The sequence below is a fragment of the Faecalibacterium sp. An192 genome (assembly GCF_002160175.1).
Taxonomy (GTDB): Bacteria; Bacillota; Clostridia; order Oscillospirales; family Ruminococcaceae; genus Faecalibacterium.
Map to the genome: position 1 here is coordinate 1 of NZ_NFKB01000004.1, position 56,425 is coordinate 56,425.

At 60.7% G+C, this 56,425-nt stretch carries 59 protein-coding genes (1 of these 59 cut by a window edge); 53 read left to right on the forward strand and 6 right to left on the reverse strand.

Features of this window, described 5'->3' with window-relative positions; translation table 11 throughout:
- Window positions 1-162 precede the first annotated feature (162 nt).
- The 4 genes from B5F27_RS02130 to nth all read right to left on the reverse strand — a co-directional run bounded on the left by B5F27_RS02130 (window position 163) and on the right by nth (window position 2,368).
- Window positions 163-816: a DUF6198 family protein gene (locus B5F27_RS02130; protein WP_242962031.1), complete on the reverse strand. Its 654-nt coding sequence runs from the start codon at window positions 814-816 to the stop codon at window positions 163-165.
- The gene (locus B5F27_RS02135) at window positions 813-1,250 is read right to left on the reverse strand and encodes a MarR family transcriptional regulator (RefSeq protein ID WP_087364361.1); all 438 of its coding nucleotides are present in this window, start codon (window positions 1,248-1,250) and stop codon (window positions 813-815) included. Before B5F27_RS02135 ends, B5F27_RS02130 begins: the two co-directional genes overlap by 4 nt.
- Window positions 1,251-1,406: 156 nt before the next feature.
- On the reverse strand, window positions 1,407-1,658 hold the full coding sequence (locus B5F27_RS02140; RefSeq protein ID WP_242956705.1) for a GlsB/YeaQ/YmgE family stress response membrane protein: 252 nt from the start codon (window positions 1,656-1,658) through the stop codon (window positions 1,407-1,409).
- 23 nt (window positions 1,659-1,681) lie between these two features.
- On the reverse strand, window positions 1,682-2,368 hold the full coding sequence (nth, locus tag B5F27_RS02145) for an endonuclease III (protein WP_087245838.1): 687 nt from the start codon (window positions 2,366-2,368) through the stop codon (window positions 1,682-1,684).
- 163 nt (window positions 2,369-2,531) lie between these two features.
- Between nth and B5F27_RS02150 the strand changes: the two genes are divergently transcribed.
- From B5F27_RS02150 to nrdR, 34 genes are all read left to right on the forward strand, one after another.
- Window positions 2,532-3,794, forward strand: a complete 1,263-nt coding sequence (locus B5F27_RS02150; RefSeq protein WP_087364363.1) for a replication-associated recombination protein A — start codon at window positions 2,532-2,534, stop codon at window positions 3,792-3,794.
- Between the two features lie 14 nt (window positions 3,795-3,808).
- Window positions 3,809-4,216, forward strand: coding sequence for a transcriptional repressor (locus B5F27_RS02155; RefSeq protein WP_087364365.1), 408 nt, complete (start codon window positions 3,809-3,811; stop codon window positions 4,214-4,216).
- A gap of 245 nt (window positions 4,217-4,461) precedes the next feature.
- A complete protein-coding gene (gene miaB, locus B5F27_RS02160) occupies window positions 4,462-5,844 on the forward strand; it encodes a tRNA (N6-isopentenyl adenosine(37)-C2)-methylthiotransferase MiaB (protein WP_087364367.1) in 1,383 nt (460 codons plus the stop codon).
- A 54-nt stretch (window positions 5,845-5,898) separates the two neighbouring features.
- The gene (locus tag B5F27_RS02165; RefSeq protein ID WP_087245830.1) at window positions 5,899-6,306 is read left to right on the forward strand and encodes a YlbF family regulator; all 408 of its coding nucleotides are present in this window, start codon (window positions 5,899-5,901) and stop codon (window positions 6,304-6,306) included.
- Between the two features lie 117 nt (window positions 6,307-6,423).
- Window positions 6,424-9,039, forward strand: a complete 2,616-nt coding sequence (mutS, locus tag B5F27_RS02170) for a DNA mismatch repair protein MutS (protein ID WP_087364369.1) — start codon at window positions 6,424-6,426, stop codon at window positions 9,037-9,039.
- A gap of 30 nt (window positions 9,040-9,069) precedes the next feature.
- Window positions 9,070-11,190: a DNA mismatch repair endonuclease MutL gene (gene mutL / locus B5F27_RS02175; RefSeq protein WP_087364371.1), complete on the forward strand. Its 2,121-nt coding sequence runs from the start codon at window positions 9,070-9,072 to the stop codon at window positions 11,188-11,190.
- Window positions 11,174-12,121: a tRNA (adenosine(37)-N6)-dimethylallyltransferase MiaA gene (miaA, locus tag B5F27_RS02180; RefSeq protein ID WP_343214624.1), complete on the forward strand. Its 948-nt coding sequence runs from the start codon at window positions 11,174-11,176 to the stop codon at window positions 12,119-12,121. The genes mutL and miaA overlap by 17 nt, the downstream gene beginning before the upstream one ends.
- A gap of 6 nt (window positions 12,122-12,127) precedes the next feature.
- Window positions 12,128-13,471: an HlyD family efflux transporter periplasmic adaptor subunit gene (locus B5F27_RS02185; protein WP_087364373.1), complete on the forward strand. Its 1,344-nt coding sequence runs from the start codon at window positions 12,128-12,130 to the stop codon at window positions 13,469-13,471.
- A gap of 192 nt (window positions 13,472-13,663) precedes the next feature.
- Window positions 13,664-14,125, forward strand: a complete 462-nt coding sequence (locus tag B5F27_RS02190) for a cell division protein SepF (RefSeq protein ID WP_087245821.1) — start codon at window positions 13,664-13,666, stop codon at window positions 14,123-14,125.
- Entirely contained in the window at window positions 14,109-14,930 is an 822-nt protein-coding gene (locus B5F27_RS02195) for a YlmH/Sll1252 family protein (RefSeq protein WP_087364375.1), read from the forward strand. Before B5F27_RS02190 ends, B5F27_RS02195 begins: the two co-directional genes overlap by 17 nt.
- Window positions 14,931-14,957: 27 nt before the next feature.
- On the forward strand, window positions 14,958-15,698 hold the full coding sequence (locus B5F27_RS02200; RefSeq protein ID WP_087364377.1) for a DivIVA domain-containing protein: 741 nt from the start codon (window positions 14,958-14,960) through the stop codon (window positions 15,696-15,698).
- A 145-nt stretch (window positions 15,699-15,843) separates the two neighbouring features.
- Entirely contained in the window at window positions 15,844-18,636 is a 2,793-nt protein-coding gene (ileS, locus tag B5F27_RS02205; protein ID WP_087364379.1) for an isoleucine--tRNA ligase, read from the forward strand.
- A gap of 162 nt (window positions 18,637-18,798) precedes the next feature.
- The gene (gene lspA, locus B5F27_RS02210) at window positions 18,799-19,269 is read left to right on the forward strand and encodes a signal peptidase II (protein WP_087364381.1); all 471 of its coding nucleotides are present in this window, start codon (window positions 18,799-18,801) and stop codon (window positions 19,267-19,269) included.
- Between the two features lie 3 nt (window positions 19,270-19,272).
- On the forward strand, window positions 19,273-20,205 hold the full coding sequence (locus tag B5F27_RS02215) for an RluA family pseudouridine synthase (RefSeq protein WP_087245812.1): 933 nt from the start codon (window positions 19,273-19,275) through the stop codon (window positions 20,203-20,205).
- Window positions 20,202-21,035: a haloacid dehalogenase gene (locus B5F27_RS02220; protein WP_087245810.1), complete on the forward strand. Its 834-nt coding sequence runs from the start codon at window positions 20,202-20,204 to the stop codon at window positions 21,033-21,035. The genes B5F27_RS02215 and B5F27_RS02220 overlap by 4 nt, the downstream gene beginning before the upstream one ends.
- A 66-nt stretch (window positions 21,036-21,101) precedes the next feature.
- Entirely contained in the window at window positions 21,102-21,455 is a 354-nt protein-coding gene (locus B5F27_RS02225; protein ID WP_087364382.1) for a helix-hairpin-helix domain-containing protein, read from the forward strand.
- Between the two features lie 28 nt (window positions 21,456-21,483).
- The gene (ppk1, locus tag B5F27_RS02230; RefSeq protein WP_087364384.1) at window positions 21,484-23,892 is read left to right on the forward strand and encodes a polyphosphate kinase 1; all 2,409 of its coding nucleotides are present in this window, start codon (window positions 21,484-21,486) and stop codon (window positions 23,890-23,892) included.
- A gap of 163 nt (window positions 23,893-24,055) precedes the next feature.
- Window positions 24,056-24,568, forward strand: a complete 513-nt coding sequence (locus tag B5F27_RS02235) for a M23 family metallopeptidase (RefSeq protein ID WP_275533101.1) — start codon at window positions 24,056-24,058, stop codon at window positions 24,566-24,568.
- On the forward strand, window positions 24,565-25,026 hold the full coding sequence (locus tag B5F27_RS02240; RefSeq protein ID WP_087364388.1) for a M50 family metallopeptidase: 462 nt from the start codon (window positions 24,565-24,567) through the stop codon (window positions 25,024-25,026). The genes B5F27_RS02235 and B5F27_RS02240 overlap by 4 nt, the downstream gene beginning before the upstream one ends.
- An 86-nt stretch (window positions 25,027-25,112) precedes the next feature.
- Window positions 25,113-26,969 carry a TIGR03960 family B12-binding radical SAM protein gene (locus B5F27_RS02245; RefSeq protein WP_087364390.1) on the forward strand — a complete coding sequence of 619 codons (1,857 nt, stop codon included), beginning with the start codon at window positions 25,113-25,115 and terminating at the stop codon, window positions 26,967-26,969.
- Window positions 26,944-27,612 carry a TIGR03936 family radical SAM-associated protein gene (locus B5F27_RS02250; protein WP_087245798.1) on the forward strand — a complete coding sequence of 223 codons (669 nt, stop codon included), beginning with the start codon at window positions 26,944-26,946 and terminating at the stop codon, window positions 27,610-27,612. Before B5F27_RS02245 ends, B5F27_RS02250 begins: the two co-directional genes overlap by 26 nt.
- 206 nt (window positions 27,613-27,818) lie before the next feature.
- Window positions 27,819-28,160 carry a 50S ribosomal protein L19 gene (rplS, locus tag B5F27_RS02255; RefSeq protein ID WP_087245796.1) on the forward strand — a complete coding sequence of 114 codons (342 nt, stop codon included), beginning with the start codon at window positions 27,819-27,821 and terminating at the stop codon, window positions 28,158-28,160.
- A 151-nt stretch (window positions 28,161-28,311) separates the two neighbouring features.
- Window positions 28,312-28,869: a signal peptidase I gene (lepB, locus tag B5F27_RS02260; RefSeq protein WP_087364392.1), complete on the forward strand. Its 558-nt coding sequence runs from the start codon at window positions 28,312-28,314 to the stop codon at window positions 28,867-28,869.
- Window positions 28,866-29,777, forward strand: a complete 912-nt coding sequence (gene ylqF, locus B5F27_RS02265; RefSeq protein WP_087245792.1) for a ribosome biogenesis GTPase YlqF — start codon at window positions 28,866-28,868, stop codon at window positions 29,775-29,777. The genes lepB and ylqF overlap by 4 nt, the downstream gene beginning before the upstream one ends.
- A complete protein-coding gene (rnhB, locus tag B5F27_RS02270; RefSeq protein WP_087364394.1) occupies window positions 29,774-30,418 on the forward strand; it encodes a ribonuclease HII in 645 nt (214 codons plus the stop codon). Before ylqF ends, rnhB begins: the two co-directional genes overlap by 4 nt.
- On the forward strand, window positions 30,418-30,822 hold the full coding sequence (locus B5F27_RS02275; protein ID WP_087364396.1) for a YraN family protein: 405 nt from the start codon (window positions 30,418-30,420) through the stop codon (window positions 30,820-30,822). The genes rnhB and B5F27_RS02275 overlap by 1 nt, the downstream gene beginning before the upstream one ends.
- A gap of 2 nt (window positions 30,823-30,824) precedes the next feature.
- Entirely contained in the window at window positions 30,825-32,285 is a 1,461-nt protein-coding gene (thrC, locus tag B5F27_RS02280; RefSeq protein ID WP_206422983.1) for a threonine synthase, read from the forward strand.
- A gap of 20 nt (window positions 32,286-32,305) precedes the next feature.
- Window positions 32,306-32,989 (forward strand): metallophosphoesterase, encoded by a 684-nt coding sequence (locus B5F27_RS02285; RefSeq protein ID WP_087364399.1) that lies wholly within the window; start codon window positions 32,306-32,308, stop codon window positions 32,987-32,989.
- 203 nt (window positions 32,990-33,192) lie between these two features.
- On the forward strand, window positions 33,193-34,491 hold the full coding sequence (gene tig / locus B5F27_RS02290; RefSeq protein WP_087245782.1) for a trigger factor: 1,299 nt from the start codon (window positions 33,193-33,195) through the stop codon (window positions 34,489-34,491).
- 157 nt (window positions 34,492-34,648) lie between these two features.
- Window positions 34,649-35,248 carry an ATP-dependent Clp protease proteolytic subunit gene (locus B5F27_RS02295; protein ID WP_087364401.1) on the forward strand — a complete coding sequence of 200 codons (600 nt, stop codon included), beginning with the start codon at window positions 34,649-34,651 and terminating at the stop codon, window positions 35,246-35,248.
- A gap of 45 nt (window positions 35,249-35,293) precedes the next feature.
- Window positions 35,294-36,625, forward strand: a complete 1,332-nt coding sequence (gene clpX, locus B5F27_RS02300) for an ATP-dependent Clp protease ATP-binding subunit ClpX (protein WP_087245778.1) — start codon at window positions 35,294-35,296, stop codon at window positions 36,623-36,625.
- Between the two features lie 217 nt (window positions 36,626-36,842).
- On the forward strand, window positions 36,843-38,123 hold the full coding sequence (locus tag B5F27_RS02305) for an aminotransferase (protein WP_087245776.1): 1,281 nt from the start codon (window positions 36,843-36,845) through the stop codon (window positions 38,121-38,123).
- 155 nt (window positions 38,124-38,278) lie between these two features.
- Window positions 38,279-40,597 carry a protein translocase subunit SecF gene (secF, locus tag B5F27_RS02310; RefSeq protein WP_087364404.1) on the forward strand — a complete coding sequence of 773 codons (2,319 nt, stop codon included), beginning with the start codon at window positions 38,279-38,281 and terminating at the stop codon, window positions 40,595-40,597.
- Between the two features lie 56 nt (window positions 40,598-40,653).
- Window positions 40,654-41,115, forward strand: a complete 462-nt coding sequence (nrdR, locus tag B5F27_RS02315; RefSeq protein ID WP_087245772.1) for a transcriptional regulator NrdR — start codon at window positions 40,654-40,656, stop codon at window positions 41,113-41,115.
- A 92-nt stretch (window positions 41,116-41,207) separates the two neighbouring features.
- On the opposite strand, the gene B5F27_RS02320 is transcribed toward nrdR, so the two are convergent.
- Both B5F27_RS02320 and B5F27_RS02325 read right to left on the reverse strand, forming a co-directional pair.
- The gene (locus tag B5F27_RS02320) at window positions 41,208-41,576 is read right to left on the reverse strand and encodes a DUF4363 family protein (protein WP_158098179.1); all 369 of its coding nucleotides are present in this window, start codon (window positions 41,574-41,576) and stop codon (window positions 41,208-41,210) included.
- Window positions 41,577-41,592: 16 nt separating this feature from the next.
- Window positions 41,593-42,288, reverse strand: a complete 696-nt coding sequence (locus B5F27_RS02325) for a YetF domain-containing protein (protein WP_087364408.1) — start codon at window positions 42,286-42,288, stop codon at window positions 41,593-41,595.
- 101 nt (window positions 42,289-42,389) lie between these two features.
- Here B5F27_RS02325 and B5F27_RS02330 point away from each other — a divergent pair, with 101 nt between their 5' ends.
- The 19 genes from B5F27_RS02330 to dxs form a co-directional block, all read left to right on the forward strand.
- The gene (locus B5F27_RS02330) at window positions 42,390-43,847 is read left to right on the forward strand and encodes a spore germination protein (RefSeq protein ID WP_087364410.1); all 1,458 of its coding nucleotides are present in this window, start codon (window positions 42,390-42,392) and stop codon (window positions 43,845-43,847) included.
- Window position 43,848: 1 nt separating this feature from the next.
- The gene (locus B5F27_RS02335; protein ID WP_087364412.1) at window positions 43,849-44,724 is read left to right on the forward strand and encodes a hypothetical protein; all 876 of its coding nucleotides are present in this window, start codon (window positions 43,849-43,851) and stop codon (window positions 44,722-44,724) included.
- On the forward strand, window positions 44,721-45,950 hold the full coding sequence (gene spoIVB, locus B5F27_RS02340; protein ID WP_242962032.1) for a SpoIVB peptidase: 1,230 nt from the start codon (window positions 44,721-44,723) through the stop codon (window positions 45,948-45,950). Before B5F27_RS02335 ends, spoIVB begins: the two co-directional genes overlap by 4 nt.
- A gap of 157 nt (window positions 45,951-46,107) precedes the next feature.
- Window positions 46,108-47,004: an ATPase, T2SS/T4P/T4SS family gene (locus B5F27_RS02345; RefSeq protein WP_087364414.1), complete on the forward strand. Its 897-nt coding sequence runs from the start codon at window positions 46,108-46,110 to the stop codon at window positions 47,002-47,004.
- Window positions 47,001-47,486, forward strand: coding sequence for a stage III sporulation protein AB (locus B5F27_RS02350; protein ID WP_087364416.1), 486 nt, complete (start codon window positions 47,001-47,003; stop codon window positions 47,484-47,486). Before B5F27_RS02345 ends, B5F27_RS02350 begins: the two co-directional genes overlap by 4 nt.
- A gap of 32 nt (window positions 47,487-47,518) precedes the next feature.
- On the forward strand, window positions 47,519-47,713 hold the full coding sequence (gene spoIIIAC / locus B5F27_RS02355) for a stage III sporulation protein AC (protein WP_087228655.1): 195 nt from the start codon (window positions 47,519-47,521) through the stop codon (window positions 47,711-47,713).
- A gap of 10 nt (window positions 47,714-47,723) precedes the next feature.
- On the forward strand, window positions 47,724-48,110 hold the full coding sequence (locus B5F27_RS02360; RefSeq protein ID WP_242962033.1) for a SpoIIIAC/SpoIIIAD family protein: 387 nt from the start codon (window positions 47,724-47,726) through the stop codon (window positions 48,108-48,110).
- Window positions 48,092-49,183, forward strand: coding sequence for a hypothetical protein (locus B5F27_RS02365; protein ID WP_087364420.1), 1,092 nt, complete (start codon window positions 48,092-48,094; stop codon window positions 49,181-49,183). The genes B5F27_RS02360 and B5F27_RS02365 overlap by 19 nt, the downstream gene beginning before the upstream one ends.
- A 1-nt stretch (window position 49,184) precedes the next feature.
- On the forward strand, window positions 49,185-49,664 hold the full coding sequence (locus B5F27_RS02370) for a hypothetical protein (RefSeq protein ID WP_087364422.1): 480 nt from the start codon (window positions 49,185-49,187) through the stop codon (window positions 49,662-49,664).
- Between the two features lie 5 nt (window positions 49,665-49,669).
- Complete coding sequence (locus B5F27_RS02375) at window positions 49,670-50,182, forward strand: stage III sporulation protein AG (RefSeq protein ID WP_242962035.1); 513 nt, start codon at window positions 49,670-49,672, stop codon at window positions 50,180-50,182.
- A gap of 104 nt (window positions 50,183-50,286) precedes the next feature.
- Window positions 50,287-50,928: a SpoIIIAH-like family protein gene (locus B5F27_RS02380; protein ID WP_087245753.1), complete on the forward strand. Its 642-nt coding sequence runs from the start codon at window positions 50,287-50,289 to the stop codon at window positions 50,926-50,928.
- A gap of 321 nt (window positions 50,929-51,249) precedes the next feature.
- Window positions 51,250-51,630, forward strand: a complete 381-nt coding sequence (locus B5F27_RS02385; protein WP_087245751.1) for an Asp23/Gls24 family envelope stress response protein — start codon at window positions 51,250-51,252, stop codon at window positions 51,628-51,630.
- Between the two features lie 85 nt (window positions 51,631-51,715).
- Entirely contained in the window at window positions 51,716-52,171 is a 456-nt protein-coding gene (gene nusB, locus B5F27_RS02390; RefSeq protein ID WP_087245749.1) for a transcription antitermination factor NusB, read from the forward strand.
- Entirely contained in the window at window positions 52,168-53,106 is a 939-nt protein-coding gene (locus B5F27_RS02395) for a glycoprotease (RefSeq protein WP_087364424.1), read from the forward strand. Before nusB ends, B5F27_RS02395 begins: the two co-directional genes overlap by 4 nt.
- Window positions 53,094-54,314: an exodeoxyribonuclease VII large subunit gene (gene xseA, locus B5F27_RS02400; RefSeq protein WP_087364426.1), complete on the forward strand. Its 1,221-nt coding sequence runs from the start codon at window positions 53,094-53,096 to the stop codon at window positions 54,312-54,314. Before B5F27_RS02395 ends, xseA begins: the two co-directional genes overlap by 13 nt.
- A complete protein-coding gene (gene xseB, locus B5F27_RS02405) occupies window positions 54,292-54,543 on the forward strand; it encodes an exodeoxyribonuclease VII small subunit (protein ID WP_242956699.1) in 252 nt (83 codons plus the stop codon). The genes xseA and xseB overlap by 23 nt, the downstream gene beginning before the upstream one ends.
- A complete protein-coding gene (locus tag B5F27_RS02410; RefSeq protein WP_087364429.1) occupies window positions 54,540-55,421 on the forward strand; it encodes a polyprenyl synthetase family protein in 882 nt (293 codons plus the stop codon). The genes xseB and B5F27_RS02410 overlap by 4 nt, the downstream gene beginning before the upstream one ends.
- A 46-nt stretch (window positions 55,422-55,467) precedes the next feature.
- Window positions 55,468-55,947 (forward strand): divergent PAP2 family protein, encoded by a 480-nt coding sequence (locus tag B5F27_RS02415; RefSeq protein WP_087245741.1) that lies wholly within the window; start codon window positions 55,468-55,470, stop codon window positions 55,945-55,947.
- Between the two features lie 31 nt (window positions 55,948-55,978).
- Window positions 55,979-56,425, forward strand: the beginning of a protein-coding gene (gene dxs, locus B5F27_RS02420; RefSeq protein WP_087364431.1) for a 1-deoxy-D-xylulose-5-phosphate synthase. It continues 1,434 nt past the right edge of the window; the window shows 447 of its 1,881 coding nt (coding positions 1-447); its start codon is at window positions 55,979-55,981; its stop codon lies beyond the right edge, outside the window.

Sequence of the window (56,425 nt, forward strand, 5' to 3'; positions counted from 1 at the left end):
TGGATATGTGTGTATTTTTGTCTGGACATACGAACACCCCCTGTATAGGTTTATTTTCCTACACAGGGGGCGTTTTGTCTATTGTCCGTTTTTACTGGTTCAGTTCAGGTCCGTACGGGCGTTTTTGTATGTGTTTTCAATCAGGGAGATGCAAACGTAAGATCAGGCCAGCAGCAGATTGCCGATCCGGCTCATGGGACGGTTTACCTGCTTGGCGGTCATGCCCACAAAGAGGGCGGCGGCGATGGTGCCTTCCCGGACGCCGGCCAGCGTGTGGAGGAACAGGAAGGACAGGACAACGGCAATGACCACCAGAGAGCAGTCCACCGTGATTTTGGCCTTGGCAAAGGGGAGTTTGGTGGTCTTGCACAGGGCCAGAGCGACGCCTTCGCCCGCCATGGTGACCACGTCGGCGGTGACCTCAAAGCTGACGCCGATGCCCACCAGCAGGATGCCCAGAACACAGAACAGCCACTGCTGCCAGTAGGCGGTGGGGACAATGGGGGACAGGACCCAGACAGCCAGGTCGGTCAGATAGCCAAAGGCGATGGCCACCGGAACCTGAATCAGCTGCACCAGCTCAAACTGCCGGCGGAGCAGGAGAATCTGGAGCAGCACCAGGAGGCAGTTGATCAGGATGGTGGTTTCGCCCACCGTCATGGGGACAATCAGACTGAGGACATAGGGGACGCTGGAAACCGGCGAGGTGCCCAGCCCGGCCTTGATGGAAAAGGCCACGCCAAAAGACATGATGAGCAGACCCACCAGCAGGGTCAGATAACGGCGGACCAGATTGTTGAGGGATCGTTTTTTCACGTGGGATTCTTCCTTTCTCGATTCAATGCTTCGCATACGTCAGCCAGCATGGCACACAGCTGGGCGCACTGCTCTTCGGACAGGAGAGCGGCGGCGGCCTGATCGGCCTGGCGGAAGGCGAGATCCATGGCCTGTGCCACCTCCCGGCCGTGGGGCGTCAGGGTGACGTATAGGGAACGCCGGTTCCCCTCGTGCCGTGCGCGGGCAATCAGCCCGTCCCGCTCCATTCGGCCCAGAATGGTGCCGGCGGTGGCGGGCTCGATCTCGCAGTAGTCGGCGATGGACTTCTGGTTGGACTCGCCGGTCTGCAGAAGGAACTCCAGGATTTTGGGCTGGCCGGGGGAAAGCCCCAGCTTGGAAGCCCGGGCCAGGACGTCCCGGTTCATGGCGGACTGAGCACGCAGCAGCCGGCGGTGGAGTAGTTCATTGGTCATAGCTCTACCTTCTTTTTAAATAATAAGCTTGCTTATTGTGTCGAAGCTTATAATAAGGCTTCTTTCACATTTTGTCAAGATCTTCCCGCGAAGAAATATACCAAACAAAAAGACCCTGCCGCTTTTTTGAGCGGCGGGGCCGGAAAAAGATTCGATTCAGCGGGAAAGCTTGCGGGCAATCCAGATGCAGACGCAGGCGCCCACCACCGAGACGACGAAGTCGCCCACGAAGCCCACAGCCCGCAGGCCGATGAGTCCCAGCAGGAAGCTGCCTACAACGCCGCCCAGCATACCAAGAACAACGTTGCGCAGGGCGGAAGTGTAGCTGCCCATCAGACGCCCGGCCACATAACCGGCCAGAGCGCCCACAAGCAGGCTGAAAATCATCGAAAACAGAGAAATAATCATGGTTCAATCCTCCTGAATGGCTGTTATGACTGGGCCTCCGCCTGGTTGGCCTGGGCGGTGCGGCAAATATCTGCCAGGCAGCATTTTTCGCACAGAGGCTTGCGGGCGTCGCAGACGGCCCGGCCGTGGTAGACAAACCGGTGGCACAGATCGCTGCCCTCCTCGGGAGGGATGATCTGCCACAGAAGCATTTCCACCTTCTGGGGTTCCTTGACGTTGTCCACCAGGCCGATCCGGTTGGACAGGCGGATGCAGTGGGTGTCGGTGACGATGGCGGGCTTGCCAAAGACGTCGCCCATGATGAGGTTGGCGCTCTTGCGGCCGACGCCGGGCAGTTTCAGCAGCTCATCAAAGGTGGTGGGAACCTGGCAGTTATATTGATCCCGCAGCACCCGCATGCAGGCCGAAATGTCCCGCGCTTTGGAGTGACCCAGACCGCAGGGCTTGACGATGGCTTCGATTTCCTCCGGCTCGGCGGCGGCCAGGGCGGCCACATTGGGATATTTGGCAAAGAGATCCTCCACCACCACGTTGACCCGGGCGTCGGTGCACTGGGCGGCCAGCCGGACGCTGACCAGCAGCTGCCAGGCGTGGTCGTAGTCCAGGCTGCAGGCAGCGTCGGGATATTCGGCCTTCAGCCGTTCAATGACGGCCAGGGCCAGTTCTTTTTTGGCCGCAAGTTCTGCGGCGGACATCTGTTTTTTGGGCATGGGGGCCACCTCCTGGAAGCTGTTGCTGTGATGATATCACGTTTTGAGGATTTTGTAAATATTTCGCACTGTGACTGGGTGCCCTTGTCCTTTCCAGTAAAATGCTGTATAATAGTCGTAATCGTTCGCACTATTGAAAACCGGTATGGAAAGGTGGTTTGTTATGCGGGAACCTTTGGCCCAGCGCCTGCGGCCCAAGACTCTGGGGGATGTCTGCGGCCAGCAGCATCTGCTGGCCCCGGGACGGGTGTTCCGGCGCACCATCGACAGCGGGCATATTCCGAATATGATTTTCTATGGTCCCTCCGGTACCGGCAAGACCACCGTGGCCCGGATCATCGCCGAAAACAGCGGCATGACCCTCCACAAACTCAACGGTACCTCCTGCGGCACCGGGGACATCAAGGCGGTGTTTAAGGACATCGGAACCCTGGCCGGGGCAGGGGGAATTCTGCTCTATCTGGATGAGATTCAGTATCTCAACAAAAAGCAGCAGCAGAGCTTGCTGGAGTGCCTGGAGGACGGGACGGTCACCCTCATCGCCTCCACCACCGAAAACCCCTATTTCTACATTTATAATGCACTGCTCTCCCGCTGCACCGTCTTTGAGTTCAAGAGCCTGACTGCACAGGACATAGAGCGCGGGGTGCGCAATGCGGTGACCCGCCTGTCGGAGGAAAGTCCGGTGACCATCACCGACGAGGCGGCCCAGTATCTGGCTGAAAGTGCCGGCGGCGATATGCGAAAAGCGCTGGGAAGCCTGGAATTTGCGGTGGCCGCCGCGGAAAATGGGCCGGATGGCAAAACCATCACCCTGGAAATGATCCAGCAGGTGACCCGCCGCACCGCCATGCGGTACGACAAAGACGGCGACGAACACTACGACATTGTATCGGCATATCAGAAGTCGATGCGGGGCTCCGATCCCGATGCGGCCCTGCACTATCTGGCCCGGCTGCTGGAGGCAGGGGACCTGCCGTCGGCCTGCCGCCGCCTGATGGTCTGTGCCTGTGAGGATGTTGGGCTGGCTTACCCGCAGATTATTCCCATTGTCAAGGCGGCGGTGGATGCGGCCAATATGCTGGGCCTGCCGGAGGCACGGATTCCTCTGGCCGACGCAGTCATTCTGGTGTCCACCAGTCCCAAGTCCAACAGCGGCGAGGCGGCCATCGACGCAGCACTGGCGGACGTGCGTGCGGGCCGCACCGGTCCGGTGCCCCGCCAGCTGCAGAACAAACATTTCGACGGGGCCGACGCCCTGGTCAAAGGGCAGAACTACAAGTATGCCCAAGCCTATAAAAACCACTGGGTGGAGCAGCAGTATCTGCCCGACGCCATCAAAGACGCCAAATATTACACCTACGGAGATAACCGCTCGGAACAGGCCGCCAAGGCCTACTGGGCCAAGATCAAAGGGGAAGGGTAAAGGGGGCAACAAATATGCGCTACTCAAAACAGAGGGAACTGGTCATGCAGCAGGTGGAAGCCATGAACAACCACCCCACTGCGGAGGAAATCTATCAGAATGCACTCAAGGAGTGCCCGGGTCTGAGCCTTGGCACCGTCTACCGCAATTTAAACAGCCTGGTGGAGGCAGGCCGGGTCCGCCGGGTGCCGATTCCGGGCCAGCCGGACCGGTTTGACCACACCTTGTCGTGGCACAGCCACCTGTATTGTACCCGGTGCGGCCATGTGACCGACCTGGACCTGGACAGTGAGGTGATGCAGCGCCTGCTGAACAGTCAGCCCGGCCGGGTGAGCGACTGCGTCCTGACCTGGATTGGCCTGTGTGAGGATTGTGCCCGGGAAGAAGAAGGAGAAAAACTCCAGGCGGCTGCGTCCCTCTGAAAGGGACGGCATCCAGCCGCTTTTGGATGCGCCGGCCGCAGCGATGCGGCCGCTGCTGTTTCCGGCCCGGCCAGACGAAAGACCGGCCGGAAAACTTTTTCAGGGCGCTTTGGGTCCGGCGTGAAATTTTCCCTTGTTTCGCGGGGGAGAAACCTGTATAATAGACAGGATGAAGGACGGGCCCCAGGCCCAAAAAACAAGGAACCCGACGGCTTTGGCCGTCCGGGATGAAGGATGGTAGATTGTTGGAATACATCACTTATGAACACAACGCGGAGGCAGCCGGCGTCATCAGCCGGTTTTATGAGACGCCGCCGCTGGCTTATGTCCACAGCTATGGCTGCCAGCAGAACGTCAATGACGGCGAACGGATCAAGGGCGTGCTGGTGGATATCGGCTATGGCCTGTGTGATAAACCCGAGGATGCCGACCTGATTCTGTTCAACACCTGCGCCGTGCGGGAGCATGCAGAACAGCGGGTGTTCGGCAATGTGGGCGCCCTCAAGGGCCTGAAAGAGAAAAAGCCCGGCCTGATGATCGGCCTGTGCGGCTGCATGGCCAACCAGAAACATGTGGTGGAGAAACTCCGCCAGAGCTATCCCTATGTGGATCTGGTGTTCGGCGTGGATGGCATCGACACCCTGCCCGAGCTCATTGTCCGCAAACTGGAAAAGCACAAGCGGATTCTGCTGGAGCCGGCCCAGCGCCCGGTGATCGTGGAGAACCTGCCCATCCGGCGGGAGAGCGAGTTCCGGGCCTGGCTGCCCATCATGTATGGCTGCGACAACTTCTGCACCTACTGCATCGTGCCCTACGTCCGCGGCCGGGAAAAGAGCCGCCGCCCGGCGGATATCCTGGCGGAGTTCCGGGGCCTGGTGGAGGCCGGCTACAAGGAGATCACCCTCCTGGGCCAGAACGTCAACAGCTATGGCAAAGGCCTGGAGGAATCCATCGACTTTGCCGACCTGCTCAACCTGCTGTGCAGCGTGCCGGGGGATTACCACATCCGGTTTATGACCAGCCACCCCAAGGACGCCAGCCGCAAGCTGATTGATACCATTGCAGCCCAGCCCCACCTGTGCAAACATCTGCACCTGCCGGTGCAGTGCGGGTCGGACCGGCTGCTGGCCAAGATGAACCGCCACTATACCGTGGAGCACTACCTGGATCTGATCGAGTATGCCCGGGCCCGGGTGCCCGGCATCACCTTCTCCAGCGATATCATTGTGGGCTTCCCCGGGGAAACCGAGGAGGACTTCCAGGGTACGCTGGATCTGGTCCGCAAGGTGGGCTATATGCAGCTGTTCACCTTCATCTATTCCAAGCGGGAGGGTACGCCGGCGGCCACTTACCCCGATGACACCCCCCGGCAGGAAAAGACCGACCGGATGGCCCGGCTGCTGGCGGTACAGGATGAGATCGCCATGGGCCTGGTCAAGGCCCAGGTGGGCCAGACCGTCCGGGTTCTGGTGGAAGGGTATGGCCGGCTGGAGGGTACTCTGTCGGGCCGCCTGGACAACAACCTGACGGTGGAATTTGCCGCAGAAGATTCCCTGATGGGGCAGTATGCCATGGTGCACCTGACCGGGGCCCGGGCCACCGTCCTGCTGGGCGAATGGGTCCAGTGATTTCGGGACAAGATACAACCACAAGACTGACAAAATAAAAGGAGAATATTTACAATGGATTGCATTGATCTTTTCAAGCGCGCCGCCATGGCGCTTCAGACCGACAGCCGCTACCTGGCCCTGGACAAGGCCCGCAAGATGAACGACGGCGATGAGGAGCTCCAGAACATGATCGGGGAGTTCAACCTGGCCCGGATGGACCTGAACAACGAGATCAGCAAGCCCGAGCGGAACGACGCCCGGGTGGCCGAGCTGAACGAGAAGGTGAACACCCTCTACAGCAAGATCATGAACGACGAGGGCATGCTGGCCTACAACGACGCCAAGCGGGAGTGCGAGGCCCTCGTGAATTATATCGACGCCATCATCAACACCGCGATGAATGGCGGCGACCCGATGACCGTGCAGGAGCCCACCAGTTCCTGCTCTGGCAGCTGCTCCACCTGCGGCGGCTGCGGCTGAGTCCGGTGATCAACGCGGCTGTGCATCTGCAGAGCCGCGTTTCCTTATCTCAATGGTTACCGGGAACAAACCGGACGGAGGGATGCGGGACGCATCCGGGGAAAGAAGGGGAATGCCATGGCGGATCTGTCGCCCATGATGAAACAATATCTGGATATCAAAAAACAGCATAAGGATGAGATCCTCTTTTATCGCATCGGCGATTTCTATGAGATGTTCTACGACGACGCCATCACGGCTTCCCGGGAGCTGGATCTGACCCTTACCGGCAAGCAGTGCGGCCAGAAGGAGCGTGCCCCCATGTGCGGCGTGCCCTTCCACAGCTATGAGACCTATATGGCCCGGCTGATTGCCAAGGGCTATAAGGTGGCCATCTGCGAACAGGTGGAGGACCCGGCCACCGCCAAGGGCCTGGTCAAGCGGGATATCGTCCGCGTGGTGACGCCGGGCACCGTCATCGAGAGCAGCATGCTGCAGGATGACCGCAACAACTACATCGCCAGCCTCTACCTGAAAGGGGAGCAGGCGGGCGTCTGCTTTGCGGATGTCTCCACCGGCACAGCCCATGTCACCGAGCTGTCCAGCAGCAAGCTGGGGCTGGCGGTCATTGCGGAGCTGTGCCGCTATCATCCCAGTGAGGTGCTGATGAACGAGGGTGTTCTCGCCAATCGGGAAATCACCAACTACATCAAAAAGTATCTCAACTGTGCGGTGGAACTGATGGAGGATGAGCGGTACGCCCCCGGCCTCATTGAGTCCACCCTGACCGAACAGTTTGGCCGGGACTGGGCCGACACCACCGAGATCGGCGCCAACGGCCTGGTAAAATACGCCATGGGCGGACTGCTGCAGTACCTGCACGACACCCAGATCAAGGGCGTCGGCCGCCTTAAAACGGTGATCCGCTACACCGAGGCCCAGTACATGCACCTGTCCAACGTGACCCGCTCCAATCTGGAGCTCACCGAGACCATGCGGGGCCGGGAGAAGCGGGGGACTCTGCTGTGGGTTCTGGACCAGACTTCCACCGCTATGGGCAAGCGTCTGCTGCGCAGCTGGCTGGAACAGCCGCTGGTGTCCAGCGCCATCATCAACCACCGCCTCAACGCGGTGGAATGCCTGGTGAAACAGACCATGGCCCGGGGCGAGCTGTCCGAGACCCTGCGCTATATCACCGATATTGAGCGCCTGATGACCCGGACGGTGTATGGCTCCGCCACTCCCAAGGAAATCTACTCCATGGCCCAGACCTTTGACCGTCTGCCCGAGCTGAAAAAGCTGGCAGGGGACTGCAGCTGCGAGGAGCTGAAAACCCTGGCCGGAGAAATGGACCCTCTGGAGGACATCAAGGCCCGCATTTATGCGGCCATCGACCCGGAAGCCCCCTCCACCCTCAAGGATGGCGGCGTCATTGCTGCGGGCTACAACGACGAAGTGGATGAACTGCGGTCCATCCGGGAGAACACCAAGGGGATTCTGGCTCAGCTGGAAGCCCGCCTGCGGCAGGAATCCGGGATTCCCAAGCTGAAAATCGGCTTCAACCATGTGTTTGGCTATTACATCGAGGTCAGCAACAGCTACAAAAACATGGTTCCCGACAACTATACCCGCAAGCAGACCCTGACCAACGGTGAGCGCTATATTACCCCCGAGCTGAAAGAACTGGAAAACAAGATTCTGGGCGCACACGAGCGGCTCATCAGTCTGGAACACCGGCTGTTTGCAGATTTGCTGGAAGGCATCGGCCGGGAGCTGGACCGGATTCAGCGGACCGCCCGGGCGGTGGCTGAGCTGGACGTCTATGTCTCGCTGGCTACCGTGGCGGCAGACAACAACTATTGCCGCCCCATCGTGGATGACAGCGACCAGCTGGTGATCCGGGAGGGACGTCACCCGGTGGTGGAGCAGGTCCTCAAGGGGAGTCTTTTTGTCCCCAACGATACCCAGCTGGACTGCGACGAAAACCGATGCCTCATCATCACCGGCCCCAATATGGCGGGCAAATCCACCTATATGCGCCAAAATGCCCTGATTGCCCTGATGGCCCAGATCGGCTCGTTCGTCCCAGCCAAAGAGTGTCATGTGGGCATTGTGGATGCGGTATACACCCGTGTCGGGGCCTCGGATGACCTGGCCGCCGGTCAGTCCACCTTTATGGTGGAAATGACCGAGGTGGCCGAAATCCTCAAAAATGCCACCCGGCGCAGCCTGGTGATTCTGGATGAGATCGGCCGCGGCACCTCCACCTTTGACGGCATGAGCATTGCCCGGGCGGTGGTGGAGCACATCTCCGACCCCAAAACCGGCCTGGGCTGCAAAACCCTGTTTGCCACCCATTACCACGAGCTGACCGACCTGGAAGGCAGCGTGGAGGGCATCAAGAACTACAACATTGCGGTCAAAAAGCGGGGCGAGGACATCACCTTCCTCCGCCGGATTGTCCGGGGCCCGGCCGATGACAGCTACGGCATCGAGGTGGCCAAACTGGCCGGCCTTCCGGGCAGCGTCACCCGCCGCGCCCATGAAGTTCTGCGCAAACTGGAGGCCGCTGCCCCCAAGAACAATGTGGAGCAGATGGATTTCGGCACGCTGGAAGAGTATCAGTCTCCCGCGGTGCCCAGCGAACTGGTGGACAAGCTGGAGGCGCTGGACCTGGAGACTCTGACCCCCATTGAGGCCCTCAACTTCCTCTATGAGCTGAAAAAGACCCTCAAGGGCAGCATTTCCGGCTGAGTTTAGAAACAACGAAAGGAGGGTGTCTGCATGGCAGTCATCCATGTGCTGGATAAACATACCGCCGAGTTGATTGCGGCGGGCGAAGTGGTGGAGCGGCCTGCGTCGGTTGTCAAGGAGCTGCTGGAAAACTCCATCGATGCGGGCGCCACTCAAATCACAGTGTCCATTGAGTCGGGCGGTGTCAAGCTGATCGAAGTCAGCGACAACGGCAGCGGCATCGAGCCGGCCTATATTTCCACGGCCTTCATCCGCCACGCCACCAGCAAAATTGCGGTGGAGGCGGACCTGAATTCCATTCAAACCCTGGGCTTCCGCGGGGAAGCCTTGGCCTCCATCGCCAGCGTGGCCAAGGTGGAACTGCTGACCCGTACCGAGGACAGCGAGTTCGCCTCCCTCTACCGCAACGAGGGCGGGGAAGAGGGCCCCTGTGAACCGGCAGCCCGGGCGGTGGGCACCACCATCCGGGTGCGGGACCTTTTCTACAACACCCCCGCCCGCATGAAGTTCCTGAAAAAGGACTCCAGCGAGGGCACCTTTGTGTCCGATGTGGTGACCCGGCTGGCCCTCAGCCATCCGGAGGTCAGCTTCAAATTTGTGCGGGAAGGCAAAACCCAGTACGTCACCCCCGGGGACGGGGATCTGCGGGGCGCAGCCTATGCGGTGCTGGGCAGGGAGTTCAGCCGGGACCTGATCGAAGTGAACGACGAGAGCAAACTGTACCGGATTCACGGCCTTATCACTCCGCCCAAGAGCTGCCGCGCCAGCCGCAGCATGCAATATTTCTACATCAACGGGCGCTATGTGCGCAACCGCACCATGATGGCCGGCATGGAGACCGCCTTCAAGGGCACCACCATGCAGGGAAAATTCCCGGGCGGTTTGCTGATGCTGGAGATGCCGGCGGATCTGGTGGACGTCAACGTCCACCCGGCCAAGACCGAAGTCCGCTTTGCCCGGGAGAACGACGTCTTTGATGTGGTTTACCACGCCGTCAAGCTGGCGCTGGCCACTCCCGGCAGCGGGGAACGCCGTTTTGTCTTTGATTCGCCCAAAGAGACCTTTGAAGCGTCCGATTCCGACAGCACAAAAGCAATCGAGAAAACAAACGATAATAAAACAGAAAAAGCTGTAAAGCAAGACAACTTTACAGGACTTTCTGCGGTCATTCCGGGGCAATCAGAGCCCGGCGTGCCCAAATCGGCGGCAAAACCGGCCTCCGAACCGGATGAACCGGAGATCCAATCCGAGCCCCTCCAGCCCAAACGGCACTGGTGGGGTATCGAGGAGCCCATCCCCAAAGTCATGGAGCTTCGCAGCCCTGAGCCGGCCCGTCCCAAACAGACGTTCCGCCCCGCTGAGCAGGAATCCAAGCTGGATATCAGCCTGGAAGAGCCGGAGGAATGGACCCCCGGCGACCCGTTTGCAAAAGCGGATGCGCCCGCAAAACCGGTGTTCAATCCCTTGCCGGAACTTGAGCCCACTCAGCCGGAGCAGCAGGTCATGGAAGCCCCCGAGACAGAGCTGGAGGAAACATCCGTCCAGCCGGAACAGACGGTGCTCCCGGGGGCAGATGCCCCCATCCCGCTGTCCTATGTGGGAGAGGCCTTCCAAACCTACATCATCGCCCAGCGTGGGGAAGAACTCTGCCTGATTGACAAGCACGCAGCCCATGAGCGCCAGATTTATGAGAAGCTGGCGGCCAGCTATGGCGACGTGCCCAGCCAGCTGCTGCTGGCGCCGCTGGTGATCACCCTCTCGGCGGAGGAGAAACAGGCCCTGATGGGGAACATCCCCCTGCTGGAAAATGTGGGCATCGAAGTGGGGGACTTTGGCGGCAACACCGTTTTGCTGCGGGCCGTCCCCTGCGATGTGGAGCAGGACGACCTGGAAGACATGCTGGTGGAAATTGCAGACAAGCTGGCCCGGGGCAGCCGCGACGCGCTGAGCGAGCGGACCGAATGGGTTCTCCACTCGGTGTCCTGCCGCGCCGCCATCAAGGCCGGGGACCGCACCTCTCCCGAGGAGCTGATGGCCCTGGCTGAGAAAATCCTCTCAGGCGAAGTGCCGCCTTTCTGCCCCCATGGCCGTCCCTGCGTCCTCAAGCTGACCCGAAAGGAGCTGGAAAAGCAGTTTGGCAGAATCGAATGAAAAGCGCCCGGTGATGGCGGTGGTGGGGCCCACGGCCACCGGCAAGACCGCCCTGGGCGTAGAACTGGCCCTCCGGTTTGGGGGCGAGATCATCAGCGCTGACTCCATGCAGATTTACAAGGGGCTGGATGTGGGCACCGCCAAGGTAACCCCGGAGGAAACCCGCGGCGTGCCGCACCACTGTGTGGATATCCTTTCCCCGGAGACGGCCTTCAGCGTGGCTGATTTTACGGCCCTGGCCGGCGGCCTGGTGGAGGAAATCGACGCCCGGGGGCGCCTGCCCATTCTGGTGGGCGGGACGGGGCTTTATGTCCAGAGCTTCCTGTACGGTGTCCGCTTTGCCGAGGAAAAGGCCCCGGAGGGCCTGCGGGAGGCTCTGGCGGCGGAACTGGCTGCCCGGGGCCCCGAGGCCATGTATGCCGAGCTTCAGGCCGCTGACCCCGAGGCCGCAGCGGCCATCCATCCCAACAACCACCTTCGGGTGCTGCGGGCTCTGGAACATTACCGGGCCACCGGCCGCCGCCTCAGCGAGCAGAAAGCTGCCTCCCTTCCGCCGGAGCGGCCCTATCGCTCTCTGGTGCTGGGTCTGGATTTTGCAGACCGGGCGGTGCTCTACCGCCGGATTGACACCCGCGTGGACCGGATGCTGGAACAGGGCCTTCTGGAAGAAGCCCGGATGGTCTATCAGAATCGGCAGACCTACCGCACCGCGGCGCAGGCCATCGGATACAAAGAATTCTTCCCTTACTTTGCGGGGGAGGCTACGCTGGAGAGCTGCGCCGAGCAGCTGAAACAGTCCTCCCGCCGCTATGCAAAGCGGCAGCTGACCTGGTTCCGCCATATGGACGGGGTGGTCTGGCTGCAGGCCGACGCGCCGGACCTGATTGACCAGGCGGCAGACTTGGCCGCCGCATTTCTCAAAGAGGGGTGATGCTGGATGAGAAAGGATTCGGAAACCGCTTCCCCCAAAAACTGGCTCACTATTCTGGGCGGAATCGTGGTGGTTCTGCTGTTCATTGCACTGTGCTATGTGGGCTATCAGATCATGCACCTGGTCAACCCGCCCAACACCTACGAAACCGTCCTGACCGCCACCGTGGAGAACAAGGTGCAGGCGGACGGCGTGCTGCTGTTTCAGGAGACCATGATTCCCGGCAGCGGGGATCTGGGGTACCTGGTGGACGACGGCGCCCGCGTCTCGGCCGGCACCGTGGTGGCGGAGGTTTACACCAGCCACGATCAGAGCACCCTGCGGGCCGAGCTGAACGACCTGAACGAACAGATTGACCTGCTGCAGCGTGCCGAGAATGTGTCCGCCACCCAGGTGGATACCATGATCCAGGAGCGCACCACCGCCCTCTACGACCTGATGGACGCAGTGGACCGGGGCGAACTGGAAGACCTGGACGACGGCAAAGAGGACTATCTCCTGGCCCAGAACAAGATTCTGGTGGTGACGGGGGAGGCGTCGGGCTTCGCGGCCCAGATTGCCGCTTTGCAGGTTGAGGCCGATCAGATTCGGAGCCGGCTGGGCTCGCCCGCCCAGATCACCGCGCCCCTGACCGGTTACTTTGTCCGCTGCGCCAATGCCCGTCAGCTGAGCCAGTCCACCGACGCCATTCTGGCGATGGATGCGGCCACCCTCAAGGCCTATCTGGATGGCGGCGCAGACGCCCCGCTGGCAGGATGCGCCGGCAAGATGGTGTCGGGGTTCAGCTGGACCTACTGCGGCGTCTGCGACGCCAAAGAGGCCCAGAAACTCCTGCGGGCCGACGGCACCCCTTTGACCAAGACGGTGAAGATTCGTTTCCCCGGCCAGACCAACCAGGCTCTGGAAGGCAAACTGACCGAGGTGACCATCGACGAGGCGTCGGGCCTGGCCCGCTTTGTCCTGACCTGTGATTCCATCACCGCGGACGTGCTGCGGCTGGGTCAGGCCTCGGCGGAGATCATTGTCAATGAGACCACCGGCCTGCGGGTGCCTGCGGCATCGGTCCACTATGTCCTCGAGACAGGGGAGGCCGCACCGGAGGCAGACAGCGCCGCCTCGGGAACCGTTCCGGCAGGGGAGAACTACATCCCCGGCGTCTACGTCAAGTTTGGCAACCTGGCCCGTTTCTGCCGGATTGACCCGGTGGACGACGAGCATCCCCTGGTCACCGACGGCGACTACATCATTGTGTCTCCCAAGGGGACGGAGGGTTCGGTCAGCGAAGTGCGCCTGTACGACCAGGTGATTGTGGAGGGCCAGAACCTCTACGACGGCAAACTGCTGTCCTGATTTGGGCCCGTTCCGGACGGGCTGGCAGCGGTTTGGGAATCTGTACCAGATTTATGCTGCGATTACTTGACATCCGGAACAAAAAAACAGATAATATAAAAAGCTATTCTTTTTTGTCTGTCCCGCTGTGCAGGACAGCGGCGTCTTTCATAGCGAATGGCATCTGCATGGCAGATGAAAGGAGCGGTATCGATGTCTTTTATGGAAAATATCAAAAAAGGACTCTTCGGCGAGGATGACGGCTACGACGATCAGTACATTGACGATGGCCCTCAGATGGTGAACAACAACAGCGGCTTCGGCGTGTCGGATTCCTACGATGATGACAGCAGCGAGAGCACCAAGAGCAGCAACCGCGTGGTCAACATCAATGCCACCACCCAGCTCAAGGTGGTTCTGGTCAAGCCCGAGCGCTTTGAGGATGCGAGCACCATCGCAGACCACCTCAACAACAAGCGCACCGTCGTGCTGAACCTGGAGTCCACCAATAAAGAGGTCTCGCGCCGCCTGGTGGATTTCCTGTCCGGCGTGGCCTACGCCAACAACGGTCAGATCAAGCGGGTGGCCAACAGCACCTTTATCATCACGCCCTATAACGTCGACATTATGGGCGATCTGCTGGACGAGCTGGAGAGCAATGGCGCGTTCTATTGATGATTCTGGCGCCCGGAATCCGGTTCGCGGATTTATTCCGCCCCAGAACGACAAAGAGCGTTTTCTGATGCGCCACATCGAGGACCTGGCCCGCACGGCCGAGACCCGCGGCATCCCCAAGTATTCTTCGTTCCTCAGCGACAGGGAACAGGTGCTGGCCAAAGCTGCCTTATCCAAGGCGGGCTGCAGCTGCTGGCGACTGGACGGGGGACACCCCGACGCCGAGCGGCAGCTGGTTGCCATCGAGCCGGAGGACAGCTGGACCGACAGTCCGCTGACCTGCGTCCGGCTGGAGTGCAGGGCAGCCCCCGGGGCAGACCTGCCGGCCCACAAAGACTATTTGGGCAGCTTGATGGGCCTTGCTCTGAAGCGGGAAGCGCTGGGGGACATCGTCCTCCCGCCGGATACTCCCGGCACAGCCTATGTGTTTGCGCTGGAGCCGGCGGCCCGTCTGATCTGCGAGGAACTGTGCCAGGTGGGCCGCGCCGAGGTCAGCTGCACGTTGCAGCCTCTGGACGAGCTGCCCGACCTATCGCCGGGTGAGCGGCTTGTGCGGACGGCGGCGGTGTCCTCCCTGCGGCTGGATGCCGTGCTGGCGGCGATGCTGCACTGCAGCCGCGGCGCTGCGGCCGCATTGATCGAGGCGGGCAGGGTGGAGATCAACCATCTGCCCACCGAAAATGTTCACGCCCCGGTATATGAAGGGGATATTTTTACCGTTCGGGGCAAGGGGCGCTTTGCTCTGACCGGGCTCTCGGGCAAAACAAGGAAGGACCGCCAGATTGTTGCGTTCTTCCAGTATTAGTAGTAGAATAACAGGAGGAAATCAGTTATGCTGACACCGCAGGACGTGCATTCTGTCCAGTTTGAAAAGGGCTTCCGCGGCTATCGGATCGAAGAGGTGGACCAGTTCCTGGACAGAATCGAGGAGCAGCTCAAGAGCAACGCCAATGAGTTGGAGCGTCTGCAGCAGCAGATTCAGCAGCTGCAGAGCGAAAACCAGCGCCTGGCCAAGGAGACCGAGGATTACCGCGCCGACGGTGAGATCATGAAGTCCGCCCTCATCAATGCCCAGCGGATCGGCGAGAACGTCATCCGCGAGGCCAACCAGAAGGCGGAGGAGATCATCCACAAGGCCAACATCCGCAGCGACGACATCATCCGTGATGCCAATGACCTGCTGCAGAAGGCCACCGACCGCGCCGACGAGATCGTCCGCGAGGCCAGTGACCAGCGGATGATGGAGGAGCGGGAGTATGAGCGGGTTCGCCTGGAAGTCACCCGCTTCAAGGCGGACGTGCTGAACCTCTACCGCAGCCACGTGGAGTCCCTGAGCCGCCTGCCCGAGTACACCCCTGACACCCCGGTGGAAGCCGCTCCGGATACGGCTGCCGCAGACGCCGTTGCCGATGTGCTGGACGCTGACGCCGCCGAGGCCGAGGTGGATACCCAGGACGCCGACCAGAATGAGGACTTCTGGGACAAGGACGAGAGCGAGCTGAAAACCCCTGAGCAGAAGCGCCCCGCCGAAGTGGATTATTCCGCATTTCAGGGCGTCCAGTTCAGCAAATAACCGTACATCCCCGCGCGGTTTTCCGCGTGATGCAGCAGGGCAGGGGCGTTGAGCGCCTGTCCCTGCTTTTCCCATGTGCCGGGTCAGCCGGCACAGCCGCGCCCTGAGCGCATTGAATGAAAGATTATTGAGGAGTGTGGAACCAGTGCCTAAGACAAAATCCCAATACGACAGCACCTTGCATCTGCCCAAGACCCTGTTTGAAATGCGTGCCGGCCTTCCCAAGAAGGAGCCCGCCATGCTGGAGGACTGGAACAAGAACGATCTGTACAATGAGCTGATGAAGCACAACGAGGGCAAGCCCACCTTTGTGCTCCACGATGGCCCTCCGTACGCCAACGGCAACATTCACATGGGCACCGCCCTGAACAAGATCATCAAGGATATCATCATCCGCGAGAAGAACATGGACGGCTACAAGGCCCCCTATATCCCCGGTTTTGATACCCACGGCCTGCCCATCGAGCTGAAGGCTCTGGCATCGGTCGGCGACAAGAAGAAGGACATCTCCAAGCTGGGCCTGCGCCAGATCTGCGAGAAGTTCGCCACCGAGCACATCGACATCATGAGCGACCAGTTCAAGCGTCTGGGCGTTATTGGCGATTTTGAGCACCCCTACCTCACCCTGAAGCCCGAGTTTGAGGCCCGCCAGATCGAGATCTTCGGCGAGATGGCCAAGAAGGGCTATATCTACAAGGGCCTGAAGCCGGTTTACTGGTGCCCCGAGTGCCGCACCGCTCTGGCCGAGGCCGAAATCGAGTACGGCGAGGACGATTGTGATTCCATCTTCGTCCGGTTCCATGTCACCCAGGACCCCAACGGCGTGCTGGCCAAGTACGGCATCCCCATGGACAAGACCTGGTTTGTGATCTGGACCACCACCACCTGGACCCTGCCCGCCAACGAGGCCATCTGCCTGAACGGCGCTCTGGAGTACTCCTTCGTCAAGTTCAACGGCGAGTACCACATCATGGCCACCGACCTGATCGAGAGCGTCATGAAGGCCTGCAACATCACCGAGTATGAGGTGGTGGGCCAGCCGGTTCTGGGCTCCGAGTTCGAGCTGATGCGCTATCAGCACGTCTACCTGCCCAAGGAGGGCACCGTGATCCTGGGCGATCACGTCACTCTGGAGAGCGGCTCTGGCTGTGTTCACACCGCCGGCGGCCACGGCGTGGACGACTTCAACGTCAGCCAGAAGTACAATGTGCCCATCACCGTTCCTGTGGACGACGGCGGCTATCTGACCGAGCTGGCCGGCAAGTACGCAGGCCAGAAGGTCTGGGCTTCCAACAAGACCATCCTGGCAGACCTGACCGCTTCCGGCGCTGTGCTGGGCCAGGTCCACATCAAGCACCAGTATCCGCACTGCTGGCGCTGCCATAACCCCATCATCTTCCGCGCCACCGAGCAGTGGTTCTGCTCCATCGACGCCTTCAAGGAGGATGTCTACCAGGCCATCGACGGCGTCCAGTGGATGCCGGAGTGGGGCCATGACCGTATGTACGGCATGGTGCGTGACCGCAGCGACTGGTGCATCAGCCGTCAGCGTACCTGGGGTGTGCCCATTCCTGCCTTCTACTGCAAGAAGTGCGGCAAGTACCACATCACCGACGCCACCATCAAGGCTGTCAGCGACCTGTTCCGCAAGGAGGGCTCGGACGCTTGGTACAAGTATGAGGCCGAAGAGATCATCCCCGCAGGGGAGGTCTGTGAGAACTGCGGCGGCACCGAGTGGACCAAGGACACCGACATCATGGACGTGTGGTTCGACTCCGGTTCCACCCACCGCGCCGTTCTGGAGGAGCGCTCCGAGCTGCACTTCCCGGCTGACCTCTATATGGAGGGCGCCGACCAGTTCCGCGGCTGGTTCCAGTCCAGCCTGCTGACCAGCGTCGCCAGCCGCGGCGTTGCTCCCTACAAGGCTGTTCTGTGCCACGGCTGGGTCGTGGACGAGCAGGGCAAGCAGATGCACAAGAGCGCCGGCAACGGCGTGGAGCCCGCCGAGATCATCAAGGATTACGGCGCCGATATCATCCGTCTGTGGGTCGCTTCCTCCGACTACACCGTGGACGTCCGCGCCGGCAAGAACATCTTCAAGCAGCTGAGCGAGGCCTACCGCAAGATCCGCAACACCGCCCGCTTCATCCTGGGCAACCTGGACGGCTTTGATCCCAACACCGACATGCTGCCGGTGGATCAGCTGCAGGAGATCGACCGCTGGGCTCTGGCTGCTCTGGACGACCTGCTGCAGGAGACCGATGCAGGCTATGCAGCCTACAACTTCAACAAGGTCTACCACGCTGTCTACAACTTCTGCGTTGTGGCTATGTCCAACTTCTACCTGGATGTCACCAAGGACCGTCTGTACTGCACCAATGGCGCAGCCCGTCAGGCTGCCCAGACCGCCATGTACAAGATCCTGGTGGCCCTGGACAAGATCATCGCTCCCATCCTGTGCTTCACCAGCCAGGAGATCTGGGACTTCATGCCCAAGATGGAGGGCATGAACCGCTATGTGGTCTTTGAGGATATGCCGCACGCCGGCCAGTATGCCACCGACGAGGCCTTCAAGGCCAAGTGGGCCAAGCTGATCGCTGTCCGCGACGAGGTGAAGAAGTCCCTGGAGATCGCCCGCAACGACAAGAAGATCGGCGCTTCTCTGGAAGCTACCGTCACCCTGTACTGCAGCGATGAGCTGTACGAACTGCTGAACAGCGTTCCCATGGACGAGCTGGCCGACCTGATGATCGTCTCCCGCGTGGAGCTGGTCAAGGGCGAGGGCGGCAATGCCTCCGCTCTGGAGGGCCTGGGCGTCACCACCGAACACGCCGTGGGCGACAAGTGCGAGCGCTGCTGGAAGTATACTGCCGACATCGGCACCCATCCGGCTCATCCCACCCTGTGCGCACGCTGCGCCAGCGTCATCGAGGGCTGATGGCCTGATCCCCGTTTTTTGTGAAAAATAGAAGAGCGGCGTTCCCTCTGGTTTGTCTTGGGGAGCGCCGTTCTTTGCAAACGCCGTTTTTGAAAGAAACTGTCAGGGCGGGGCCCGCCGCATGAATGCTGCGGGCCCTGGCTCTCTCACAGGAGTCGTTTTATGTTTGTGTTCCTGAATCTCGTCTGCATCGCGGCCCTGGTGGGCATCGATCAGGCGATCAAGCTCTGGGCCGTCCACTCGCTGCAGCCGGTTGGCTCGATGCCCCTGATCCCTCATGTGATCGAGCTGCGCTTTGTCTACAATGAGGGCATGTCCTTCAGCCTCCTCAGCGGCAAACAGGGCTTTCTGATTGCCGCTACCAGCATCGGTCTGCTGGCCATTGCATGGTGGCTGTTCACCCGCTGCCGCAACGACCAGCTGCAGCGCTGGGCCTGGATTCTGGTTCTGGGCGGCGGCATCGGCAACCTGATCGACCGCATCGCCGAGGGCCGCGTGGTGGACTATCTCAACCTGCTGTTTATGGATTTCGCCATCTTCAACTTCGCCGATATCTGCATCTGTGTGGGTATGGGCCTGTGGATTCTGGCGGTGATCCTTGAGGAGCGCCGTCATCCGGAAGGAAAAGAATAAGCCATGGAACAGCGAGAGTTTTCGGTAGAGGCAGAGGACGCGGGCCAGCGGATTGACCGCTTTCTTGCAGGAGAAGACACAGGCCTGTCCCGCAGCGCCCTGCAAAACCTGATGGCGGACGGCCATGTCCTGGCCAACGGCCGCCCTGCGGCCAAAAACCTCAAGCTCAAGGCAGGGGATACCATTCTGGTGGAGATCCCGGACGCGACGCCCATTGCCGCCGTGCCCCAGGATATCCCCCTGAACGTGGTCTATGAGGATGCCCACCTGCTGGTGGTAAACAAACCCAAAGGGATGGTGGTGCATCCCGCGCCCGGCAACCCGGACGGAACCCTGGTCAACGCCCTGCTGTGGCATTGCCGGGGCAGTCTGTCGGGGATTGGCGGCGAGATTCGCCCCGGCATCGTTCACCGCATCGACAAGGACACCAGCGGCCTGCTGGTGGTGGCCAAGGATGACCCCACCCACATCGGCCTGTCCCGCCAGATGGCGGAACACAGCGTGGAGCGGGCCTATCAGACGGTGGTCTATGGAGGCTTTGCCCAGGACGAGGGCTTTGTGGAGAGCTATCTGGGCCGGTCCAAAACCGACCGCAAAAAGATGGCGGTCTGCCCTGACGGCGAGCCCCACGCCAAATATGCCTACACCGGCTGGCGGGTGCTGGAACGGCTGGGGGAGTTCACCCTGCTGGAATGCCGCCTGAAAACCGGGCGGACCCATCAAATCCGTGTGCATATGGCTTCGCTGCATCACCCGGTGGCAGGGGACCCGGTCTACGGCCCCCGGAACTGTATCACCAGCCTCCATGGGCAGTGCCTCCACGCCAAGACCCTGGGTTTTGTGCACCCGGCAACGGGGGAGTGGATGTCCTTTGACAGCGAACTGCCCGATTATTTCACCCATTTTCTGGCTTCCTTAAGGAGGGGACGGACATGAGACAGCCGCTGGAATCCACGCTGGTCCTCTGCGACCTGGACGCCCTGATGCTGGGGCCGGACGGCAACCTGACCCAGGTGCTGCGGGATGTCCTGCAGCTGTTCACGGCCCGGGGCGGCCGCCTGACCGTGTTCTCCCAAAAGACCCCCAAGGCGGTCCGCACCATTCTGGGCAGCGTGTCTCTGGCGGCGCCTGCGATGCTGTGCGGCGGCACCCTGGTGTACAGCTTTGCCGCAGGCACCGGCCAGGCCATGAGCAGCTTCGAAATGCTGGGGGATGCGTTTCTCTCCCAGCTGCCCTCGGTGCCCGGCGTCGGCGTGGCCCTCCAGATGAAAGACGGCGTCACCCGGGTCTGCCGGATGAGTCATGCGCTGGAACGCCATCTTCGCCGGGAGTGGACCCCGTATCTGCTCACCACGCCGGGCGGGGTGAACAGCGCCGACGTGCTGCGGATTCTGCTGTATCAGGACGCCAAGGTCATCCCGACCCTGCAGGCCTTTGAGAAGGCCGTGGAGGAGGCCGGCGTGCCGGTCCGCCAGGAGCGGCTGGCCATCGACTGCCTGGCCCTGACTCCCGACGCCATGAGCGTGGGGGCGGCCTTCAGCGCGGTGTGCGCTTCTGCCCGGCTTTCCCCGGAAAATATCACCGTCCTGGCGGGCAGCGGGCCCATGGTGGACCTGATGCGTCTGGCGGGCCAGAGCGCGGCGGCCTTTGATGCGCCGGCGGAAGTCCGTCTGGCGGCAGGGCAGATCACCTATTGCCGCGCCGCTGAGGGCGCCGCCGCAGAATATCTCTACCAACTGGTGCGGAGCAGCGAGGGGCAGAGGTAAAATTCCTGTAAAAAGTTCTCCGTACTTCGTGCGGAGGGCTTTCTTTTTTGGAGAGGATACAGTACAATGAAAAGGAAACGTGTGACCAGACAGGAAATTGTCTTTCTGGCTGTATCGCTTGCGGCGTCGGCGCTCATTTTGGGGCTGGCCTTTCTGGATGCAGCACCTCTGCGCCCTGCGGAGGAGGATGGGAACACGTATGCGGCGGATACGCTGCTGGATGCCGCGCAGGTGGATTTGAACACCGCCGGCCTGGAAGCACTGTGTACTCTGCCTGGCATTGGGGAAAAGAAAGCGCAGGCCATCCTCGACGACCGCGCCGCCAACGGCCCTTATGAGCGGGTCGAGGACGTAACACGGGTAAGCGGAATTACCCAAAACACCATCCGGAACTGGACGCGGATCGCCTATGTGAGCTGACAGGCCGGACAAAAGGGGAATGAGGACAATGAAGGAAGAAAGCATTTTTATCAACCGGGAATTGAGCTGGCTGGATTTTAACCAGCGGGTTCTGGTGCTGGGCAAGGACAAAAACGTTCCTTTGGCTGAACAGCTCAAGTTCCTGGCCATTTACGGGTCCAACCTGGACGAATTTTTCATGGTTCGTGTGGGCTCGCTGCAGGAGCGGGCCAACCTCAAGGGCAAGAAGGAAAAGCCCGAGAACAAGACCAACATGACCCCCGAGGAGCAGCTGAACGCCATCATGCCCAAGACGGCGGAACTGCAGATGGACTGCGACAAGTACTATCACAAGGCGCTGGAAGCGCTGGCCGAGCACGGCTACCGGAAGGTCAACTTTGATAAGATCACCAAGGAAGAGGAGCGGTTCTGGAAGAAATATTTCCAGAATGAGCTGTTCCCCATCCTGAGCCCCCAGATTGTGGACAACCGCCATCCCTTCCCGTTCCTGCGCAACAAGGAAATCTACCTGGGCGTGCTGCTGAAGGACAAGAAGGAAGGGGATGTGAGCCTGGGCATCATCCCCATTTCCAGCCAGATGGAGCGCCTGTGCTTCCTGAAGCGGGACGGGGAGACCCTGTTCGCCCTCACCGAGGAAATGGTCTATCACTACGTCAGCATGGTGTTTGCCAAGGAGACCATCCTGGAAAAATGCCTGTTCCGTGTGACCCGCAACGCCGACATCGACGTCAAAGAGGGCATGATGGATCATGATATCGACTACCGCGAGATCATGACCGAGCTGCTCAAGCGCCGCCGCAAGCTGGCGGCGGTCCGCCTGCAGGTGACCCCGGCTCCGGCGCCCGAGATCGTCAAGATGCTCTGCACCCGTCTGGAGCTGAACCACCGCCGAGTCTTTGATCAGAAGAGCCCGCTGGACCTGAGCTTTTTCTATAAACTGGATGCCCGGATGGAGAACGACGGCCACGCCGAGCTGTTCTATTCGCCGGCCCGTCCCATGCTGCCGCCCCTCAATTACAGCCTGACCAATGAGGTGCAGAAGCGGGATGTGCTGCTCTATTATCCGTACCAGTCCATCCGCCCCTTCATCACCATGCTGAAGAAGGCCGCTCGGGACCCCGAGGTCATCTCCATCAAGATGACCCTTTACCGCATGGCGCGGGAGTCCCAGATTGTGCAGGCTCTGATGGATGCCGCCGAGAACGGCAAGGAAGTGGTGGCCCTGGTGGAGCTGCGGGCCCGCTTTGACGAGCAGAACAACATTGACTGGTCCAAGCAGCTGGAAGAGGCCGGATGCACGGTGGTGTACGGCTTCGAGGACTATAAGGTCCACTCCAAGCTGACCCTGATTACCCGGAAAAACGCCGACGGCTACTCTTACATCACCCAGATCGGCACCGGCAACTACAACGAAAAGACCAGTGAGCTGTACACCGACCTCTCCTTCATCACCTCCGACCCTGATATCGGCGAGGAGGCGGCAGGCGTTTTCCAGAACCTGGCGGTTCAGAAGCTGACCGAGGAGACCGACCAGATGCTGGTGGCCCCGCTGCGGTTCAAGAGCGTCCTGCTGGATGAGATGGATCGGGTCATTGAGGCGGCACGTCTGGGCCGCCCTGCGTCCATGATCCTGAAAAACAACTCCATCAGCGACCGGGATATCATCCTCAAGCTGGAAGAGGCCAGCTGCGCCGGCGTCCGCATCGACATGATTGTCCGCGGCATCTGCTGCGTCCGTGCCGGTGTGCCGGGCAAGACCGAGAATCTGCATATTCGCAGCATTGTGGGCCGCTATCTGGAGCACGCCCGGATTTACAGCTTCTTTGATGGCCGGGAGACCCGGGTGTATATTGCCTCGGGCGACTTTCTGACCCGGAATACCGAGTGCCGCGTGGAAGTGGGCGTCCGGATCAAGGACCCGGTACTGGTCAAGAAGCTGTCCGACATCCTGGAGATGCAGCTGGCCGACAACGTGAACGCCCGGGAGATGCAGCCCGACGGCAGCTATCAGAAGGTCAAGCACGCCCCCGGCGAGCCTCTGGTCAACAGCCAGATGGGAATGTACGAGCTGCTGCGGGACGACTGGACCGGCGGCCGCTATGTCCACTCGAATGTGCACACCCCGGCGGAGCCGGCCGCAGAGGCCGAACCGGTGGCAGCGGAGGTTCCCGTTCAGGAACCTGTTCCCCAGCCTGCTGCTCCGGTGACCCCGGCAGAGCCCGCCGCGCCTGCAGCGCCCGCTGCAACGGCTGCAGAGCCGGTCCGTCCCGCACCCGCCGTCCAGCCTGTGGCTGAGCCGGCTCCCTGCGTGGTGGAAGCTCCCGCCCCGGCGGAGCCGTCCAAGCCCGCCGAGACCATTGTGGTGGTGAAGGAACAGCCCCAGGAGGGTCTGTTCTCCCGTCTGCGGAAAGCCCTCTTTGGCAATAAGAACCAGTAATTTTGGCATGCACCTGCCTGTCCCTGCATACAATAGCCCCAGATGAAAAGGGGGCGTTGGGGTGCAGGCAAGGCGGATGCAGCGAAAAAAGAATCGAACCAGATTTTCATGGACAGCCCGTCGAAGGGCTGCCGGGCGGAGAAAAGGCCGCCTGACAGCTCTTTTGTGCGGGCTGCTCCTGTGTTGTGCCGCGGCGGCCGCCCTGCGGGCCTGTGCCCGGGAGGAGGCCCCGGCGGGATGCAGCCTGAAAAGCCGGGTCCCGGACCAGGACTTTGTCTTTCCCCTGGGGACAAGCGGCTGGTATGTCTCGTCGGGGTATGGCTGGCGTGTGGACCCGTTTGATGAGGAACAGGAGGATTTCCACCAGGGGGTGGATCTGGCCTGTGCTGAGGGCACGCCGGTTCTGGCTGCCATGGACGGGGTGATCTTTGCCGCCGGGCGAAGCGCCAGCTATGGCAATTACATCCGCCTGACCCATTCCGATGGCATCGAGACCCTCTATGCCCATCTCCAATACCTCTACGCCCGGCCCGGCCAGGTGGTCAGGGCAGGGGAGGTTCTGGGCACAGCGGGGCAGACCGGGCGGGCCACCGGACCCCATCTGCATTTTGAATTGCTGTACCGGGCGGTCCGCTATGACCCGTCAGCCCTGCTGGGCCTGGAGGACGCCGTATGAGGCGGGGGACGGTTTTCCCGCGGCGGGTGCAGGTAGGGCCGGTGGTTTTTCGGGATCCTTTCTTTACCTGCAGCCTGCTGTATCTGCTGCTCTACTTTGACAGCAGCCAGTTTCTGCGCATCGGGCTGCTGGCCGCCTGTCTGCACGAGTGCGGGCATATTTTGGTGTTCTGTCTGCTGTTCCGACGCCTGCCGGTCATCGAGGTGACCATGACGGGGTTCTGTATGCAGACCCGCGGCCTCGCCATGAAACCGTGGCAGAGGTTCGGTCTGGCGGCCGCCGGGCCGGGGACCAATGCGCTGCTGGCGGCGGTGTGGTATCTGCGGCTGTGCCAGCAGTTTACGGTGTGGGATGCGGCCTTCTGGGCGGCCAATATCCTGACGGGTCTGTTCAACCTGCTGCCGGTGCCGCCCCTGGACGGCGCCCAGATGGCCGCCGCTCTGGCCCATCGGAAATGAAAAAATTGCAATCCGGCCCGAAATAGGGTACAATAAGAAAACCAAGGAAATAAAAACGGGATAAAACCCGATAGTGGAGGAACCCAATGTTTGACCCAAAGCTGAAAGAAGCGCTGAGCCATGTGCAGAAGCCGGGCCGTTATACCGGCGGCGAGCCGGGCAGCGTTTACAAGGAGAAGGACAAGGTGGACGTCCGCTTTGCCTTCTGCTTCCCCGATACCTACGAGGTGGGTATGTCCTTTTTGGGGGAGAAAATCCTGTATGAGCTCCTGAACGCCCACGAGAACTGGTGGTGCGAGCGGGCCTTCATGCCCTGGCTGGACATGAAAGCCGAGATGGAGCGTCTGGGCCTGCCCCTGTACACCATGGAGAGCAAAGATCCCCTCACCGCATTCGACGCGGTGGGCTTTACCCTCCAGTATGAGCTGTCCTACACCAACATTCTGGCCATGCTGGATCTGGCGGGAATTCCCCTCTATGCAGCCGACCGGGATGAAAAATGGCCTCTGATCGTGGCCGGCGGCCCCTGTACCTGCAACTCGGAGCCGGTGGCAGCCTTCTTCGATGTGATCCAGCTGGGTGAGGGCGAGCGTCAGCTGCCCGCCATCTGCTCCGCCATCGAGCAGGGCAAGAAGGAGGGCATCTCCAAAAAGGAGCTGCTGCTGCGGATTGCAAAAATCCCCGGCGTGTATATCCCGGCCTTCTATGACGTGACCTATTACGAGGACGGCCGGGTCAAGGCCATCACCCCCAATGAGCCGGGCATCCCGGCGGTGGTGACCAAGGCCATCATCCAGAACATGAACGACTTTGCCCCGCCCACCAACTTTGTGGTGCCCATGGTGGGAGCCATCCAGGACCGGGCCAGCATCGAAGTGCTGCGCGGCTGTGTCCGCGGCTGCCGGTTCTGCCAGGCAGGTTTCCTGTACCGGCCCATGCGCCAGCGGGACGCCGGCCTACTGAACAAGGCAGCGCAGGACCTGTGCGCCAACACCGGCTATGAGGAACTGAGTCTGTCCAGCCTGTCCACCTCGGACCACAGCCAGCTGGAGGAACTGCTGGACGACCTGAACAGCTGGGCTCCCCAGGAGCACGTGAGCCTGTCTCTGCCCTCGCTGCGGATGGACAACTTCTCCGAGAGCCTGATCGAAAAGACCACCCGGGTCCGCAAGAGCGGCCTGACCTTCGCAGCGGAAGCCGGCACCCAGCGCCTGCGGGACGTCATCAACAAAAACGTCACCTGGGACGAGATCGAAAAGACCTGCCGCATCGCCTTTGAGGCAGGGTACACCTCGGTCAAGCTGTATTTCATGATGGGCCTGCCCACCGAGACCATGGAGGATATCGAGGGCATCGCCAATACCGCCCAGAAGGTGGTGGACCTCTACTACAGCATGGACCATGCCAAGGGCAAGGGCGTGCAGGTGACGGTCAGCTGCGCCTGCTTTGTGCCCAAGCCCCATACGCCCTTCCAGTTTGTGCCCATGGACACCGCCGAGACCCTCCAGGCCAAGCAGAAGCATCTGCTGGAGAGCGTCCACAGCCGGAAGATCAAGGTCAACTACCACGACAGCAAGACCAGCTTCCTGGAAGGCGTTTTCGCCAAGGGCGACCGCCGTCTGGCGCCGGCGCTGGTGGAGGCCTACCGCCGCGGCTGCTACTTTGACGGCTGGGAGGAGTGCTTCCAGTATGACACCTGGATGAAGGTCTTTGAGGACCTGGGCATCGATCCCCATTTCTACTGCAACCGGGCCATTGGCCTGGACGAGGTGACCCCCTGGTCCCATATGGATTACGGCATCACCCACGAATACCTGGTGCGGGAGTACAAGCGGGCACTGGCTGCCCAGACCACCCCGCCCTGCAACCGCGCCTGCGGCGGATGCGGCGCAAACCGTCTGTTGGGAGGACCCTGCTTTGATTACAGTTCGGATCTGGTTTGAAAAACGAAATGAAGCCTCGTACATCTCTCTGCTGGATATGCAGCGGGTGATGCAGCGGGTGCTCAAGCGCAGCGGCCTGCCGGTCTGGCACACCCTGGGCTTCAATCCCCATATCTATATGACCTTTACCTGTCCGCTGTCTCTGGGACAGGAGAGCCTGTGCGAGAGCGTGGACGTCAAGACCGAGGAGGAGGCCCCGGATTTCCGGGCATGGCAGGACAAGCTGAACGCCATCATGCCGGCGGGCATCCATGTCTATCAGGTGGAACCGGTCCAGGACAAGGCCAGCGCCATCGCATTTGCCTGCTATACCATCAGCTATCCCGCAGCGGCCCAGTCCAAGCTGGAAGCCTACAATGCTCTGGAGGCAGCTCCAGTGGAGAAGAAGGGCAAAAAGAAGTCCAAGCAGGTGGACCTGAAGGCTTATGTCCCGTCCATTGCCTGCCGTGCGGCAGGGGAGCGGGTGGAGTTCGATGTCTGCCTGCCCGCCGCCCAGGAGCTGAACCTGAACCCGGCCCTGCTGACGGCCTTCCTGGAGAGTCAGTTTGGACTGTCCTCGGCGGAGGCATCCATCCTGCGCACCGCCCTGCTCAAGGCCGACAAGACCCCCTTCTGCGCCGGTCAGACGGCCGGTGCCGTCTGAAAAAAGCCGGGCAGGGAAGGTAGAAAAATTTTCGCCCGTTTTTTGGTGAAAACGCTTGCTTTCCCGGCGGGTTTGTGCTATCATAGTTAGGCGTTAGTGTCCGCTGAGACCACAGCGGGGTTAATGACAAGCAATCATTAAACGGGCGGTCCTCTGACGGCAGATGTGCCGTGTATGAACGTCTAAAACAAATGGAGGATCATCAAATGGACGCACTGAAGATTATTTCCGAGGGCAGCATCAAGGCTGAGCGCCCCCAGTTCAACGTTGGCGACACCGTTCGTGTGGACGTCCGCATCAAGGAAGGCGAGCGTGAGCGTATCCAGGCCTTCGAGGGCACCGTCATTGCCAAGAAGCACGGCGGCGTCGCTGAGACCTTTACCGTTCGCCGCGTCGCTTACGGCGTGGGCATCGAGCGTGTCTTCCCCGTCAACAGCCCCTTCGTTGAGAAGGTGACCGTTGTCCGCAAGGGTAAGGTCCGCCGCGCAAAGCTGTACTACCTGCGCAACCGCACCGGCAAAGCTGCCAAGGTCAAGAGCGATATCTGATCATCCACAGTCTGCCTGTCAGGCTGGTCGAAGGGAAAAGGGACACTTGTTGTCCCTTTTTTCTTTATCCTTTCACAGCCTGCCTCTTTTACCGGGGCAGGCTGTGTGGTAAAATAACAGGGAAAACGTCAAGGAATGCGGGGTGCAATGGATGATAAACGCAAAGCGTGAACCGGAGGCGGCATCGATGCCGGGGCAGGGTGTGATTGAGTGGTATGAAGCGCTGATCTCTGCGCTGGTGGTCATGGTGCTGCTGTTCTCCTTCTTTTTCCGGATCATTCAGGTGGACGGCGCATCCATGAACCCGACCCTCTGGGATGGGGACAAGCTGGTGGTCTGGGGGGCAGGCTATACCCCCCAGCGGGGCGATGTGGTCATCGTGGATGACTATACCTCCTATGGCAAGCCCCTGGTCAAGCGGGTCATCGCCAAAGGCGGGGATACCATCTCCATTGACTATACCTCCGGCACCGTGACCGTCAACGGGGAAGTGCTGCAGGAGGACTATATCGCCGAGCCCACCTTCCTGGGCTATGACGTGGAATTTCCCTATACCGTGCCCGAAGGGGAATTGTTCCTGATGGGCGACAACCGCAACGCCTCGCTGGACAGCCGTTCGTCCAGCATCGGGTGCATTGCGGAGGAGGATATCCTGGGCAAAGTGCTGTTCTGCTTTTTGCCCCTGGAGGATGCAGGAGTGGTCAAGTGAACAACGAAGAACTTCAATTTTCCAATCAATATAATATCCAGTGGTTCCCGGGCCATATGGCCCGGACCCTGCGGGTGATGGAGCAGGAGATCCAGCATGTGGACGCCAGCCTGATTCTGCTGGACGCCCGGATTCCTCTGTCCAGCCTCAACCCGGAGGTGGAGCGGATCACTGCCCGCAAACCCCGGCTCTACGCCCTGAACAAGGCCGACCTGGCCGACCCCGCTGTCACCGAGGAGTGGATCCGGTATTTCCGGGCCGCCGACGCCGGCTGTGTGGCCATCAACGCCAAGAGCAAGGGCGGCACCGCTGCGGTGCGCGCCGCCATCGAGAAAGAGCTGTCGGGTCTGCTGGCCCGGCGTCAGGCTCGGGGCATGAGCGGCGCCAAAACCCAGATCATGCTCTGCGGCATTCCCAACGTGGGCAAGTCCACCTTTATCAATACCTTTGCAGGGTCGGTGCGGGCCAAGGCCGCCGACCGCCCCGGCGTCACCAAGGGCAAACAGTGGGTCTCCACCGACAAGTTTGACCTGCTGGATATGCCCGGTGTTCTGTGGAAGAAATTTGACTCCAAGACCACGGCCTCCAATCTGGCTTTCATCGGTTCCATCAAGGACGATATCCTGGATGTGGAGGAGCTGGCCATGAACCTGCTGGACGAGGTTCGCCGGAACTATCCCGAACTGGTGGCCAGCCGGTACAAGCTGGATCAGGAAGCCCTGGCTCTGCCTCCCTATGAGCTGATGGAGGCCATCGGCCGCAAGCGGGGCCTGCTGGTCCGGGGCGGCGAGGTCAACACCGAGCGGTGCGCCATCATGCTGGTGGATGAGTTCCGGGCCTGCAAGTGGGGTCGGATCACCCTGGAGCGCCCGCCCTTCCGCGAGGACCAGGAGGAGATCGAGGAATGAAGCGAAAGACCGACGAGGAAATCTCCCGCCCGCTCTACGATTACGACGACGCCGTCCGGGCAGCCAGCGGCTGCTTTGCGGGGGTGGACGAGGCGGGCCGGGGTCCGCTGTGCGGCCCGGTCTGCGTGGCAGCCTGCATTCTGGACCCCACCAAACCGGTCTGGGGCATCAACGACTCCAAAAAGCTCACCGAAAAAAAGAGGGAAGCCCTCTTTGATGAAATCAAAGAAAAAGCCCTGGCCTACAGCATCGTGTTTGTGGGCCCAGACATCATCGACCGGGACAATATCCTGAAAGCCACCATGAACGGGATGCGGGAGGCAGTGGAAAAGCTGGAAATCACCCCCAACCTGGTTTTGGTGGACGGCAACCGCTGCCCCGATGGGCTGGCCATGACGGCCCAGCCTGTGGTCAAGGGGGATGCCATCAGCGCCAGCATTGGCGCGGCATCCATTCTGGCCAAGGTCAGCCGGGACCGCTACATGATGGAACTGGATCGGCAGTACCCCCAGTATCAGCTGGCCAAACACAAGGGCTATCCCACCAAGCTTCACTATGAGCTGATCGCCCAGTATGGCATCCAGCCTTTTTACCGCCGCAGCTTTTTGAAAAAGCAGGGCTACTGGACGGAGGAGAAGTGATGGACCCCGCAGAGGTGGGCCGGCGTGGAGAGCGGGCGGCAGCGCTGTATTATATCCAGCGGGGCTGTACGCTGCTGGAACACAACTACCGCATCCGCGGCGGGGAAATTGATCTGATTCTCCGCACGCCGGAGGGACACATCGTCATTTGTGAGGTCAAAACCCGCACCAATCCCAACGCCGTGTGCCGGCCTTCCGCTTCGGTGACCAAGGCCAAACAACGGCGTTTAATCCGTGCGGCGCGCTATTATTTATCCGAGACCAATCAGCAGGAAGCTTTTGTCCACTTCGATGTGGCAGAAGTGACCCCTCTTGACAGTGGACGCTGGATGGTACATATTATTAAAAGGGCATTTGATGCAAGCGAGCGAAACTACGACTCAGGATGGAAAAGGAGCGATTGAAAATGCAGTTTTTCAGCACGAGAGACCAGGGCCGGCGTGTGACCTCCTCGGAGGCCATCGTGCAGGGCCTGTCGGATGAGGGCGGCCTGTTTGTACCCGAGTCCTTCCCCCAGGTGGATGCCAAGGCCATCTGCGATCTGGAATATCCGGCCATGGCAGCCGCAGTTCTCAAAGAATATCTGACCGACTATGATCCGGCCTTCCTGGCTGAGGCAGCCGCCAAAACCTACGGCGACGCCTTTGGGGGCAAGGCAGGTTATCTGGCCCCTGTGGAAGGGGATACCTGGGCGCTGGAGCTGTGGCATGGTCCCACCTGCGCCTTCAAGGATTATGCTTTGCAGCTGATGCCCAAGCTTCTGGTGGAGGCCAAGCACAACCTGAATCACACCGAAAAGACCCTGATTCTGGTGGCCACCAGCGGCGATACCGGCAAGGCCGCCCTGGACGGCTATCACGATATCTCCGGTGTGGAGATCGCTGTGTTCTATCCCACCGGCGGCACCAGCGAAATCCAGCGCCTCCAGATGGCCACCCAGGAAGGCGCCAACGTGGCGGTGTACGCAGTGCGGGGCAACTTTGACGATGCCCAGACCGGCGTCAAGCGGGTCTTTGCCGACAAGGCCATCGCCGCCCAGCTGGCCCAGCGGAACATCCATCTTTCCAGCGCCAACTCCATCAACTGGGGCCGCCTGGTGCCGCAGATTGTCTACTACTTTGCGGCCTATGCCCAGCTGGTCAAGGCGGGGAAGATCTCCTTTGGCCAGGAAGTGGACTTCTGCGTCCCCACCGGCAACTTCGGCGATATTCTGGCGGGCTATTACGCCAAGCGGATGGGCCTGCCTGTGGGCCGTCTGGTCTGTGCGTCCAACAAAAACAACGTTCTGACCGATTTTCTGCGCACCGGCACCTATACCGCCAAGCGGACCTTCTATAAGACTTCTTCCCCCAGCATGGACATTCTGGTGTCCTCCAACCTGGAGCGTCTGCTGTACCATGTCACCGGCAGCGACGCCGAGGTGGCCTCTCTGATGAGCCGCCTGAACCAGGAGGGGAGCTACACCGTCCGTCCTGAGACTCTGGCTGCCATCCAGGAAACCTTTGCCTGCGGCTATGCCGAGGAGGACCAGGTGGCCCGGGAAATCCGTACCCGCTGGGAGAAGGACGGCTATCTCTGCGACACCCACACTGCCGTGGCCTTCCATGTGGCCCGCGAACAGAAGCGGGAAGGGGTGCCGATGGTGGTTCTGTCCACCGCGTCGCCCTTCAAGTTCCCCCGCAGCGTGCTGGCCGCTCTGGGCCAGGCCGCGCCGGAGAACGACTTTGAGGCCATGCAGTCTCTGGAACAGTCCACCGGCCGCACCGCTCCTGCCAGCCTGGCCTGCCTGCGCCAGAAGGCGGAGCGCTTCGACGCCGTCATCGACCCGGCTGAGATCGCCGGGGTGGCGCTGAGCTATCAGGAATAAAACTAGAACAGGAGAAACGAATGGCACTTTTTGTGCTGGGCGACCCCCATCTCTCGCTGGGCGGCGCGAAACCCATGGATGTGTTCCCGGGCTGGGACGGCTATGTGGAGAAGCTCGAGGCCAACTGGCGCAAGCTGGTCAAGCCGGAGGATACGGTGGTGCTGGCGGGGGATATCAGCTGGGCAATGCGCCTGTCGGATACCCGCAAGGACTTCGCCTTTCTCCACAGCCTGCCGGGCCGGAAGCTCCTGATGAAGGGCAACCACGATTATTGGTGGTCCACCGCCAATAAGATGAACGCCTTTTTCAAGGCCGAGGGCTTCGACAGCCTCCAGCTGCTGCACAATAACTCCTACACTGTGGGGGATTACGCCCTGTGCGGCACCCGGGGCTGGCTGTTCGACGTGGGGGAGCCCCACGATGAAAAGGTGATGAACCGGGAGATCGGCCGCCTGCGGCTGAGCCTGGAGGCAGCCGAGCCGGGGAAGGAGAAGCTGGTGTTTCTCCACTACCCGCCGGTGTACACCGGAGCCGACGCGCCCGAGATTGTGGCCGTCCTCAAGGAATATGGAATCCAGCGGTGCTTTTACGCCCACCTGCATGGCAAAGCCCTTCGTTTTGCTGTGCAGGGCGAGGTGGACGGCATCCGCTATAAACTGGTCAGCGCGGACGGGCTGCGCTTCTGCCCGTATAAAATCACATGAAATGCCCCGGAAAACCAGTGGAAATTCCCAAAATGTGAAAAAACAACTGGCTTTTATGCGGCGAACGTGTTATAATAAGCGCTGACGCGATTGTCGTACCCAAAGGCGCGTGCGCCGTTTGAAAAGAAAATGGGCGCGCGGCGCAGATGCGGGGAGAGGGATCCTCTGCCCCAGCACCAAATTTTGAGCGGAGGAAAAGCAAAATGAATCTTATCAAGTGTGAAAAGCTCGAGAAGAGCATGGTCGAACTGCAGTTTTCCATCGATGCTGAGACCTATAAGAACGAGGTCCTGAAGGTCTTCCAGACCGAGGGCAAGAAGTACACCGTCCAGGGCTTCCGCAAGGGCAAGGCCCCCCGTCATCTGATCGAGCGGATGTACGGTCCCGACGTGTTCACCTACGACGCCATCAACAACCTGTTCCCGGTTGAGTTCGAGGCTGCTGTCAAGGCTGCCAACATCGAGGCTGTGGGCCGTCCCGAGGTGACCGTGGAGTCTGCCAGCGATGATCAGGGCGCAGTCCTGACCGTCAAGGTCGCTGTCAAGCCCGAGGTCAAGATCGGCGCATATTCCGGTTTGACCGTGGAGAAGACGGTCCATACTGTGCAGGAGTCGGTGGTTGATGCCGAGCTCAAGCGTGTGCAGGAGCGCAACGCCCGCGAGCTGACCCGCGACGGCGCCGCCCAGAACGGCGACATCGTGGACATCGACTTTGAGGGCTTCACCGACGGTGTTGCTTTCGAGGGCGGCAAGGCTGAGCACTACAGCCTGACCCTGGGCAGCGGCAGCTTCATCCCCGGCTTCGAGGATCAGGTTGTGGGCCACAGCGCAGGCGAGGAGTTCGACGTGAACGTCACCTTCCCTGAGGAGTATCAGGCTTCTGAGCTGGCCGGCAAGCCCGCTGTCTTCAAGATCAAGCTGCACGAGGTCAAGTACAAGGAGCTGCCCGCTCTGGATGACGAGCTGGCCAAGGACTGCTCCGAGTACGACACCCTGGAGGAGTTCAAGGAGTCCATCCGCAAGTCCAATCAGGAGCAGCTGAACAAGCAGGACGACCTGGCTGTTGAGAACGCTCTGGTGGATCAGGTCATCGCTGGCATGGAGGCTGAGATTCCCCAGGCCATGTACGATGTCCGCATGGACGAGCTGGTCAACGACTTTGCTTTCCGTGTGGAGCAGCAGGGCCTGAGCCTGGACACCTACCTGAAGTATATGGGCCAGACCATGGAGCAGTTCCGTGCTTCCTTCATGCCCCAGGCTGAGAAGCAGGTGAAGATCCGTCTGGCTCTGGAGGCTGTGGCTGCCGCTGAGAACATCGTTGCTTCCGAGGAGGACGTCAACGCTGAGATCAAGCGCATTGCCGACCAGTACAAGATGGAGGAGGACAAGGTCCGCGAGCTGGTCAACATGGACGAGCTGAAGAAGGACCTGGCTGTCAATAAGGCCATCGACTTCATCAAGAGCCACGCCAATATCGTGGAGAAGGCTGCCGACGCCGAGTAATCGCTGCCGGTGAGCTGAGTCCGGGCAGAAAAGCGCGAAACGCATCCTGCCTGTGCACATGTTGTTGAAATTGACCGATGCGGCGGTTTTTTGATGCCGCATCGGTCAATTTTGCAAAAATAGCGAATCCAATTTGATTTTCAGGAGGCGAACTGTTATGAGTTTTGTTCCTTACGTTGTAGAACAGACGGCCCACGGAGAGCGCTCTTACGACATCTTCTCCCGTCTGCTGAACGACCGCATCATCGTCCTCAGCGAGGACGTCAATGATACTTCTGCAAGCCTGGTTGTCGCCCAGCTGCTGTACCTCGAGGGGCAGGACCCGGACAAGGACATCAGCCTGTATATCAACAGCCCCGGCGGCTCCATCAGCGCAGGCATGGCCATCCATGACACCATGCGCTATATCAAGTGCGATGTCTCCACCATCTGCATGGGCATGGCTGCCTCCATGGGCGCATTCCTGCTGGCCAGCGGCACCAAGGGCAAGCGCTTTGCGCTGCCCAACTCGGAGATTCTGATTCATCAGCCTCTGATCGCCGGCGGGCAGGGGGGCGGCCTCTCGGGCCAGGCCACCGATATCAAGATCCATGCCGACCACATCGTCTACCTGCGCGACAAGATCAATGGCCTGCTCAGCGAGTACAGCGGCCAGCCCATCGAGCGTGTCCGGGAGGATACCGAGCGGGATAACTATATGACCGCCCTGCAGGCCAAGGAGTACGGCCTGGTTGATGAGGTTATCACCACACGCTGAACCAAGGGCTGAGCGCAGAAACGCACAATAAAGGAAAGTACAGCTATGGCAAATAACAATTCCGGCAGAGATAAGAATGAAAAAGACCTTGTTTGCAACTTCTGCGGCAAGCATCAGGACGAAGTCGAGCGGATGATCATTGGGCCCGGCGTCAATATCTGCAGCGAGTGCATCAACCTGTGTTACGATCTGCTGGGCGAAAAGCCCGACCGCTCCAGCGGCAACCGGCCCAGCCGGGGCGGCGCGCCCAGCGCCCGTGCCCGGATTCAGCCGGCGGCTCCCGCCCAGATCAACATCATGACTCCCGAGGAGATCAAGGAAGGTCTGGACCAGTACGTCATCGGCCAGGACGACGCCAAGCGGGTTCTGTCCGTTTCGGTGTACAACCACTATAAGCGCATCATGAGCGGCAAGGGGAATGACGTGGAGCTGCAGAAGTCCAACGTTCTGCTGCTGGGCCCCTCCGGCGTGGGCAAGACCCTGCTGGCCCAGACCCTGGCCCGGATGCTGGGCGTTCCCTTCGCCATTGCGGACGCCACCACCCTGACCGAGGCCGGCTACGTGGGCGAGGATGTGGAGAACATCCTGCTCAAGCTGATCCAGGCCGCCGATTTCGATGTGCAGCGGGCACAGATCGGCATCATCTACATTGATGAGATCGACAAGATCACCCGCAAGAGCGAGAACCCCTCCATCACCCGTGATGTGGGCGGCGAGGGCGTCCAGCAGGCTCTGCTGAAGATCCTGGAGGGCACCGTCAGCAACGTCCCGCCCCAGGGCGGCCGCAAGCATCCCCAGCAGGAGTTCATCCAGATCGACACCACCAATATCCTGTTCATCTGCGGCGGCGCCTTTGACGGGCTGGACAAATACATCCAGCGCCGCACCGACAACTCGGCTCTGGGCTTCGGCAGCATGCTGAAGGACAATTCCTCCGACGCACAGAAGGCTTTGCTGCGGAAGGTGGAGCCCCACGATCTGGTGAAGTTCGGCCTGATCCCCGAGCTGATCGGCCGTCTGCCGGTCATCACCGTTCTGGACGACCTGGACGAGGAGACCCTGGTCCGGGTTCTGAAGGAGCCCAAGAACAGCCTGGTTAAACAGTACAAGGCACTGCTTGGGATGGACAATGTGGAGCTGACCTTCACCGACGATGCCCTGCGGGCCATCGCACGCAAGACCATCGAGCGCAAGAGCGGCGCCCGCGGCCTGCGCAGCGTGATGGAAAGCCTGCTGATGCCGGTGATGTACGCCGTGCCCAGCGACCCCACCATTGTCCGGGTCACCATCGACCAGGATACGGTGGAGGGCGGCGAACCTCACATGGAGTACGGCGCTGTCCGCAAGCGCTATAAGAATCAGATTTCGGCAAACTGAGTTTCCTGAAATCCAGGCCCGGCCAGGGGATGAAAGCCCTCTGGCCGGGCTTTTTTCGTGTAAAATTCTTGTTTCTCAAAGCAAAGTGTACTATAATAATAAGGTCTGGGATCGCGCCGGCAGGTCCGGCCGATGCAAAAGGCGTTTCCGCCGCGCTTCCTCTGGCAGGAAAAGCAGCGGTGATAGGGACAGAAAGTATAGTAAAGGAGTACTGAATATGGCAAATTATCTGGAGATGAGCACCGAAGAACTGCAGGCAGAGGAGAAGCAGCTGCGCAGCGCCTATCAGAACTTTAAGAACATGGGTCTGAAGCTGAACATGGCCCGCGGCAAGCCCGGCCCTCACCAGATGGATCTGGCGATGGACCTGTTCAAAACCACCGATTACACCTCGGAGGACGGCACCGATGCCCGCAACTATGGCAACCTGGAGGGCCTGTACGAGGCCCGCAGACTGTTCGGTGAAGTGATGGGCGTCAAGCCGGAGAACGTCTTTGTGGGCGGCAACTCCAGCCTGCAGCTGATGTACTTCCTGGTGAGCATCGGCTACACCTTCGGCTTCCCCGAGTCTCCCTGCCCCTGGTCCCAGGTGGATCACCCCAAGTTCCTCTGCCCGGTGCCCGGCTATGACCGCCACTTCCGGATCACCGAGGAGTTTGGCATCGACATGATCAACATCCCCATGACCCCGGAAGGCCCCGACATGGACATGGTGGAGAAGCTGGTGGCTGAGGATCCCACCATTAAGGGCATCTGGTGTGTGCCGCAGTATTCCAACCCCGACGGCTACACCTACAGCGATGAGACGGTGCGCCGTTTTGCCGCCATGAAGACCGCCGCCCCCGACTTCAAGATCTTCTGGGATGAGGCTTACATCGTCCATCACCTGACCGATGAGATCATCGAGACCCCCGTTCTGCTGGAGGAGAGCAAGGCTTACGGCCACGAGGACCGCGTCTTTATGTTCACTTCCACCAGCAAGATCACGTTCCCCGGCGCTGGTGTTTCGGCCCTGGCCTGCAGCGACAACATGATGAAGTATGTCTGCAAGCGCTTCGAGGTCATGATCATCAGCTACGACAAGATGAACCAGCTGCGCCATGTGCGGTTCCTGAAGAACAAGGCCGGCGTGCTGGCCCACATGCTCAAGCATCGCCGCCGTCTGGTGCCCTGCTTTGACGCAGTCAAGACCACCTTTGCCCAGAAGCTGACCCCCTGCGGCGACATCGCCCACTGGACCAACCCCAAGGGCGGCTACTTCATCAGCCTGTATGTGATGCCCGGCTGCGCCAAGCGTGTGGCTCAGCTGTGCAAGGAGGCAGGCCTGGTGCTGACGGGCGCCGGCGCAGCCTTCCCCTACGGGAAGGACCCCGAGGATTCGCACCTGCGCATCGCCCCCACTTACCCCAGCCTGAGCGAGGTGGAGCAGGCCTCCGAGCTGCTGACCGTCTGCACCCGGCTGGCTACCGTTGAGCTCCTGCTCAAGAATAAGGCCTGAGCCTCTGGCTTGGGGCCGGTCTGAAAAGTCCCCAGCGCTTTGCTTGCCATGGTTCGGCCTGTTTGACTTTTCAGATGCATCCTGAAAAATCTCCTCTGCCCGTCCGGGAAACCGGCGGGCGGGAGGTTATTTAATTGGGAGGTTTCCAAAATTTTATGAAGACAAAAGGCAGAGCATGGCATCTCGTGGTCACGGTGCTGCTGATCGTGGTGTTTGCATTCACCGCGTTCTTCGGCGTGTCGGTGAAGTACGGAGATGTGACGACCACCTACATCAAAGGCGTGTCCGATATCCGCTTTGGTGTGGATATCAAGGGCGGCGTCAATGTGACGTTCCTTCCCTCCGACGGCTTTGATGCCACCGACGAGCAGCTGGATGCAGCCCAGTCGGTCATCGAGAACCGTCTGGTGGCCCTGAACATCACCGACTACGAGCTCTATGCAGATTACAACCAGGACAGCCTGATCCTGGAGTTCCCTTGGCAGTCCGATGAGACCTCATTTGATCCTGAGGCCGCCATCCAGGAGATCGGCACCACCGCTTACCTGACCTTCCGGGAGGGGAGCAGCGCCGACGGCGCCCTGATTCTGGACGGTTCCAGCGTGGAGAACGCCACCGCCCAGTATGGCCCGGTGACCAACGGCGGCGCTTCGGAGTATTATGTGGCTCTGGAGTTTGACGCCAACGGCGCAGCCGCCTTCGGCGACGCCACCACCCGCCTGTACCAGGAGGGCGGCAGCATCAGCATCTGGCTGGACGACCAGAACATCAGCGTGGCTTCCGTGAACTCGGCCATCACCGATGGCCGGGCCGTCATCACCGGGTCCAGCTTCACCCGGGAGGACGTGGTCACCCTGGCCCGTCAGATCAATTCCGGCGCGCTGCCCTTTGCCCTGACGGTGGACAGCTACTCCACCATCAGCCCCACTCTGGGTGAGAACAGCCTGGAGGCTATGGTCTATGCCGGCATCATCGCCTTCATCCTGATCTTTGCCATCATGATCTTTATGTACCGCCTGCCCGGCGCTCTGGCCTGCGTGGCCCTGCTGGGCCAGGTGGCCGCGACCCTGGCGTTTGTCTCGGGTTACTTCCCGGTGTTCAACAGCTTCACCCTGACCCTGCCCGGTATTGCCGGTATCATTCTGGCCATCGGCATGGGCGTGGATGCCAACATCATCACGGCGGAGCGCATCAAGGAGGAGCTGCGCAACGGCAAGTCCCTGCCCGGCGCCCTCAAGAGCGGCTTTGCCCGCGGCCTGACCCCGGTTATTGACGGCAACGTCACCATCGTGATTGTGGCCATTATTCTGATGGGCGCCTTTGGTCCCACCGACGGCTTCTTTGCCCGGCTGCTGAACTTCGTGTTCTTCGCCTTCGGTGCATCCACCGCCGGCACCATCTACGCCTTCGGCTATACGCTGCTCACCGGCGTTCTGCTGAACTTTGTGTTCGGCGTGTTCTGCACCCGCGTGATGATCGCCGGTGCGGCCTCCATCAAGGCTCTGCAGAACCCCTGGCTCTACGGCGCAGACAAGCAGCCCAAGGAGCGCAAGCAGATCGACTTTGTGGGCAAGCGCAAGGCATTCCTGACCTTCTCCGCCTGCCTGATGGCAGTGATCGTCCTGTGTGCTGCGGTGCTGGGTGTCAAGATGGATACCGAATTCACCGGCGGCGCCATGATTACCCTGAGCTATGAGGGCACCCCTGACCTGTCTGAGGTCAAGCAGATTGCCCAGACCGCTCTGGACAGCAGCAGCCTGACCGTTCAGACCGGCGAGAATGTGGCCACCGGTGAGGATACCCTCAAGATCTCGATGCCCGGCCGCGAGACCGTCACCACCGAACAGGTGACCGGTCTGCTGGACAACCTGACCGAGAGCTTCCCCGACAACAACTTCGCCCAGCTCTCTCTAAGCAACGTCAGCCCCGCCATGGGCGCCCGCTTCCTGCAGAAGAGCCTGGTGGCTGTGGTCTTTGCCCTGGCCCTGATCCTGATCTATATCGCTTTCCGCTTCAAGAACATCGGCGGCCTGACCGGCGGCGCCATGGCCATCCTGGCCCTGCTGAACGACCTGATGGTGATCTTCGGCGTGTTTGTGGTGCTGCGCGTGGCGCTGGACGGCAACTTCATCGCCGCCCTGCTGACCATCCTGGGCTACTCGGTCAACGATACCGTCGTCATCTACGACCGTATTCGTGAGAACCGGAAGCTCCTGGGCAAGAAGGTCTCCTTCGGTGAGCTGGTGAATCAGTCTCTGAACCAGTCTCTCCGCCGCACCCTGATGACCACCATCACCACGGTGGCAGCCCTGTCGGTCATGTGCATTGTCTCGGTGCTCTATGGCCTGGACAGCATCTTCACCTTTGCATTCCCCCTGATGGTGGGTATGATCAGCGGCGTTTATACTTCGCTGTGCGTTTCCACCTCGGCCTGGGTTACCTGGATCGGCCGGAAGGACAGCCGCAAGAATTGATTTGCAGGCGGCTGGCCAGGCTGGCCGGACCACTTTGACAACATGGAGGACACGATATGAAATGCCCCTATTGCGGCGGCGAGGAGTCCAAGGTCATTGATTCCCGCCCCACCGAAGACGGCGAGCGGATTCGCCGCCGTCGCGAGTGCCTGGCCTGCCATAAGCGGTTCACCACCTACGAGGCTGTCGAGACGCTGCCCCTGATGGTCATTAAAAAGAACAACTCGCGGGAACTCTTTGACCGCCAGAAGGTTCTGAACGGGATGCTCCGCTCCTGTGCCCAGCGGCCGGTCAGCTATGAACAGCTGGAACAGGCCGTGAGCAACATCGAGCAGACCCTGCTCAACGGCTATGACCGGGAGGTCAGCAGCGTCCAGATCGGCGAACTGGCCATGCAGGAGCTGAAGAAAATCGACGAGGTGGCCTACGTCCGCTTCGCTTCGGTTTACCGCCGCTTTGCGGATGTGGAGAGCTTCTTTGCAGAGCTGGAAGAACTGATGAAGGACCGCAAGCCCTGAGTCTCTGGCCAACCACTCCATAAACCCTTAAACAGCCCGGATGCAATTTTGCATCCGGGCTGTTTTGCTGTCAGAGAGGGAGAAAAGCGGACTCAGAGCCAGCGCCGGGTGAGCCAGTCGATGCTCTCAGCCTGAAAAGCCGCCCGGCCCAATTCGCCCAGCGCTTCTTCCCGGGAACCCTCGGCCAGATAGCTGGCGGCCACCCGCAGGCTGGATTCCAGCTCGATGAAATCCTCGGTGCGCAGAAAGAGGACGCTGCTCCGGCGCATGTCCTCGCAGAGGGCGGCCCCGTCCAGTACGGCCTGATGGGCAGCAGGCAGATCGTCCTGACCCAGGGCGGTGACGGCGGCCTCCACCTGGATGGTAACCTGATCCGCAAAGGCCCGCACTTTGAAGGTGCTGTAACCCATCAGAATGAAAATTCCCAGCGTGATCCCAAGACACAGCCAGATCCGTTTCATGGTATCAGCTCCTTTGTCATTGGGCGCCCTTGGCAGGGGCGCCTTTTTCTTTTCGCAGCAGAAAATAGTCCTCGGTGTCATTGCCCAGCAAAAGCAGAATTTCGCTGACCATCAGGGTGTTGGCTGTGGCGGTGCGCTCCAGCCAGTCCATGTCCTTGCCGCAAAACTGTAAATTGTCGGCCAGCACCTGCCCGTCCACCACAAAGGGGATGGTGGCCTGTGCCCGCTGGACGGCAATGCCCAGGTCCGAGAGGGTGGCCGGTTCCCTGGACGGCTTGAGGGCCACCGACAAGGTGCCGTTGGTCTCCACAATGGCGTAGGAGACGTCCCGCGGATCGTAAATGTCCTTGGAGCGCAGAGCTTCCAGCAGATCGGCGGCGGACAGTCGGAGCATCCGCAGAGCCTGCTGGTCAATCCTGCCGTTCTGGATGACAGTTTTGGGCCGGCCGGCCACCAGATTGGAAAAGCTCTGGCTGTAGAAGCTGAGCACCGAGCTCAGCAGTTCCAGCAGCGCAATGAGGAACAGAGGGACCAGACTGGCGGTGATGGGCACCTCCTCCGACTCGATGGAAATGGAGGCAAGGTTGGAGATCAACATGGTGGAGACAAGCTCCTCGGGCTGCAATTCGCCCAGTTGGCGCTTGCCCATCAAACGCATGGCAAACAGAACGCACAGATAAATCAACAAGGTGCGGAAGATCAGCAGCTTCAAAGGGAACAGTCCTCCTTTTGAGTGGGAATGGGGGAGTATGAATCCAGGGCCTTTCGGGCATACTGGGTTTGCAATCAGAAAAGGACGGTGAAACTGTAGAGATGCAGCAGCTCACGACAAAACTCAGCGAGAATCTGGCGGCGCTCAATACCATGTTTGGCGCCTCAGCCGATTATTATGCAAAGCAGATCAGCATCTGCGGCTGTCCGGCGGCCATCCTTTTGTTTGATGGCATGGGGAGCCTTTCGTCCCTGTGGACTCTGCTGCTGGACGCAGTCAACCGGGAGGATCAGTTCACCGATTTTGAGGAGAACCTGGCCCCCGGCCAGCAGGTGTACGATTACCTGATGCACCATTCCGATCTGCCGGCCGAGAGCACCCCGGCGCGGACCCTGGATGATGTCATCATGCGGATGACGGCGGGATTTGCGGTTTTGCTGCTGGACGGATGCCAACAGGGGATGGCCTTTGCGGTTCAGAACCTGAAATTTCGCTCGGTGGGGGAGCCCTCCGGGGAGGGAAATCTCCGCGGCAGCCGGGAGGGATTCTCGGACCTGCTGCGAATCAATCTGAGCCTGCTGCGGCGTCTGATCCGCAGCGAAAACCTGGTAATGGAGGTGGCCCAGGCGGACACCGCCATGAAAACCGAATACGCCCTGTGCTATCAGCGGGACAAGGCGGACGCCCAGATGGTAGCTAAGGTGCGGGAGATTCTGAAGGAGGCCAGGCCCGAGCTGCTTTTGGATTCCAGTTACTTTGTGCCGTGGCTGCTGCCGGTGCGCTACCGGCTGTTCACCCCGGTCAGCTACACCGAACGGCCCGCCGTGGCGGCCGCCAAACTCTGCGAGGGAAAAATCCTGATCCTGGTCAACGGCAGCCCGTCGGCCATGGTTCTCCCGGCCCTCTTTGCAGAAAATTTCGAGTGCCTGGATGACTACGCCACCACGGCGTTTTTCTCCTCCTTCATCCGCATTTTGAAATACGTGTCCTTTTACCTGACCATTTTTCTGCCGGGGATCTTTGTCTGCCTGGCGGTCTACCTGCCCGAATTGATCCCGCCCCAACTCCTCTCCAAAATCGCCGCCGCCGAACAGGGGACGCCGCTGCCTCTGTTTGCCGAGATGGTGATGGTGATTCTGATTCTGGAGCTCATCCGGGAGGCCGGCCTGCGGATGCCCCAGTCGCTGGGCCATTCGGTCAGCCTAGTGGCGGCCCTGATTATAGGAGACGCCGCCGTGGCCGCCGGGCTGATGAGTACGCCGGTCATCCTGACCGCCTGTATCACGTCGGTGGCGCTGTTCATCACCCCGTCCCTCTATGAACCGGCCACCTTGCTGCGGCTGGTGGTTGTGACGGCCGCCGGACTGGCCGGGCCGGTGGGCCTGGCGGGGGTCTTTCTGGTGTTCCTGTTCAGCCTTTCGGAGGTGGCGGCCATGGGTGTGCCCTATCTGGCACAGCATCCGTTCCCTCATAAGCCATTGGCCGACGATGGCGTAATCCGGCGGGACTATCGGCAGATGTCCCGCCAGCCCTTCAACATCTGGCAGAGGAGGGGATGAGATGCAGCAGGAACAAGACAGAGGATTCTCTCTTTCTGCGCTGGGCCTGGGCCTGGTAACGGCATCCCTGGCCGAATGTTTCTACAGCTCCGCCGGGGCCTATGGGGCCCGCAGCATTCTTTTGCTGGGATTTTTGAGTACGGCGGGGCTGGCCGCTGCAGCAGGACTGTTTGCAGCTCTGGCCGAAAAGTTTGGTCTGTTCAGCGGTCAGGGCTTTTTGCCCAAACTGGCAGGGTGGGGCTTTTTTGCCTGGTTTGCCCTGGAGACCGGTCGTACCATAGCCGCTGCCCAGATCGTCTGCCGGGAACATTTTGGCTCCAACGCCCTGATCGCTGTGCTGCCGGTTCTGCTGCTGGTTTCGTGGCAGATGAACGGCAGCGCTCTGGACCGCTCGGCCCGGGCCATCTGGTGGCTGCTGGCCGCCGGGATTCTGGCCTGTCTGGCGGGTCTCTGGGACCAAATGCACTGGCACCGGCTCTTTGGGGCAGAGGACCCCTCGCTGTGGGCGGACGGCTGGCCCAAAATCCTGATTTATCCGGAATACTTTGCCCTGCCTCTCCTTTGCCAGGGGAAAAAGGTGCGCCGCGGCGCCCTGCTGCCGTTCTGGAGTTATGCCGTACAGGCCGGCTATGCTTTTGTGCTGGAACTGGTGCTGGGTCAGGCCGCCGGGCCGGACTATTCCGGTTTGGAGTTGCTGCGGGCCTGGGCGCTGGGGTATTTTTCCCGTTTGGATGCGCTGCTGCTGTTGCTGTGGCTGGCGGCGGCTCTGTGGAGGATTTGTCTGTTGGCTTTTGTGCTGCGCACGCTTTGGCAGCGCAACAGCGGAATGGAAAAGAATGCCTGCATCAGGAATCAAAACAAGGGAGCACAAACGTGAGAAAGAAAAGTAATTCCAAGGCCGGGGCAGGCCGCCGGATTCGGCGCACCTGTGCCGCCTATCTGCTGGCCGCATCGGCGGTCGCTCTGGGCTGGATGTACAACAGCCTCCCGGATCACATTCTTCTGGAACCGGGGCAGGCTCTGCAGTTGCCCCGCTTTGCCTATATTGAGCCCCTGGGCAGCGGCAGCACACGGAACGTTGTCAGCACCCAGACGGTGGGCAGCTATCAGACCACCCTGTCCATTGGGGGGGTATTCCCGGTCAAAACCGTACAGGCGGTCATCACGCCCCGGCGGACTGTCACCGTCTGCGGCACCCCCTTTGGAGTGAAAATGTTCTCGGAGGGAGCCCTCGTGGTAGGCTTCACCGATATTACAGACGCCAACGGCACACCGGTCAACCCCTCCAAAGAGGCGGGCCTGCGCCTGGGTGACCGGGTGATCTGCATAGGAGATACCAATACGGAGAGCAACGACCAGGTGAAAGCTGCCCTGGAGGCAGCTGCCGGACAACCGGTTCGGGTGGTCTATGTCCGAAACGGCGAACAGCAGCAGACCACCCTCACCCCATGCTGGGATTCGCTGGCAGGGGAATGGCGTGCCGGCATGTGGGTGCGGGATTCTTCCGCCGGCGTGGGCACCCTGACCTTTATTGATGAGGAAAATGAGGTGTTCGCCGGTCTGGGCCACTCCATCAGCGATGGAGATACCGGCCAGAGCATTGCCCTGCGCAGCGGCGAAATTGTCCCCTGTGAGATTGTGGGCTGCACCATTGGCACCGCCGGCAGCCCCGGCGAGCTGAAAGGCAAGTTCATTGGCAGCCATGCCGTGGGCACCATTGCCATCAATGGCGAGAACGGCGTCTATGGTGAAACCCGCTCTGCCTTTGCAGGGCAGGAGATGGAAGTGGCCTTTGCACAGGAAGTGGTCACCGGCCCGGCCCAGATCCTGACTACCACCTTGGGCCAGACCGCTAAGCTCTATGACGTGGAAATTGAAAAGGTCTCCGATGCCGAGTCGGTCCGCAATATGGTGATTCATGTGACCGATCCGGACCTTTTGTCTGAAACCGGCGGCATCGTTCAGGGAATGAGCGGCAGCCCCATCATCCAGAATGGCCGTCTGGTGGGGGCAGTGACCCATGTTCTGGTGAACGATCCCACCCGCGGCTATGCCATTTTTGCAGAGACCATGCTGAGCCAGGCCGAACAGCTGGCCGATTGAGACTGACATATCCAAGACCGTCCAAGCCTTTTGCGGCTCGGCGGTCTTTTTTGCCGGGGATGGACACGCAGTTCTAAACAGACAGGCTGTCCCATATAGTGTGGTAACCCGGACAGACCGGGGCGGCGGCCAAAGGCGCGCCGGGGAGGAAAACACCATGGAAGCATACAAACAGGCTGTAAAGGCGCTGCCCGGCTATTTGGCGGAGCCGCTGGGCGCAGTCAGACCAGAGACGGCAGGCCGGGTGCATGAGGTGCGCCTGCGGGTGGGCTGTCCGGTCTGGCTGAACATCGGGGGAGCTCTCTGCCCGGCTCAGCAGCTGCCCGGCTGCCCGTCCGGGCTGCAAAACCTGCGTCCCACCCAGGCCCAGATGGAGGAAATCCTCTATACGCTCTGCGGGGGTTCGGTTCATACCCATCAAAATGAGCTGGCCGAGGGCTATCTGACGCTGCCCGGCGGACATCGGGTGGGTGTGGGAGGGCGGTATCTCTCTCATCCCCAGGAAGGGGTGGTATTGCAGGAGGTGCATTCCCTCAACATTCGGATTGCCCGGATCAAACAGGTTGTTCTGCCGCCCCAGCTCACCCAAATGCTGAATGGGCACTTCACCGGTCTGCTGGTGTCCGGCGAACCGGACAGCGGCAAAACCACCCTGCTGCGGAGCATTGCTTCCTTTTTGGCGGGACAAGGGAAAGCCGTTTCTGTGATTGATGAGCGGGAGGAACTCTGGCCAGCGGCGCAAAACATCAGCCGGCCGCCGGTGGATTTTGTGGCGGGCCTGCCCAAGGAACAGGCGGTCCAGATGACATTGCGCACCTTGGCGCCGCAGGTTATTCTGTTGGATGAGCTGGGCGGTATGGAAGAAGTGCGCGGCCTGGAACAGGGCTTTTTCAGCGGCGTGGATTACATAGCCAGCCTCCACGCCTCCAGCCTGGAAGAAGCTCTCTGCCGTCCCCAGGTGGCTTACATGAAGGAACAGAAGATGCTGCGGGCCATCGTCCAGCTGGCAGGCAGACAAGCCCCGGGACAGATTGCCGGGGTGTATGCCTTATGAGCGGCGCGATGTTTCGCCTGACGGCGGCCGTACTTTTGACGGTGGGAGGATTCTGTGTGGGGGAGGCCCGGCGGCAGAAGCTCACCGCCCGGCGGCGCGCACTGGAAGCAGCCCTGGAATTGCTGACCCGCCTTCGACAGGAAATTGCCTATCGCCGTACCGACCTGAACCGGCTTTATGCCGTTCTCAGGGCGGGGGGCAGCCCAGGCGGTCCGCTGGAGAAGGTTTTTCGCGATGCAGAAGGCTTTGGACAGATGCAGCCGCCCTCCACCCTTCGGGAAGAGGAGGCCGCCTGTTTTGCCGCTTGTTTCGGCGGTCTGGGCCATGCCGACGCCAAACAGGAGTGCGCCCGCCTGGACTATTACCGGGAACGATTTGACGGCTTTCTGAACCAGGCCAGGGAGGAGGAACATCGCTCCGCCAGCCTGGACCGGCGGCTGGGCCTGGCGGTGGGGGCGATGCTGGGGCTGTTGGTGCTGTAAAGGAAACGCCAAACGAAAAGGAGATGAAGGGCTTGGAGATCGACCTCGTGTTTAAGATAGCCGCCATAGGGATCATTGTAGCGGTCCTCAACCAGCTGCTGATCCGTTCGGGCCGGGAGGATCAGGCCATGATGACCACCCTGGCCGGATTGGTGGTGGTTTTGTCCATGCTGGTGCAGCAGATCAGCGACCTGTTTGTGACCATCAAGTCCCTCTTTGCCCTCTAGGGCTGCGGCAATGATGGAGAGTCTGCTGCCCACTCTGGGCCTGGCGGTTGCTGCGGCGCTCCTGTATGGCCTGCTGTGCAGGCAGTCCCCCGCCTTTGCCATGCTGCTGTCGCTGGCGGCAGGCGTGGTGATTCTGGGACGCCTTGTATTCTTTTTGCAGGGGATGATTGCAGGGCTGACGGCCCTGGCCGGACGGGTGGATGGGATCGCGTTTGCTAGTTTGCTGCGCTGTGCAGGCGTCCTGCTCCTGACCGATTATGCCTGCACCATCTGCAAGGAGGCCGAAGCTGAGGTCCTGGCCTGGTGCACGGCGTTTGCGGGCCGGGTGCTGACCCTGGCGGCGCTCTGGCCCCTGCTGGAGGAGGTCTGTGGAATGATATGGGAATTGACCGGTTGAAACGCACCATCCTTGCTGGGGCGCTGGCAGTGATGATGGTGGTTGGTTCTCCGGCGGCCCGGGCGGCCGGGACACAGAACGGACAGGCCCTTCTGCCGGGCAGTGAGAGCTGGCAGCCCTATCTGGACGACGCCCCTGTGGAGATGGAAGACTTCGTGGAGGACCCGCTGGACGCGGTGCGCCGGCTTCTTCCGGGAGATATGATGCGGACTGTGCGGGACTCAGTGGGCAGTTATGCCCAGGTTTTTCTGTTTCTGCTGCTGGTGATGCTCATCTCCTTTTTTCTGGGGGAGGACAAGGCTGATCTGCTGGACCTGGCCGCCGCAGGGGGCAGCGCGCTGCTGTGCTGGACGGCTCTGGCTGCGCTGGCAGAAACGGTCTGTGAAAAACTGGACAGCTGGCGGGTCTTCCTGCTGGGGTTTGTGCCGGTCTACGAAGGAGTCTTGCTGGCGGGGGGAGAGGCCACTGCGGCCGCCGCGGCGGGAGGACTCTTTCTCTCCGGGTTGTGCCTGCTGACCCAACTTCTTTGCAGCTGGGTGCCGCCCCTTCTGCACTGTTATCTGGCCCTGAGTACGGCCTGCTGCATCAGTACGGAGGCTGCGTTATCGGCTGCCTGCCGCGGGGTGGGGAGACTGTTCCGCAAAGGGCTGAGTTGGGCTGGACGGGCTTTTGGAGCACTTTTAGGCCTGCAAAGGATTTTTACTTGTCAGCTGGATCGGACCAGTCAACAGCTGGGTCAGCTGCTGACCGGCACGGTGCCCATCATCGGCCAGAGCCTCAGTGACGCCGCCAGTACCGTCCTGAGCGGCATCCAGCTGCTCAAGAGCGGGCTGGGCTTTGCGGCCATCGCTTTTCTGGCGGCAGAGTTCCTGCCCTTGTACATGATTCTGATGGTCCATGCGGTGCTGCTCTTTGGCTGCGAGATGCTGTGCAGCGCGGCGGGCATCGGCCGCTGTGCCGCCTTGTTCAACTGCCTGCGGGAGGCTGTGCAGGGGCTGGCGGCGGCCACAGCCCTTGTTTTTGGGATTGCAGTGCTGGGAACAGCGCTGCTGTTTATGGTGGGAGGTGGCTGAGATGCAGCAGCTCAAGACAGCCGTGGCAGTGTTTTGCACCGCCTGCATCTGCGCCGAGCTGGTGGGCCGGCTGCTGGGAGACGTCTGGGGCCGCCAGTGCATAAAGGCTGCGGCGGGGCTATATATTCTAGTAGCCCTTTTTCATGCCCTGCCCAGCATTCGGGCCGGGGTGTCCTCTTTTACGCCGCCCGATGTGCCGGCTGCAAGCTTTGGCACCATGGAGGATGTTGTCCTGCAGCAGGCCCAGCGCAGCCTTGCCGACCGGCTGGAAGCACAGATTGCAGAGGAGACCGGTCTAGCTGTGATCCTGGATATTGTGCTGGCGTCCACACAGACCGGCGTGCAGGTGGTGCGGGCGGAGGTGTCCGCCCCCGCCGGGACCACCCAGCAGGACCGCACTGCCGTGCAGGAGCTGCTCTGCAATACGCTGGAAACCGGGGCGGAAGCCATTGCCTGGACCGGACAGGCGGAAGGAGGGTGAACACAATGGCCCTGCAGGAACGTTTGACAGGCTGGATGAAAGGGGCAAGAGAAAAGCCCCGGGCCGCCTCTCTGGCTGTCCTACTGGGGATCGCTGCCATGCTGCTGATCCTGCTGAGCGAGCTGTGGCCCGCGTCCGACGGCTCGGCCGCCCCGCCCGGAGGGGAGACGGTGCAGACCGCGGACTCCTACCGGGCCAGCCTGGAAAACCAGCTGGCGGCCCTGATCGAACAGATCAACGGGGCAGGCGAGACCACCGTCATGATTACACTGGAAAGCGGGGAGGAGAGGATCTATGCAACGGATACCCAGACCGGCGGGGACCAAAGCCAGCAGACCCACGTCCTGCTGGAGGACGGCACCGCTCTGGAGGAGACGGTCTATCTGCCCACCGTCTGCGGTGTGGCGGTTGTCTGTGACGGGGGAGGCGACGTGGGGGTGGAAGCGCGGATCACCGCGCTGGTTTCCGCACTGCTGGATGTGCCGTCCAACCGGATCTGCGTGGAGCAGCGCAGCTAGTACATTTTGAGCACAAATATCCCGCGCCGGTATTGCCCCGGTGATGCCTGCATATTCTTCTGCAAATGCGAAAACTGCAACAAACCTGAGGGAGGAACCATTGTATGAGAAGTATGGCTAAAAATACCCGCCGTGCCACTGCTGTGACGCTGGCTGCCGCGCTGGCGGTGGCCTGTTACCTGAACTGGCAGTATGCCCGGACCGATATGGACACCTTGGCGGTGGAGACCGCCGCCGCGGCCACCTCTTCCGCATCGTCGGCGGCGTCGGATTCTTCGTCCTCCAGCTCGGGGCAGGTGACCGACGCTCTGCTCACCGAGGCCGAGGCCGCATCGGCTGCCAACAAAAATTATGGCGAGGCCCAGCTGGTCAGTGTGGCCAACGACACCGGCAGTCAGTTCTTCGATGAAGCTCGCCTCAAGCGGGAAAAGGCCCACGACGAGGCCCTGGACACCATCCAAAAGACCCTCAAAAATTCCTCCCTGTCCGACGCCGAGAAGGCGGAGTACACCGCACAGATGACCGCCAATCTGGAGGACATCAACGCTGAAAATGAGATCGAGACCCTCATCAAGGCCAAAGGCTTTGCCGATTGCCTGTGCTTCCTCCAGTCGGGGCGGGCCGATCTGACGGTGATGACCTCGGGGGAGGCGCTGACAGCGGCCCAGGTGGCACAGATCCGGGATATCGTCATGAGCAAGAGCAACGTGACCGCCCAGAACATCACGGTGGTGGAGGTGAAGTAAAAATCATCTTTCTGCCGAAAGGGCACGTTCCAGCGCGATACAGACCGGCATAAAGAGAAGCTTTTGGCAGTCAGTCCAATTTCAAAATACATTTTTGATGGTCTGAGTGTTGTGAAAATGAAAAAAGGATGGTATAATAACTGCAGAATGGTTCATTGCCCCCAAAATCCAGACAGCACCCAGCAGGCGGGATGCCGGCTGGCGCTGGGAGCCGCGGCGCAGGCTGCGGTGCGGGGCAGAACAAAACAAAGGCCGGGGTGTGCAGTAGCCTGACACAAGCAACAGCATTCAATCGAGCCGGAATGAACGGAGGACCGTAGAATGGATATGCAGAACATGGATCTTATGGGCGGGAGCCTTCAGATTTCTACCGACGTCATCGCCAAGATCGCCCGCTGTGCAGCGATGGAGATTGACGGGGTGGCTGATGTTTCCTGCGGCAGACAGCAGAGCAAAAAGGCCAAGGAGCTGCTGGAGATCGTCAACATTCAGTCGCCGGTCACGGTGGAAATGCGGGAAGGCACGGCGGACATCACCCTGAATCTGATCGTCCGCTTTGGCACCTGCGTTCCGGTCATGGCCGAAAAGGTCCAGAAGAACGTGAAGAACGCCGTCCAGAACATGACGCGGGTCACGGTCAGCCGGGTCAACCTGATCATTGCAGGCCTTGCCGCCGAGCAGGCGGACGCAGCCGCTGAATAACCCCAAAATAGAATCAAACCAGAAAAACCGGCCTCTCTGCAGGTGCGTCCTGCAGAGAGGACTTTGATGTTGTGAGAGGAATACTATGGAAAATCTGATGCCTCGCCGCCAGGCCCGCGAGAATGCGTTCCTGCTGGCCTTTTCTCAGACGTTCGGCGAGCTGCCCCTTGATGAGGCGCTGGAAGCCAACCGTGAAAATGATGAGGAGCATCCTGTGGATGCCTTTGGCGCCTGCCTGCTGCGCACCTACTATGACCACTCGGCCGAAGTGGACGACCTGATCCGGGATCATCTGCGGGGCTGGGCCATGGAGCGCATTCCCCGGGTGAGCATCACCATCCTGCGCCTGGCGATTGCCGAGATGCTGTATGGTGAGGAGCACAAGCCCAGCGTCGCCATCAACGAGGCGGTGGAGCTCACCAAGAAATACGGCGCAGAAGAGGACTATCAGTTCGTCAATGGCCTGCTGGGCAGCGTTGCCCGTGAGTCCGGCCTTGTCGATGAGGACATCGACGCACAGGAGGAGCCTGCAAAGTCGTGAGCTATACACTGGGCATTGATACCAGCAACTATGCGACCTCTCTGGCTGTTTTTGATACAGCCGGGGAGGTTGTTTGCGCAAAAAAGCGTTTTTTGCCGGTGAAAGAGGGCCAGCTGGGGCTGCGCCAGAGCGACGCACTCTTTCATCACACCGCCGCTCTGCCCGGAATGCTGGCAGAACTGGGAACGGAATTTGACCTGACCCAAATTTCTGCAGTGGGCGTCTCTGAGAAGCCTCGTCCGGTGGAGGGGAGTTATATGCCCTGCTTTCTGGCGGGGGTCAATGCCGGGCAGGCCTTTGCCCTGGCCCGGGACATTCCCCTGGTTCGCACCACCCACCAGCAGGGTCACGCCGCTGCGGCGCTGTTCGCCGCGAAAGGGGCGGAACTATTCAACCAAAAAGTGCTGCTGTTCCATATTTCGGGGGGCACCACCGATCTGCTCCTCTGCGACCAGGTCCGGCAGATTGAGCTTTTGGGCTCCAGCAGCGACCTGTATGCAGGCCAGGCGGTGGACCGCCTGGGGGTGAAATTGGGGTTTGCGTTTCCGGCCGGGGCCGAGGTGTCCCGGCTGGCGGCCTCTTGTGAGGAGGAAATCAAGCCGAAATCTTCCGTCAAGGGGATGACATGCAGCCTTTCGGGGCTGGAAAACCAGTACACCACTCTGCTGGACCAGGGCCGCAGCCCGGCCTATGTCTGCAAGTACTGCCTGCTCTGCGTGGCCGATACGGTGGTCAAAATGACCCGCGCCGCCCTGAAGGTCTATCCCGACCTGCCGGTGGTCTGCGCCGGCGGCGTTATGAGCAGCGGGATCATTCGGGAATGGGTCCAGAGACGCCTGCCGGCTGTGATGTTTGTGCCGGCTCAGTTCGCAAGCGACAACGCCATGGGCGTGTCCATGCTCGCCGCCCGGGAGGCTGGTTTATGGCTGAAGTAATCACCGTCACCGCCCTGAATCGCTATGTGAAAACCCTGCTGGACCGCAACGACATACTCTATGACCTCGCCCTCCGGGGCGAGATAGCCAATTTTGTCCAGAACGCCAAGAGCGGCCACTGCTATTTTTCTCTGCGGGACGGTCAGTGCAGCGTCAAGGCGGTGATGTTCCGCTCGGACGCCCAGCGGCTGGCCTTTCGTCCTCAGGAGGGGATGCGGGTGGTGGTCCGCTGCCGCGTGACCCTGTATGAGCGGGACGGCGCCTTTCAGGTCTATGTCAACGCCATGTTTCCCGATGGAATCGGGGAGGCCCAGCTGGCTTTGGAACAGCTCAAGGCAAAGCTGCAGGCCGAAGGTCTTTTTGCCCCGGAACACAAAAAGCCGCTGCCGGCGTTCCCGGAGCGGATCGGCCTTGTCACCAGCCGGACCGGCGCCGCGCTGCAGGACATCAAAAACGTCATTGGCCGCCGGTGGCCTGCAGTGCGGCTGATTCTCTGTCCGGTGAATGTCCAGGGATTTGAGGCGGCGGAGGAAATTGCCGCCGCCATCGGCCGGCTGGACCGGTTGGGCGTGGATGAGATCCTGGTGGCCCGGGGCGGCGGCAGCCGGGAGGACCTGTGGGTGTTCAATGCCGAGGTCATCGCCCGGGCAGCTTACCGCTGCAAGACTCCCCTTATCAGTGCCATCGGCCACGAGATTGACTACACCATTTTGGACTTTGTGGCCGATTGCCGCGCCCCGACGCCCTCGGCTGCCGCCGAGCTTGCTGTGCCCGACCGGGAGGAGCAGAAGCGGCATTTGTGGGAAATCCAAAGAAATATGCATGAAAATATGCAAAAACGCCGGGAAATATGCTATACTAAATGCAAAGACTGTGCAGATGCCATGGCCGGTGACTTGCCGCGGCGAAAACTGTACGCAGGTAAAAGAGATCTTGCGGCATTGGGTGAGGCACTGCGCACCAGCAGCCGCATATGCTGGAAGGACAAAAACCGTCAGCTGGCCCACGCGGTCCAGCTGACCGCATCTTTGAGTCCTTATCAGGTGTTGGCCCGGGGCTACGGAATGGTGGCCGGCGCGGATGGCAAAATCCGTCCGGCGGACCAGCTGGCGGAAGGGGAGACCATTCAGCTCATCACCGCCCATCGCCGGGCCCAATGCCTTGTCACAGCAGTGGAGGAAACCGATGAAAGCACCCAAAACATTTGAAGAAGGCATGTCCCGACTGGAAGATATCCTTGCCAAGATGCAGAGCGAAGAAACCACCCTGGCCGACTCGGTGAAACTCTATGCCGAGGCTGCCGGCCTGGTGGAATACTGCAGCCGGACGCTGGGCAAGGTATCCCTGCAGATCGACGAGATAGACGGCCGGCTGGCGGCCGCGGAAAAGGCCCAGAACGGGCTGGATGTGGAAAGAGACGTGGAGGAACAGACATGAATTACCAGGAGCAGTATGATGCTTACCTAGCCCGGGCCAAACGGGCGCTGGAGGACGCCTGCCGGCGGTATTTGCCGGCCGAGTCGCAGGTTTGCCAGGCAGCCCGCTACAGCCTGATGGGCGGCGGCAAACGGGTGCGGGCCGTGCTGGTGCTCAGTGTCTGCGATATGCTGGGCGGCGACGATGCAGCGGCGGAACAGTTTGCCGCCGCGGTGGAGATGCTGCACTGCTATTCTCTGATCCATGATGATCTGCCCTGCATGGACGACGACGACCTGCGCCGCGGTCGCCCTTCCTGCCACAAGGCGTTTGGAGAGGCGACGGCGCTGCTGGCCGGAGATGTTCTTTTGACTGAGGCCTTTGAGGCGGTGGCGCAGGCTCCCGCCTCGCCGGAGGTCTGCATCCAGGCGACCCGGGCTCTGGGGGCCGGCGCAGGCAGCCGCGGCATGGTCTACGGCCAGGAGCTGGATTTGAAGTATGAGGTTCTGGACACCACCGAGAGCCAGCTGCTTCAGATCCACCGCAACAAGACCGGCGCCCTCATCAATGCGGCCGTTCAGATGGGCGCCGCAGCAGCCGGCGCCGACGCCGCCCAACAGGAGGCACTGGAACAGTATGCGTTTGGCCTGGGGCTGGTGTTCCAGATCATCGATGATATCCTGGATGCCACCGTCACCACCGAGCAGCTGGGCAAACCAGCCGGCAGTGACCAGGCCAACGGCAAGACGACCTTTGTGACCCTCTATGGCGCGGACGGCGCCATGACTCTGGCACAACAGGTCAATCAGGACACATGCGAGGCCGTACATACGGCCTTTGGCGAAAAGGCAGCGTTCCTGGAACAGCTGGCAGCAGCCATGCTGGAGCGGCGCAGCTGATTTTTGCCGCAGAAAAAATGATTTAGGAAAAGAAGGGAAGCGGACGATGGAATTGATTCGAAACATTTTGTCTTGGAATGAGATCCTGACCGTCTCGATTCTGGGCTGGCTGACAGCCCAGCTGCTGAAAACCACCATCAGCTCTATTTTGGCAGGCAAACTGCAGCTGGAGCGGATGGTAGGGGACGGCGGCATGCCCAGCGCCCACAGCGCGACGGTCTGTGCCATGGTGGTGGCCACCGGCCGGATCGAGGGGGTGCACTCCTCTCTGTTTGCCATTGCATGCGTGATCGCCATCATCACCATGCACGACGCTATGGGCGTCCGTCATGAGACCGGCGAGCAGGCCAAAGTCCTGAACAACATCATCGAGATGTGGCTGGAGGAGGGCGAGCGCCATTCTCCCTTCCTGCAGAACATGCACCTGAAGGAAATGGTGGGCCACACCCCCCTGCAGGTCTACGCAGGCATGATCGTCGGGGCAGTTGTGGGCTTTTTGTATCCGCTGTCCGTGATGGTCGGTTAATGGAAACAACAGAGAGTTAGGTGACGATAGGATGGATACACCTCTGCTGGATGCGATTACAGGTCCGGAGGACGTCAAACAGTTGAGTGAGACGCAGGTGGTCCAACTGTGCGAGGAGATACGCTGCTTCCTGGTGGACAGTGTTCTGCGCACCGGCGGGCACCTTGCCTCAAACCTCGGCACCATTGAGCTGACGGTGGCCCTGCATCGGGCGCTCAACTCGCCCCAGGACAAAATTGTCTTTGATGTAGGTCATCAGTGCTATACCCATAAGCTTCTCACCGGCCGCAAGGCCGGCTTTGCCCATCTGCGGCAGCTGGATGGGATTTCCGGCTTTCCCAATCCTCGGGAGAGCGTCCACGATTCCTTCATCGCGGGCCATGGCAATACTGCGCTTTCCCTGGCCATCGGCATGGCCTGGGCCAAAAAGCTCAAGGGCGAGCCGGGCTGGGTGGTGGCCGTCATCGGAGACGGCGCT

What these genes read in the sequence shown, in the direction of transcription:
- B5F27_RS02330 (WP_087364410.1), top strand. Translation starts at nt 42,390, where the DNA reads ATGCAGCAGCTCACGACAAAACTCAGCGAGAATCTGGCGGCGCTCAAT.
- xseA (WP_087364426.1), top strand. Translation starts at nt 53,094, where the DNA reads ATGGCTGAAGTAATCACCGTCACCGCCCTGAATCGCTATGTGAAAACC.
- lepB (WP_087364392.1), top strand. Translation starts at nt 28,312, where the DNA reads ATGATAAACGCAAAGCGTGAACCGGAGGCGGCATCGATGCCGGGGCAG.
- B5F27_RS02225 (WP_087364382.1), top strand. Translation starts at nt 21,102, where the DNA reads ATGAAAAGGAAACGTGTGACCAGACAGGAAATTGTCTTTCTGGCTGTA.
- rnhB (WP_087364394.1), top strand. Translation starts at nt 29,774, where the DNA reads ATGAAGCGAAAGACCGACGAGGAAATCTCCCGCCCGCTCTACGATTAC.
- nth (WP_087245838.1), bottom strand. Translation starts at nt 2,368, where the DNA reads ATGCCCAAAAAACAGATGTCCGCCGCAGAACTTGCGGCCAAAAAAGAA.
- B5F27_RS02375 (WP_242962035.1), top strand. Translation starts at nt 49,670, where the DNA reads ATGGCCCTGCAGGAACGTTTGACAGGCTGGATGAAAGGGGCAAGAGAA.
- mutL (WP_087364371.1), top strand. Translation starts at nt 9,070, where the DNA reads ATGGCAGTCATCCATGTGCTGGATAAACATACCGCCGAGTTGATTGCG.
- B5F27_RS02215 (WP_087245812.1), top strand. Translation starts at nt 19,273, where the DNA reads ATGGAACAGCGAGAGTTTTCGGTAGAGGCAGAGGACGCGGGCCAGCGG.
- B5F27_RS02150 (WP_087364363.1), top strand. Translation starts at nt 2,532, where the DNA reads ATGCGGGAACCTTTGGCCCAGCGCCTGCGGCCCAAGACTCTGGGGGAT.
- nrdR (WP_087245772.1), top strand. Translation starts at nt 40,654, where the DNA reads ATGAAATGCCCCTATTGCGGCGGCGAGGAGTCCAAGGTCATTGATTCC.
- secF (WP_087364404.1), top strand. Translation starts at nt 38,279, where the DNA reads ATGAAGACAAAAGGCAGAGCATGGCATCTCGTGGTCACGGTGCTGCTG.
- B5F27_RS02335 (WP_087364412.1), top strand. Translation starts at nt 43,849, where the DNA reads ATGCAGCAGGAACAAGACAGAGGATTCTCTCTTTCTGCGCTGGGCCTG.
- B5F27_RS02360 (WP_242962033.1), top strand. Translation starts at nt 47,724, where the DNA reads ATGATGGAGAGTCTGCTGCCCACTCTGGGCCTGGCGGTTGCTGCGGCG.
- B5F27_RS02245 (WP_087364390.1), top strand. Translation starts at nt 25,113, where the DNA reads ATGTTTGACCCAAAGCTGAAAGAAGCGCTGAGCCATGTGCAGAAGCCG.
- B5F27_RS02415 (WP_087245741.1), top strand. Translation starts at nt 55,468, where the DNA reads ATGGAATTGATTCGAAACATTTTGTCTTGGAATGAGATCCTGACCGTC.
- B5F27_RS02295 (WP_087364401.1), top strand. Translation starts at nt 34,649, where the DNA reads ATGAGTTTTGTTCCTTACGTTGTAGAACAGACGGCCCACGGAGAGCGC.
- B5F27_RS02380 (WP_087245753.1), top strand. Translation starts at nt 50,287, where the DNA reads ATGAGAAGTATGGCTAAAAATACCCGCCGTGCCACTGCTGTGACGCTG.
- B5F27_RS02320 (WP_158098179.1), bottom strand. Translation starts at nt 41,576, where the DNA reads ATGAAACGGATCTGGCTGTGTCTTGGGATCACGCTGGGAATTTTCATT.
- B5F27_RS02410 (WP_087364429.1), top strand. Translation starts at nt 54,540, where the DNA reads ATGAATTACCAGGAGCAGTATGATGCTTACCTAGCCCGGGCCAAACGG.
- B5F27_RS02200 (WP_087364377.1), top strand. Translation starts at nt 14,958, where the DNA reads ATGCTGACACCGCAGGACGTGCATTCTGTCCAGTTTGAAAAGGGCTTC.
- xseB (WP_242956699.1), top strand. Translation starts at nt 54,292, where the DNA reads ATGAAAGCACCCAAAACATTTGAAGAAGGCATGTCCCGACTGGAAGAT.
- B5F27_RS02285 (WP_087364399.1), top strand. Translation starts at nt 32,306, where the DNA reads ATGGCACTTTTTGTGCTGGGCGACCCCCATCTCTCGCTGGGCGGCGCG.
- B5F27_RS02190 (WP_087245821.1), top strand. Translation starts at nt 13,664, where the DNA reads ATGTCTTTTATGGAAAATATCAAAAAAGGACTCTTCGGCGAGGATGAC.
- B5F27_RS02240 (WP_087364388.1), top strand. Translation starts at nt 24,565, where the DNA reads ATGAGGCGGGGGACGGTTTTCCCGCGGCGGGTGCAGGTAGGGCCGGTG.
- rplS (WP_087245796.1), top strand. Translation starts at nt 27,819, where the DNA reads ATGGACGCACTGAAGATTATTTCCGAGGGCAGCATCAAGGCTGAGCGC.
- ppk1 (WP_087364384.1), top strand. Translation starts at nt 21,484, where the DNA reads ATGAAGGAAGAAAGCATTTTTATCAACCGGGAATTGAGCTGGCTGGAT.
- B5F27_RS02185 (WP_087364373.1), top strand. Translation starts at nt 12,128, where the DNA reads ATGAGAAAGGATTCGGAAACCGCTTCCCCCAAAAACTGGCTCACTATT.
- B5F27_RS02370 (WP_087364422.1), top strand. Translation starts at nt 49,185, where the DNA reads ATGCAGCAGCTCAAGACAGCCGTGGCAGTGTTTTGCACCGCCTGCATC.
- mutS (WP_087364369.1), top strand. Translation starts at nt 6,424, where the DNA reads ATGGCGGATCTGTCGCCCATGATGAAACAATATCTGGATATCAAAAAA.
- B5F27_RS02365 (WP_087364420.1), top strand. Translation starts at nt 48,092, where the DNA reads ATGGGAATTGACCGGTTGAAACGCACCATCCTTGCTGGGGCGCTGGCA.
- B5F27_RS02350 (WP_087364416.1), top strand. Translation starts at nt 47,001, where the DNA reads ATGAGCGGCGCGATGTTTCGCCTGACGGCGGCCGTACTTTTGACGGTG.
- tig (WP_087245782.1), top strand. Translation starts at nt 33,193, where the DNA reads ATGAATCTTATCAAGTGTGAAAAGCTCGAGAAGAGCATGGTCGAACTG.
- thrC (WP_206422983.1), top strand. Translation starts at nt 30,825, where the DNA reads ATGCAGTTTTTCAGCACGAGAGACCAGGGCCGGCGTGTGACCTCCTCG.
- B5F27_RS02385 (WP_087245751.1), top strand. Translation starts at nt 51,250, where the DNA reads ATGGATATGCAGAACATGGATCTTATGGGCGGGAGCCTTCAGATTTCT.
- B5F27_RS02195 (WP_087364375.1), top strand. Translation starts at nt 14,109, where the DNA reads ATGGCGCGTTCTATTGATGATTCTGGCGCCCGGAATCCGGTTCGCGGA.
- B5F27_RS02140 (WP_242956705.1), bottom strand. Translation starts at nt 1,658, where the DNA reads ATGATTATTTCTCTGTTTTCGATGATTTTCAGCCTGCTTGTGGGCGCT.
- clpX (WP_087245778.1), top strand. Translation starts at nt 35,294, where the DNA reads ATGGCAAATAACAATTCCGGCAGAGATAAGAATGAAAAAGACCTTGTT.
- B5F27_RS02135 (WP_087364361.1), bottom strand. Translation starts at nt 1,250, where the DNA reads ATGACCAATGAACTACTCCACCGCCGGCTGCTGCGTGCTCAGTCCGCC.
- B5F27_RS02305 (WP_087245776.1), top strand. Translation starts at nt 36,843, where the DNA reads ATGGCAAATTATCTGGAGATGAGCACCGAAGAACTGCAGGCAGAGGAG.
- B5F27_RS02165 (WP_087245830.1), top strand. Translation starts at nt 5,899, where the DNA reads ATGGATTGCATTGATCTTTTCAAGCGCGCCGCCATGGCGCTTCAGACC.
- nusB (WP_087245749.1), top strand. Translation starts at nt 51,716, where the DNA reads ATGGAAAATCTGATGCCTCGCCGCCAGGCCCGCGAGAATGCGTTCCTG.
- lspA (WP_087364381.1), top strand. Translation starts at nt 18,799, where the DNA reads ATGTTTGTGTTCCTGAATCTCGTCTGCATCGCGGCCCTGGTGGGCATC.
- B5F27_RS02155 (WP_087364365.1), top strand. Translation starts at nt 3,809, where the DNA reads ATGCGCTACTCAAAACAGAGGGAACTGGTCATGCAGCAGGTGGAAGCC.
- B5F27_RS02345 (WP_087364414.1), top strand. Translation starts at nt 46,108, where the DNA reads ATGGAAGCATACAAACAGGCTGTAAAGGCGCTGCCCGGCTATTTGGCG.
- B5F27_RS02275 (WP_087364396.1), top strand. Translation starts at nt 30,418, where the DNA reads ATGGACCCCGCAGAGGTGGGCCGGCGTGGAGAGCGGGCGGCAGCGCTG.
- B5F27_RS02220 (WP_087245810.1), top strand. Translation starts at nt 20,202, where the DNA reads ATGAGACAGCCGCTGGAATCCACGCTGGTCCTCTGCGACCTGGACGCC.